Annotated in this window: 48 protein-coding genes (1 of these 48 running past the window's edge); 22 read left to right on the top strand and 26 right to left on the bottom strand. The window is 56.4% G+C overall.

Features of this window, described 5'->3' with window-relative positions; genetic code table 11:
* Window positions 1-650: the 5' end (the start) of a TonB-dependent receptor gene (locus tag LC059_RS12335; protein ID WP_226704171.1), read on the bottom strand. The gene continues 1930 nt to the left of window position 1, outside the view; only the first 650 of its 2580 coding nucleotides appear in the window; its start codon is at window positions 648-650; its stop codon lies beyond the left edge, outside the window.
* A gap of 272 nt (window positions 651-922) precedes the next feature.
* Here LC059_RS12335 and LC059_RS12330 point away from each other — a divergent pair, with 272 nt between their 5' ends.
* Entirely contained in the window at window positions 923-1930 is a 1008-nt protein-coding gene (locus tag LC059_RS12330; RefSeq protein ID WP_226704170.1) for an AraC family transcriptional regulator, read from the top strand.
* A 163-nt stretch (window positions 1931-2093) separates the two neighbouring features.
* A complete protein-coding gene (locus LC059_RS12325; protein ID WP_226704169.1) occupies window positions 2094-3605 on the top strand; it encodes an arylsulfatase in 1512 nt (503 codons plus the stop codon).
* Window positions 3606-3683: 78 nt separating this feature from the next.
* Here LC059_RS12325 and LC059_RS12320 read toward each other — a convergent pair whose 3' ends face one another.
* Window positions 3684-5999, bottom strand: a complete 2316-nt coding sequence (locus LC059_RS12320) for a tetratricopeptide repeat protein (protein WP_226704168.1) — start codon at window positions 5997-5999, stop codon at window positions 3684-3686.
* 119 nt (window positions 6000-6118) lie between these two features.
* Here LC059_RS12320 and LC059_RS12315 point away from each other — a divergent pair, with 119 nt between their 5' ends.
* The 8 genes from LC059_RS12315 (at window position 6119) to LC059_RS12280 (ending at window position 15386) form a co-directional block, all read left to right on the top strand.
* A complete protein-coding gene (locus tag LC059_RS12315; protein WP_226704167.1) occupies window positions 6119-7120 on the top strand; it encodes an AAA family ATPase in 1002 nt (333 codons plus the stop codon).
* Between the two features lie 20 nt (window positions 7121-7140).
* Window positions 7141-8169, top strand: coding sequence for a DUF58 domain-containing protein (locus LC059_RS12310; RefSeq protein WP_226704166.1), 1029 nt, complete (start codon window positions 7141-7143; stop codon window positions 8167-8169).
* Window positions 8170-8175: 6 nt separating this feature from the next.
* Entirely contained in the window at window positions 8176-8745 is a 570-nt protein-coding gene (locus LC059_RS12305) for a DUF4381 domain-containing protein (RefSeq protein ID WP_226704165.1), read from the top strand.
* Window positions 8742-9749, top strand: coding sequence for a VWA domain-containing protein (locus LC059_RS12300; protein WP_226704164.1), 1008 nt, complete (start codon window positions 8742-8744; stop codon window positions 9747-9749). The genes LC059_RS12305 and LC059_RS12300 overlap by 4 nt, the downstream gene beginning before the upstream one ends.
* On the top strand, window positions 9746-11362 hold the full coding sequence (locus tag LC059_RS12295) for a vWA domain-containing protein (RefSeq protein ID WP_226704163.1): 1617 nt from the start codon (window positions 9746-9748) through the stop codon (window positions 11360-11362). Before LC059_RS12300 ends, LC059_RS12295 begins: the two co-directional genes overlap by 4 nt.
* Entirely contained in the window at window positions 11359-12588 is a 1230-nt protein-coding gene (locus tag LC059_RS12290) for a BatD family protein (protein ID WP_226704162.1), read from the top strand. The genes LC059_RS12295 and LC059_RS12290 overlap by 4 nt, the downstream gene beginning before the upstream one ends.
* 179 nt (window positions 12589-12767) lie before the next feature.
* Entirely contained in the window at window positions 12768-13754 is a 987-nt protein-coding gene (locus tag LC059_RS12285; RefSeq protein ID WP_226704161.1) for an HAD family hydrolase, read from the top strand.
* Between the two features lie 63 nt (window positions 13755-13817).
* On the top strand, window positions 13818-15386 hold the full coding sequence (locus LC059_RS12280) for an arylsulfatase (protein ID WP_226704160.1): 1569 nt from the start codon (window positions 13818-13820) through the stop codon (window positions 15384-15386).
* Between the two features lie 79 nt (window positions 15387-15465).
* Here the strand turns inward: LC059_RS12280 and LC059_RS12275 are convergent, their stop codons facing one another.
* From LC059_RS12275 to LC059_RS12260, 4 genes are read right to left on the bottom strand one after another with little or no spacing between them, the layout of a single operon-like run.
* Complete coding sequence (locus LC059_RS12275; RefSeq protein WP_226704159.1) at window positions 15466-17931, bottom strand: sulfatase-like hydrolase/transferase; 2466 nt, start codon at window positions 17929-17931, stop codon at window positions 15466-15468.
* A 27-nt stretch (window positions 17932-17958) separates the two neighbouring features.
* The gene (locus LC059_RS12270) at window positions 17959-19947 is read right to left on the bottom strand and encodes a DUF3604 domain-containing protein (RefSeq protein ID WP_226704158.1); all 1989 of its coding nucleotides are present in this window, start codon (window positions 19945-19947) and stop codon (window positions 17959-17961) included.
* Window positions 19948-20003: 56 nt separating this feature from the next.
* Window positions 20004-22010 carry a DUF3604 domain-containing protein gene (locus LC059_RS12265; protein WP_226704157.1) on the bottom strand — a complete coding sequence of 669 codons (2007 nt, stop codon included), beginning with the start codon at window positions 22008-22010 and terminating at the stop codon, window positions 20004-20006.
* A gap of 39 nt (window positions 22011-22049) precedes the next feature.
* Window positions 22050-23585 carry an arylsulfatase gene (locus tag LC059_RS12260; RefSeq protein WP_226704156.1) on the bottom strand — a complete coding sequence of 512 codons (1536 nt, stop codon included), beginning with the start codon at window positions 23583-23585 and terminating at the stop codon, window positions 22050-22052.
* Between the two features lie 235 nt (window positions 23586-23820).
* On the opposite strand from LC059_RS12260, the gene LC059_RS12255 reads away from it, so the two are divergent.
* Complete coding sequence (locus tag LC059_RS12255) at window positions 23821-24954, top strand: cation diffusion facilitator family transporter (RefSeq protein ID WP_226704155.1); 1134 nt, start codon at window positions 23821-23823, stop codon at window positions 24952-24954.
* Between the two features lie 53 nt (window positions 24955-25007).
* Here the strand turns inward: LC059_RS12255 and LC059_RS12250 are convergent, their stop codons facing one another.
* The gene (locus LC059_RS12250; RefSeq protein WP_226704154.1) at window positions 25008-25331 is read right to left on the bottom strand and encodes a TfoX/Sxy family protein; all 324 of its coding nucleotides are present in this window, start codon (window positions 25329-25331) and stop codon (window positions 25008-25010) included.
* A 353-nt stretch (window positions 25332-25684) separates the two neighbouring features.
* Here LC059_RS12250 and LC059_RS12245 point away from each other — a divergent pair, with 353 nt between their 5' ends.
* The 4 genes from LC059_RS12245 to LC059_RS12230 are packed head-to-tail and all read left to right on the top strand — an operon-like array spanning window position 25685 to window position 30070.
* Entirely contained in the window at window positions 25685-26722 is a 1038-nt protein-coding gene (locus LC059_RS12245) for an XdhC family protein (RefSeq protein ID WP_226704153.1), read from the top strand.
* Window positions 26716-27327, top strand: coding sequence for an NTP transferase domain-containing protein (locus LC059_RS12240; RefSeq protein WP_226704152.1), 612 nt, complete (start codon window positions 26716-26718; stop codon window positions 27325-27327). The genes LC059_RS12245 and LC059_RS12240 overlap by 7 nt, the downstream gene beginning before the upstream one ends.
* The gene (locus LC059_RS12235; protein ID WP_226704151.1) at window positions 27318-27812 is read left to right on the top strand and encodes a (2Fe-2S)-binding protein; all 495 of its coding nucleotides are present in this window, start codon (window positions 27318-27320) and stop codon (window positions 27810-27812) included. The genes LC059_RS12240 and LC059_RS12235 overlap by 10 nt, the downstream gene beginning before the upstream one ends.
* On the top strand, window positions 27809-30070 hold the full coding sequence (locus LC059_RS12230; RefSeq protein ID WP_226704150.1) for a xanthine dehydrogenase family protein molybdopterin-binding subunit: 2262 nt from the start codon (window positions 27809-27811) through the stop codon (window positions 30068-30070). The genes LC059_RS12235 and LC059_RS12230 overlap by 4 nt, the downstream gene beginning before the upstream one ends.
* A 108-nt stretch (window positions 30071-30178) precedes the next feature.
* On the opposite strand, the gene LC059_RS12225 is transcribed toward LC059_RS12230, so the two are convergent.
* From LC059_RS12225 to purL, 5 genes are all read right to left on the bottom strand, one after another.
* Window positions 30179-30919, bottom strand: a complete 741-nt coding sequence (locus tag LC059_RS12225) for a carbonic anhydrase family protein (protein WP_226704149.1) — start codon at window positions 30917-30919, stop codon at window positions 30179-30181.
* Between the two features lie 123 nt (window positions 30920-31042).
* On the bottom strand, window positions 31043-31474 hold the full coding sequence (locus LC059_RS12220; RefSeq protein ID WP_226704148.1) for a YqaA family protein: 432 nt from the start codon (window positions 31472-31474) through the stop codon (window positions 31043-31045).
* Entirely contained in the window at window positions 31471-32139 is a 669-nt protein-coding gene (locus LC059_RS12215; protein WP_226704147.1) for a gamma-glutamyl-gamma-aminobutyrate hydrolase family protein, read from the bottom strand. The genes LC059_RS12220 and LC059_RS12215 overlap by 4 nt, the downstream gene beginning before the upstream one ends.
* Window positions 32112-33128, bottom strand: a complete 1017-nt coding sequence (locus LC059_RS12210) for an amidoligase family protein (RefSeq protein WP_226704146.1) — start codon at window positions 33126-33128, stop codon at window positions 32112-32114. Before LC059_RS12210 ends, LC059_RS12215 begins: the two co-directional genes overlap by 28 nt.
* Before the next feature lie 153 nt (window positions 33129-33281).
* A complete protein-coding gene (gene purL / locus LC059_RS12205; protein WP_226704145.1) occupies window positions 33282-37160 on the bottom strand; it encodes a phosphoribosylformylglycinamidine synthase in 3879 nt (1292 codons plus the stop codon).
* A gap of 566 nt (window positions 37161-37726) precedes the next feature.
* Between purL and mltF the strand changes: the two genes are divergently transcribed.
* The 3 genes from mltF to LC059_RS12190 all read left to right on the top strand — a co-directional run bounded on the left by mltF (window position 37727) and on the right by LC059_RS12190 (window position 40217).
* On the top strand, window positions 37727-39208 hold the full coding sequence (gene mltF, locus LC059_RS12200; RefSeq protein ID WP_226704144.1) for a membrane-bound lytic murein transglycosylase MltF: 1482 nt from the start codon (window positions 37727-37729) through the stop codon (window positions 39206-39208).
* 199 nt (window positions 39209-39407) lie between these two features.
* Complete coding sequence (locus tag LC059_RS12195) at window positions 39408-39908, top strand: hypothetical protein (RefSeq protein ID WP_226704143.1); 501 nt, start codon at window positions 39408-39410, stop codon at window positions 39906-39908.
* Window positions 39909-39935: 27 nt separating this feature from the next.
* On the top strand, window positions 39936-40217 hold the full coding sequence (locus LC059_RS12190) for a PepSY domain-containing protein (protein ID WP_226704142.1): 282 nt from the start codon (window positions 39936-39938) through the stop codon (window positions 40215-40217).
* 93 nt (window positions 40218-40310) lie between these two features.
* Here the strand turns inward: LC059_RS12190 and LC059_RS12185 are convergent, their stop codons facing one another.
* Both LC059_RS12185 and LC059_RS12180 read right to left on the bottom strand, forming a co-directional pair.
* A complete protein-coding gene (locus LC059_RS12185; RefSeq protein ID WP_226704141.1) occupies window positions 40311-40805 on the bottom strand; it encodes a DUF6702 family protein in 495 nt (164 codons plus the stop codon).
* A 26-nt stretch (window positions 40806-40831) separates the two neighbouring features.
* Window positions 40832-43195 carry a M1 family metallopeptidase gene (locus LC059_RS12180; RefSeq protein ID WP_226704140.1) on the bottom strand — a complete coding sequence of 788 codons (2364 nt, stop codon included), beginning with the start codon at window positions 43193-43195 and terminating at the stop codon, window positions 40832-40834.
* A 219-nt stretch (window positions 43196-43414) separates the two neighbouring features.
* Between LC059_RS12180 and LC059_RS12175 the strand changes: the two genes are divergently transcribed.
* Window positions 43415-43846 (top strand): hypothetical protein, encoded by a 432-nt coding sequence (locus LC059_RS12175; RefSeq protein ID WP_226704139.1) that lies wholly within the window; start codon window positions 43415-43417, stop codon window positions 43844-43846.
* 21 nt (window positions 43847-43867) lie between these two features.
* On the opposite strand, the gene LC059_RS12170 is transcribed toward LC059_RS12175, so the two are convergent.
* From LC059_RS12170 to nhaA, 3 genes are all read right to left on the bottom strand, one after another.
* Window positions 43868-44923: a peptidase M42 gene (locus tag LC059_RS12170; protein ID WP_226704138.1), complete on the bottom strand. Its 1056-nt coding sequence runs from the start codon at window positions 44921-44923 to the stop codon at window positions 43868-43870.
* 75 nt (window positions 44924-44998) lie between these two features.
* Entirely contained in the window at window positions 44999-46057 is a 1059-nt protein-coding gene (locus LC059_RS12165) for an alpha/beta hydrolase (protein WP_226704137.1), read from the bottom strand.
* Window positions 46058-46077: 20 nt separating this feature from the next.
* Window positions 46078-47595, bottom strand: coding sequence for a Na+/H+ antiporter NhaA (nhaA, locus tag LC059_RS12160; RefSeq protein ID WP_226704136.1), 1518 nt, complete (start codon window positions 47593-47595; stop codon window positions 46078-46080).
* 154 nt (window positions 47596-47749) lie between these two features.
* On the opposite strand from nhaA, the gene LC059_RS12155 reads away from it, so the two are divergent.
* The gene (locus LC059_RS12155; protein WP_226704135.1) at window positions 47750-48508 is read left to right on the top strand and encodes a TlyA family RNA methyltransferase; all 759 of its coding nucleotides are present in this window, start codon (window positions 47750-47752) and stop codon (window positions 48506-48508) included.
* Window positions 48509-48547: 39 nt separating this feature from the next.
* Here the strand turns inward: LC059_RS12155 and LC059_RS12150 are convergent, their stop codons facing one another.
* Together LC059_RS12150 and LC059_RS12145 are read right to left on the bottom strand one after the other, a co-directional pair.
* Complete coding sequence (locus tag LC059_RS12150) at window positions 48548-48778, bottom strand: DUF1272 domain-containing protein (protein ID WP_226704134.1); 231 nt, start codon at window positions 48776-48778, stop codon at window positions 48548-48550.
* Window positions 48779-48906: 128 nt separating this feature from the next.
* Complete coding sequence (locus LC059_RS12145; protein WP_226704133.1) at window positions 48907-49251, bottom strand: 4a-hydroxytetrahydrobiopterin dehydratase; 345 nt, start codon at window positions 49249-49251, stop codon at window positions 48907-48909.
* Between the two features lie 204 nt (window positions 49252-49455).
* Here LC059_RS12145 and LC059_RS12140 point away from each other — a divergent pair, with 204 nt between their 5' ends.
* On the top strand, window positions 49456-51294 hold the full coding sequence (locus LC059_RS12140) for a DUF885 domain-containing protein (protein ID WP_226704132.1): 1839 nt from the start codon (window positions 49456-49458) through the stop codon (window positions 51292-51294).
* Window positions 51295-51308: 14 nt separating this feature from the next.
* On the opposite strand, the gene LC059_RS12135 is transcribed toward LC059_RS12140, so the two are convergent.
* On the bottom strand, window positions 51309-52298 hold the full coding sequence (locus LC059_RS12135) for a hypothetical protein (protein ID WP_226704131.1): 990 nt from the start codon (window positions 52296-52298) through the stop codon (window positions 51309-51311).
* A gap of 957 nt (window positions 52299-53255) precedes the next feature.
* On the opposite strand from LC059_RS12135, the gene LC059_RS12130 reads away from it, so the two are divergent.
* Entirely contained in the window at window positions 53256-53963 is a 708-nt protein-coding gene (locus tag LC059_RS12130) for an alpha/beta fold hydrolase (RefSeq protein ID WP_226704130.1), read from the top strand.
* Between the two features lie 1090 nt (window positions 53964-55053).
* Here the strand turns inward: LC059_RS12130 and LC059_RS12125 are convergent.
* The 6 genes from LC059_RS12125 to LC059_RS18125 all read right to left on the bottom strand — a co-directional run bounded on the left by LC059_RS12125 (window position 55054) and on the right by LC059_RS18125 (window position 57667).
* Window positions 55054-55452 (bottom strand): hypothetical protein, encoded by a 399-nt coding sequence (locus tag LC059_RS12125; protein WP_226704129.1) that lies wholly within the window; start codon window positions 55450-55452, stop codon window positions 55054-55056.
* 114 nt (window positions 55453-55566) lie between these two features.
* Window positions 55567-55941, bottom strand: coding sequence for a hypothetical protein (locus LC059_RS12120; protein ID WP_226704128.1), 375 nt, complete (start codon window positions 55939-55941; stop codon window positions 55567-55569).
* Between the two features lie 199 nt (window positions 55942-56140).
* Complete coding sequence (locus LC059_RS12115) at window positions 56141-56446, bottom strand: hypothetical protein (protein ID WP_226704127.1); 306 nt, start codon at window positions 56444-56446, stop codon at window positions 56141-56143.
* A 107-nt stretch (window positions 56447-56553) separates the two neighbouring features.
* A complete protein-coding gene (locus LC059_RS12110) occupies window positions 56554-56988 on the bottom strand; it encodes a hypothetical protein (RefSeq protein WP_226704126.1) in 435 nt (144 codons plus the stop codon).
* Window positions 56989-57171: 183 nt separating this feature from the next.
* Window positions 57172-57540 (bottom strand): hypothetical protein, encoded by a 369-nt coding sequence (locus tag LC059_RS12105; RefSeq protein ID WP_226704125.1) that lies wholly within the window; start codon window positions 57538-57540, stop codon window positions 57172-57174.
* 43 nt (window positions 57541-57583) lie between these two features.
* Window positions 57584-57667 carry an IS3 family transposase gene (locus tag LC059_RS18125; RefSeq protein ID WP_226704578.1) on the bottom strand — a complete coding sequence of 28 codons (84 nt, stop codon included), beginning with the start codon at window positions 57665-57667 and terminating at the stop codon, window positions 57584-57586.
* Window positions 57668-57671 lie beyond the last annotated feature (4 nt).

Below are 57671 nucleotides of genomic sequence, written 5' to 3'. Positions count from 1 at the left end.
CCCTTGTCCATCTCGCGGGACAGCAACACCAGGCGACCGCGGACACCGTCTGCCAGCTCACCAGATACCATGCCTTCCAGTTCGCTCTGTTCGAACTCGGGGGTATAACTCGCGCTCAGTTTCGCTGTGAAATCTTCGGTGGGGCGCGCGCTGGTGATATTCAGTGCACCGGCAACGGTGTTTTTTCCAAACAGAATACTCTGCGGACCGCGCAGTACTTCCACACGCTCCACATCCACAAACGCGAAACGGGACTGTGCCGCACGACCGCGGTAAATACCGTTTACAAACGTACCCACGGACTGCTCAAAACCGGCCTGCTCACCAGACTGCATACCGCGGATATTGATCTTGTCGGAAATGGAGCTCTTGGTAACCGACATGTTGGGGATGTATGCGGAAAAATCTTCGAAGCGTTCGATGCCCGCTTCCTGAATTGTCTCGCCGGACATGGCGGAAACCGATAGCGGCACGTCCTGCAGGGACTGCTCGCGTTTCTGTGCGGTTACCGTCACGTTTTCCAGAACGCGACCATTGTTATCCTGACGGTCACTTTCCACAGTGGTTTGCGCCAATGCGGGCATGTTAATCAGGGTGAAAATCAGACTGCTGAGAATTGTACGCTTGGTTTTGAGTTGTGACTCAATCATCGCTAGGCGTCCTCGTTTAGCGTTATTTTTATATGTGCCGGGAGTAACCGATCTGCTGCCGGCATGCCCTTGGTGCTACAGGAACGACTACGAGAGTAATTGAGCCCGAATCATTCGGTTTGATTTTTTGGGACAACCACTTTGCAAAACGGGACACTAGCGATAAGCTCACTCATCGCGGCACCAGAGTTGTGCCACGATTGGCAAAAGCGGCGACAGACCGCAGGTCCATACAACGAATAACAAATAATGAAGCGATGTGAGCCACGAGCATGACTGAATTCGTCAGAGCCGGGTCCCTCAATGGATATGATGAGCTGGCAAGAAAGTTGGGCGCCAACCCGGTACAACTGCAGCGGGCCATCGGCTTGCCCACCAGCCAGCTGCGCGACCCCGACAACCTGATCCCCTATGAGAAGCTCGGCCAATTGCTGGAGCTGACCGCACGGGAAACCGGTACCGAAACCTTTGGCCTGCGCTTGGGCATGAGCCAGGGCTTGCGTGTGCTGGGGTTGTTTGGGGCCTACATGTCCCGCCAGGACAGTGTGACCAGCGCCCTCGCCGTAGGCAGTAAGCACACCCACCTGCATGCCCAGGGGGCCATCCTCACCCTGAATCCCACTGAGCGGGCAGAAACCGCGCTCAAGCTGGATATCCTGGTTGCACAGCACGGCCGCTTTCCGCAATTGATGGCGCTCAGCATCGCACTGATCTACCAGCTGATCCGGGATATGGCTGGCCACCAGTGGCATTCCAGCCGGGTTTTGTTTCGGCATCCGCCACCGGAGAAAGGGAAAGACTTTTACCAGCAGGCCTTCGCTTGTCCGGTGGAATTCAATGCCGAACACGATGGTTTTTTTATCGACCGCGAAACGCTGGCAAAGAAACCGCGCACCTTGGAAGGGCTGGTTAATGAGATTATTTTCAGCCAATTCGAACAGCTGAAAACGGACCCCGATAGCGACCTGACCCCGCTGGTGAAACACGCCATCCTCGGCCTGCTGCCTACCGGAGATTGCAGCAAAACCAACGTTGCACTCTGCCTGGGAATGCATCCGAAAAAGTTGCAGCGGGCGCTCGAATCTTCACAAACAAGTTTTCGATCACTCCTGGAAGAAACCCGCAAGGAAGTCGCCAAAACCGCGGTGTTCAAAAGCAGCATGCCACTCACCAGTATCGCGTTGAATCTCGGTTACGCAGATCTTGCCGTATTCAGCCGGAGCTTCCGCCGCTGGTTTGGCATACCACCTTCCACGGCCGAAGGGCGGCGTCCCTCTTGAAGAAACTCCGAGAAATATTCTTCCGGTTTTAATTTAAAAATTGAATTAATAAGTCAAAATTTCGTCTATTTAGACAACCTGTATTACATGCCCATCCCCCCCTGATCTAAGCTGAATAGCAGTCCTACAACTGCAGTTCCGCATCAAATTCAGGAGTATTATTTTGGGCATTTTACGCAAGCAGTTTGCCTGTTTCGCCCTGCTGACCGGGCTAGTAATAACGGCAGCACAGGCAGCCGAGAAACCCAACATTCTCGCCATCATGGTGGATGACGTGGCGTCAATCTCATTGAGCGCCTATTCCCACGGCATGACCTACCCAACCCCCAATATTGATCGGATCGCCAACGAAGGCGCGCTATTTACCGATCACTACGCACAGCCGAGTTGTACTGCCGGCCGTGCCGCATTCTTTCTCGGGCAGTTACCGGTGCGCTCAGGCCTGGCCACCGTAGGGCAGCCGGGCAACCCCCTGGGTATCGATGAAAAGGATCCCACAATGGCGGAGTTCCTGAAGGCTCAAGGCTATATGACTGCACAGTATGGCAAAAACCATCTCGGCGACCTGGATAAGCACCTGCCTACCAAACATGGCTTCGATGAGTTCTACGGTAACCTGTACCACTTGAACGTGTCCGAGGAACCGGAGCAGGAGGACTATCCGAAAGACGCGGAATTCAAAAAGAAGTTTGGCCCGCGCGGGGTAATCGAATCCTATGCCGACGGGAAAATCACCGATACCGGACCGCTGACCCGCAAACGTATGGAAACCTTCGATGAGGAAATCCTCGAGCGCAGCCTGAACTTTATGGAGAAAGCGCAAAAGGCGGGCAAGCCGTTTTTCATCTGGCATAACACCAGCCGCATGCACGTGTATACCCACCTGAAAGCCGAAAGCCGTCATCTGGCAACTCAAATCAGCTCTGAAGACGATTTGTTCGGCAGCGGCCTGATTGAGCATGACGCTCAAATAGGAAAGCTGCTAGACAAGCTGGATGAACTGGGTGTCGCCGACAACACCATTGTGATTTACACCACCGACAACGGCCCCGAACAGAGTTCCTGGCCAGACGCCGGCACCACCGGGTTCCGCGGTGAAAAAATGACGACCTGGGAAGGCGGTGTGCGCGTTCCTTTCCTGGTGCGCTGGCCCGGACACATTCCTCCCGGTCTCGCGCTGAACGGGATCTCCTCCCACGAGGATGTGTTCCCGACGATTGCCGCTGCTCTGGGAGAGCCGGATCTGCGCGGCAAACTTATGAAGTCGGACAAGGTATATATCGACGGCGAGAACAACCTCGATTACTGGACGGGCAAGCGCAAAGAATCGGCGCGCAACAAAATCTTCTACTACTACGAATCGCAGCTAACCGCACTGCGCGTGGGCCCGTGGAAAATGCACTTCGCTACCAAGCCTGATGGCCTCTATTACGGCGATCTGGTTTTTCACACCATGCCCAAGCTGTTCAACCTGCGCAAAGATCCTCTGGAACACTACGACGGTGTCACCGGTTTCCATCAGATCATGCGTAAAAGCTGGGTGTTCCAGCCAGCGATCCAGATCCTGAACGAGCATCTGGCCACCTTCAAAAAATATCCACCACGGCATAAGTCTGCATCGCTGAATATCAACAAAGCGATTGAGGCCGCAATGGAAACCCAGGAAAATCACTGATTTTCTTGTTCACCAACTAAATAGCGCGACCACTTTTGGCCGCGCTTTCTCTTTCGCTTACCCTACCCACTATTCCAGCTATTGCAGTTGCGCCTGATATCTTTGTGCGGCAACTTCATTCCCCTGCTCGTGATGAATAGAAGCCAATGCAGAAAGGATCTGCCGGTCCCCAGGGAATCGTTGCAGGCCCTTTTCAAGCTCTTTGATTGCTTCCTGGGGCGAACCCTGTGAATTCAGAGCAATCCCGTACACATACACGTAACGTGAGCTCGCAGATTCGCTATCGGCAGCTGCCTTTAGCATTTCCAGCGCCTGGGACATTTTTTTCTGCCGCACCAGGCTTAGACCGAGGGTGTGCTGAATCGGTGCCTTGTCAAAAGCAGTGGACAGCGCATTGCGCAGCAGCGCTTCACTGTCCGCCTCGCGGCCACTCGCCCGGTAAAGATCGGCAAGGTTGATCACCGCGGGCGTGAAATGTGGCGAGAGCGCTACTGCCTGCTTGAGTAGTCGCTCTGCGGAGGCCAGGTCTCCTTCACGACCGCGCAACGATGCCAGGTTAACCAGGCTTTCCGGGCGGTCGCTGTTGAATTCGGCGGACTTCATGTAATCCTTGATGGCCTGCTGGTAGCGCGTGCTGACTTCTTGTGGATACTGCTCCAGCGGTGCCCCCGCCATGGCACTGGCGGCAAGAGAAGCCGTCACGCGTTCGTCCTCATACAACAATGGAATCGCCAACGCGGGGCGAACCTGCTGTGGCACCTGGTCGAGGGACTGCGCCAGCCCAAGGTGTTGCAGCGCGTCATCGCCCTGGGCAATCACCTGCAGCACCTGCGCACTGGTCTGGGACAGGTAGCGCGGCAACATGGATACCGCGGTTGCACGCACGATATCCGGCTGCTTGTCATCCATTACCAGCTTCAACAACTGGCTCTCCGCATCCACAGCGCCAATGCGGCCAGCGTACAGCGCCTCAGCGTAATGTGGGTCGGGCTTGCCGAATTTTTTCTCCAGAACATCTGCTGCCCAGCCATTCGACTGATCGGTGTGACAACCGGTGCAGGCGTTGGGAGATCCGACCTTTTGCGAAATGTCAGGGCGCGGCACCCGGAAGCTGTGATCGCGGCGCGCGTCCACCTGCATATACACCTTGTCGGTCATATGACAGTTCACGCACTGGGCGCCCTCACTCCCAACGGGATGAAAGTGATGGTCGGCGGTATCGAACTTGGAGGGCAAATGGCACTGGGCGCAGACATCGTTGCCTTTCGCGCGCAGTTCCAGGCTGTGCGGGTTGTGGCAGTTACTGCAGGTTACGCCTGCGGCGTGCATCTTGCTCTGCAGGAAAGAGCCCCACACGTAGACTTCGTCATTGATCTGGCCATCGGCATGGTACAGGCCATCGCTAAGCAGCGCCGGGTGGAAGAAGTCCAGGAAGTCGTCGGTGGGCTTTACGCCGGGGTGTTGAGTGCCGCGACGGGAGTGGCACTGGGCGCAGACGGGGATTTCTGCCTGGGTCTCCACGTCGTTACCTATATGGGCAATGCCGGTTTTGTCATCCATTGCCCAGCGCGCCTGGCGGCGGCCATCGAAGTGGATATCCAGGCCCCGACTAGCATCCGCAGCGCGTTGATCCTCCGGCTGTGCTGCCCACGCCATATGCTCCTTGCCCGGGCCGTGGCAGGATTCACAGCCCACATTGATTTCGGACCATTGGGTAGCAAAGGTGTTGGAGGCCCGATCGTAGTTTTTATACAGATTGGTGGAGTGGCAATCCGCGCACTGGAAGTTCCAGTTCTGGTTGATGCCGGTCCAGTGTAGCGGATCGTCCGCCTTGATTTCTTCGTCCGGGTATAAGTGGAACCAGCGCTGGCCACCCTCTTCCTTGGCCCGGGAATCCCAGGAAATACTCAACGCCTGCAACCGCCCACCGGGGAATTCAATCAGGTACTGCTGCAGCGGGTAGATACCGAAGGTGTAGGCAACGGGATAATCGTGCAGCTTGCCGTCCGGCCCATCGGTACGCACAAAGTACTTGCCGTCGCGCTGGTAAAAGGTGGACTCGGTGCCAAAGTAGTCGAACTTTGCGTTGTCGAAATTACCCACCACGGTTTCCGCATCCGGGGTTTTCATGGCGAGGTCATGATGGGATTTCTGCCAGTCTGCAAATTGCTGCTGGTGGCAGCCAGCGCAGGTTTCGGCGCCCACATAGTCCGCGTGGTTATCCGCAGCAGGGGATTTACCGGGTTTCGATTGCGCAGCCGGCTTCACTTGGTCGGTCGGTGTATCCGATGGAGAGACCGGAGCGGTGCTGGTTTCCGCCTCCTTCACTTCCACATTCTTTTCACAGGCACTAATCAGCAGTACCGAGAGTAGAAGGAGGATTAGTGTGCGCATCGAAACTCCAAATTATGTTTTTAATTGGCACCGAGTATAGCTTCTTGCGCCCTCTTCCTCAGCCTCGGATCTGCTAGCGTTAATGAGGAACTCTGAATCAATGGCAGAAAGGAAGCGCCATGTCCGCAAGGGAACAGATCACCGCACTGGAACAAGGCATGGGCCGCGCTATCGTGGGCCAGCGCGACGTTATCCGGCGCCTGATTATCGGACTGCTGGCCAATGGTAACCTGCTGGTGGAGGGGCTGCCGGGGCTCGCCAAAACCCGTGCAATCAAAGCGCTGGCGAAAAACCTCGAGGCCGATTTCAGCCGAATCCAGTTCACGCCAGACCTGTTGCCCGCCGATGTGACCGGCACCGATATGCTGTACCGGGATGGACAGAAGTCCGAGTTCCGTTTCCACCCGGGCCCCATCTTCGCCAACATCGTGCTCGCCGATGAAATCAACCGCGCACCCGCCAAGGTGCAGTCCGCGCTGTTGGAAGCGATGGAAGAGCGTCAGGTCACCGTGGCCGGCAAGACCCACAAGATGCCACCGCTGTTTATGGTGATGGCCACGCAGAACCCCATCGAGCAGGAAGGTACCTATCCTCTACCAGAAGCGCAGATGGACCGCTTCCTGATGCATGTACTGATTACCTACCCGCCAGTAAAAGACGAAGTGGAAGTAATCGAACTGGTACGCAGCGAGGAAATTGCTGCCGCCAATACCACCGTTACAGCTTCAGGGTCAGCGGAGCCACAGCAAGCGGCGGACGTAACCCCCCAACAAGCGGTGTTCGACGCACGCCGCGAAATCGCCGCCATCCATGTATCCCCTGCCATGGTGCGCTATATAGCCGACCTGGTCGAGGCCACCCGCCACCCATCCAGGTTGTCGGAGGAGCTGGCACGCTGGATCGAGATTGGCGCCAGCCCGCGCGGTTCCATCGCACTCGACAAAGCCGGGCGCACCAATGCCTGGCTGGAGGGTCGCGACTATGTGGATCCGCAGGATATTCATGCAGTGATTCACGACTGCCTGCGCCACCGCCTTGGGCTGAGTTTTGAGGCCCAGGGGGAAGGTATCAGTGCCGATCAGGTGATCGACGAACTACTGAAACTCGTCGCCCTGCCCTGAGTCGGGAAAATCAGGTCACCATGTTCAATTTTCAGATTCGCAGTCGCAATCGGAGCCGGGCCAGCGTCACCACCGTCGTCGCGCCGGAATCGGCGACAGACCCACGCATCCATGTGGACCTTGCACATTTGCAGGCGCTCGAAGGCCCGGCGCAAACCCTGAACTTGCTGCCGCGCCAGCCCGCCCGCAGCGTGCTCGCCGGGCGGCATTCCTCGCGCCTGCGTGGGCGCGGACTGAATTTTGAAGAACTGCGCGAGTACTGGCCGTCGGACGATGTGCGTGCCATCGACTGGAAGGTAACCGCGCGTACCGGCGAGCCCCATGTGCGGGTCTACACCGAGGAGCGCGACCGTCCGGCGCTGATTGTGGTGGACCAGCGCATGTCCATGTTCTTTGGCACCCGCCACGCAATGAAATCCACCACTGCCGCCGAGGCCGCCGCGCTGGCGGCCTTTGCGGTACTAGACCAGGACGACCGCATGGGCGGTATCGTGGTGCGCGACAATGGCCTCTACACCCAGCGCCCGAAGCGCAACCGCCGTGCCCTCACTCGATTTCTCAGCGAAATCGCGCGCGCAAATAAAAAGCTGCACGCCGATGCGCCCCCCGCCGCCCCCACGTCACTGGACACGGTATTGCAGGCCGTTGCGAATATCGCCCGGCGCGATCATTTGGTGTTGCTGATCAGTGACTTCGATGTGGCGGGCCCTGCCACCGAGCGACTGCTAAGCGGCATCGCGCGGCACAACGATGTGGTTCTGGTGCCGGTGGTCGACCCCACCGGAGAGGCGGTGCCCGAGTCGCTGGTCAGCGCCATCTCCGATGGCGAGCTCCAGGCAACCCTGGATACCCGCAGCGTGGACACTATCCAAGCGATGAACCACTTCAATCGCGAGCGTCGCCAAATTATCAACGACTGGCACCTGCGCTATGACCTGCCGGTGGCTCAGCTTTCCACCGCGGAAGAAACCCTGCCACAGCTGCAGCGACTGCTGGGATTAATACCGCCATCGCCACCACCGACAAGCAGACAAGCGGGCGAGGATTGATTGCCAATGCAGGAAGCCACGTCCATCCCACAAACAACAAGCCCTGCAAACACCAATCCTGCAGCAGGTGAGGAAACGCTGCCGGATATGATCGCGCAGCTAGTGCCACCGCCGGAGCCACCGGCAATTCCCATGTGGCCAGCAACGCCACTGGCGAAGGGGCTCTGCGCGCTGTTCTTACTCATACTGCTGCTCTTTATCTGGCGGCAAATACACATCTACCGCGCCAACGCCTATCGCCGCGCGGCCCTCGCCGAGCTGCGACAGGGCGAAGGCGATGCCGCACAGATCGCCGCAATACTCCGCCGCACGGCGCTCGCCGCCTACCCACGCGAAGAAGTTGCCGCGCTTACCGGCGAGCACTGGCTCGAATTTCTCAACCAGCACTACCCGGGCAATGCATTCGAGGGTGAGGTCGGGCACGAGCTACTCCAGAGCCCCTACCGCAAAACCACCAGCCATAAATCGGATGCGCTGATCCAGGCCGCGCAAGACTGGATTCGCCAGCACAAAGTCGTGCAGCCAAAGGCCGGCTGGTTCCACTTGTCTGCTAAACCCGCGGGGGCCACATCGTGATCGACTTCGCCGCGCCCTGGGCTTTTCTGCTGCTACCTCTGCCATTGCTGGTATGGAAATTCGCCCCGGCGCACCGCGAGCGAGTACGCGCCCTGAGGGTGCCCTTCTTTCAGCAATTGGTAGACGCCATCGGCATCAAGGCGGGTTCCGGCGCTATGGTGCTAGACCGCAACTGGTGGCAGTGGCTACTGGGTTGCGTGATCTGGGCTCTGATCGTCACCGCCCTGGCGCGGCCGGAATACGAAGGCGATGCGGTAACGCTGCAGAAACCGGCGCGGGACCTGATCGTCGCGGTGGATATTTCCGGTTCCATGGAGCAGCTGGACTTTATCGCCGGCGATGGTGCGAAGATGGAACGCCTCGACGGTGTCAAGCGGGTGCTCCAGCCATTTCTGGAAGGCCGCGAGGGCGAGCGGGTGGCACTGATCGTGTTCGGCACCAAGGCCTTCGTGCAGGCACCGCTCACCACCGACCTGGGTACTCTGCTGGAACTGCTGCAGCAGACCGAGGTTGGCATGGCCGGTCCCCATACGGCTTTGGGTGACGCCATCGGCCTCGCTATCCGCCAGTTTGAAAGCAGCGAAGTGGAACAGCGCCTGCTGATTCTGTTAAGCGACGGCAGCGACACCGCCAGTACCATGAGCCCGGCCAATGCCGCCGCCATTGCCGCACAGAACAAGGTAAAAATTCTCACCATCGGTGTGGGTGACCCGAACAGTGAAGACAAAGAAAACCGTGTCGACATTGAGACCCTTACCGAGATCGCCAAGCGCACCGGCGGTGAATTCTATTTTGCCAACGATGAAAAAGCCCTGGCCGCGGTGTACGACCAGATCGATAAACTGGCACCAAAAATGGTCGACAGTGAAACCTACCGTCCCCATCACTCCCTGGCCTACTGGCCGATGGGGCTTGCGATGTTGCTGGGGCTATTGGCCCTGGCCAGCCGCTTGCTTGGCAGCGGCGCTTTCGCAAAAGCAACCGCTCGCAGGGCCACCTCATGAGTAGTCTGCTCGAAGCCTTCTCGGTGTTTCACTTCCTGCGCCCGGCCTTGCTGCTGTTCCTTGTACCAATATTTCCACTCTGGTGGTTCTTCCGCCGAGACCAGCGTAGCGACGCCGAGACCAGTGGCCAGATTGCACCACACCTGGCCAAAGCGCTTGCAGTTGGCGAGCGGAGCCGGCACAAGTTCAAACCGGTGGACCTGATCGCCTTGCTACTCACGTTACTGGCCCTCGGCGCCGCGGGCCCCAGCTGGACGCGTCTGCCCGACCCGCTCATGGCAAAAACCACACCGCTGGTCGTTGTACTGAAAGTCAGCGACAGCATGACGGAAAAAGACGTACCGCCAGAGCGGCTGGCACGGGCCAAACAGAAAGTGCTAGACCTGCTGGAAACCCGCGACGGCGCACCCACCGCCCTCGTCGCCTATGCCGGCAGTGCCCATCGCGTAGTGCCACTGACGGAAGACCAGGAACTGCTGCGACCCTACCTCGAAGGTCTCAGTCCCGACGTGATGCCAGTACCGGGAGAAAACGCCACAGCCGCGCTGAAGCTGGCGGAGCAGATACTGGCCAGGGACGAGACACCCGGAGGCATCCTGTTTGTGCTGGACAGCCTGAGCGACAGTGATGCCAGTGCCATGGCAAAGCGCACGGAAAAAAACAGCCTGGGTTTTCTGCTGGTAGCTCCGGGCAACGACAATGGTGGTGCCGTTTCCCTGGTCAGCGACTCAACCGTAGAACGCGTGACAGCGGACAAGAGCGACCTGCGTGCGCTCAACCGCTATTTCAATAGTGCCTTCCAACAGGCACTGGCCTCGGATGAAAACCTGCAGTGGGAAGATCGCGGCTGGTGGCTGGCATGGCCCGCGGCGCTGCTGGCACTGCTGTGGTTCCGCCGCGGCTGGGCCATGTCTTCAAGAGCCATCGCATCCAGCACGAGCGCTATAGCGGTTTTCGTATTGCTAAGCAATTTCCCGAACCATGCCAATGCTCAGGTCAGCGCGGAAAGCGAAACGAAAACAGGTGGCGGGCTAATGGGACGGCTGCTGACCCCGGACCAGCAGGGGCAGTGGTTCAGCTACCGCCATGACTACCGCCGCGCTGCGGAAAGTTTTCAGGACCCGTACCGCAAGGGCTATGCGTTGTACGAAGCCGGGCAATTTGAAGACGCCGCCAATGCACTTGCCGGCCTAACTACACCGGAAGCCCTGTTTACCCGCGGTATGGCAATGGCAAAAACCGGCCAGTACGAGGGCGCTGTCGCGGCGTTTCAGCAGGTGTTGCAGTTGGACCCGGAATATCCGGGAGCAAAAGAAAACCTGGCGCTGACGAAGAAAATTATCGCGTACATGGAAGATTCTCGCGGTGAGGAGGAGGAAGAACTAGAAGCATCCGATGACGAGGGAGAGGAGTCCGACTTCGACCAGGAGCAGGAGCCTCAGGAACAAATGAAGACAAAAAAGGACAACCCGGTCAGTGCCGACCAGTGGATGTCCACCCTCGACACCAGCACCGGTGAATACCTGAAACAGCGCTTTGCCGCCGAAGCCGCCAATGCCCCGAATGAGAAAAACGAAACCGAGGAAGACAGCACCGGGGACAACAATCCATGAAGCGATGGACGGTACTCCTCACCACGTGGATGCTTAGCGCCGCCACCCTGGCGGCAGACAAGCCAATCATCGAATCCAAACTGTCGGAAGTAAAAGCCGTTCCCGGCCAGTCCATCTCCCTGTTCGTCACCATCCTGGTGCCTACCTGGATGACCCAACCAGCGGACTTCCCGGAGTTCGACCAACCCAACCTCTCGGTGACTCTTCCCGGGCGTTCCTCTCTCGCCGTCAGCCGGGTCATCGATGGGCAGACCTGGGCCGGCGTCACCCGGGAATACCTTATCGTCCCGCTGGCGCCGGGCAACTACCAACTCCCCGCCGGCGAGATCAAGGTGACCTATAGCGATCCTGACGGCACCGGCGAGCTGCAAACCGCACTCAGACTTGCCCCGCCTCCGATTAGGGTTACAACGCCCAAAGGTGCCGAGGGGCTGACTCCGTTTATCGCCGCCAGGGATCTGACGCTCACCCAGAAAATCGAAGGTGACCCGGAAGATCTCCGCCCTGGCGACGCCTTTTCCCGCACCGTCACCGCCATCATCGAAGGCACCACGGTGATGTTTATTCCGCAGCTGCTCGACACCCGCAGTCCGGAGGGGCTCGCCGCCTACGCCGATGCGCACAAGGCAGCCGACAAGACCGATCCGCGCACCGATGCGACTACCGGCACCCGCAGCGAGCGTATGACCTATGTGGCGGAAGGTCGTGCGCGCGGTACCCTGCCGGCGATCACCCTGCGCTGGTATGACCTGGACGATGACAATATCAAAACCACCAGCGTCGATGAAATAAAAGTACATGCGCGCGGCCCCGGCGCACTCGCAGGCACTAGCCTATGGGAAAAACTTCTCATACTCGCCGCCGCCGCCGTTTTCCTGTGGCTGATCTGGCGTTGGGGCCTGCCGCGGATTCACGAGTTCCAGAACAAGCGTGCCCTGCGCGCAGAAGCCAGCGGGCTCGCCGCCTGGCAACGTATGTACACCGCCTGTAATACCCGCAACTACGCCGCCCTGTTACAGGCAACCAGGGAATACAAACGCCGTGTGCCATCGGCGGCACAGAGCCTTCAGCCGGCACTACTGGCCCTGGGCGCCATGCAATATGGCGACACTCCGGCCAGTGTTTCCAGCGCCGCCGTCTGGCGCCAGTTGACCAAGGCCATCGAGGCATTGCGGCCCAAGGCCGCCCGTGCCCAGCAACCCCCATTGCCACCGCTTAACCCCTGACTCTGTGCGTACCTCTGCCCTGAAGCTCGGCGTTCATTCGATTCGACGGTCACACTTCACAAAATTTTCTACGCCACCGGCAACATCGAGAAAATCCGTCTAAGGTGATTAGAGATGTAGATTTACCTGCCTGCTATTAGCGGCGACCGTTACTGCGAGATGTAACTATGCAGTTTGCAATGACTCAGCGACTTCTGCTGATTCTCATTTGTGGATTGGTTGTGGCCACAACGGCCGCAGCCGCGGATCCACTGCCCTCCTGGAATGACGGGCCGACCAAAGAGGCCATCGTAGGCTTCGTGGAAAATGTCACGAAAAGCGGTTCACCGGATTTCGTACCGGAAAACCAGCGCATAGCTACCTTCGACAACGACGGCAATTTGTGGTCGGAGCAGCCTGTTTATTTCCAATTGATCTATGCGCTGGATCAAGTGAAGAAGATGGCTCCTGAGCACCCCGAGTGGAAAACCCAAGAACCTTTCGCCTCGATCCTGAGGGGCGACACCGCCAAAGTGATGGCCAGTGGCAAAGAGGGCCTGATGAAAATTCTCGCCGCCACCCACACCAATATGACCGCGGAAGAATTCCAAGCCAATGTGGCTGACTGGCTGAAAACCGCCCGCCACCCGAAAACCAACCGTCCCTACAATGAAATGATCTATCAGCCGATGCTGGAATTGCTGGGTTACCTGCGCGCTAACGGGTTCAAGACGTTTATCGTCTCCGGCGGCGGTGTGGACTTTATGCGGGTTTTCGCCGAGCAAACCTACGGGATTCCCCCGGATCAGGTAGTGGGCTCCAGCCTCAAGGCAAAATACGAAGTTAAAAATGGCAAACCGGTCATTATCAAGCTACCGGAAATCAACTTGGTGGATGACAAGGAGGGCAAGCCGGTAGGCATTCACCAGTACATCGGCCAGCGACCGATCTTTGCCTCGGGTAATTCCGATGGTGATTATCAAATGCTGGAGTGGACCACCGCCGGCGAGGGCCCGCGCTTTGGCCTGATATTGCACCATACGGATGGCAAACGGGAGTGGGCCTACGACCGCGACTCCCATATCGGCCAATTGAACAAAGGTCTTGATGACGCCAGCAAGAAAGGCTGGGTGGTTATCGACATGCAGAAAGACTGGAAGGTGGTTTACCCCTTTGACAAACCCTAATCCACAGCCCGCTCTAGTAACCCCACTGTATAACTCCCGTCACGGTCAGTCCTGGAGGATCCTATGAAACGACTTTCCCTGCGCCGTTTACTCAAAGTGCCGATCTCACTCACGGCCGCGGCACTACTTACCGTATTCCATGGCTCGACCCAGGCTCAGGAAAAACCCAATATCCTGGTGATCTGGGGCGATGACATCGGTGTATGGAATATCAGTGCCAACAGCAGAGGCATGATGGGTTACAAGACTCCCAATATTGATCGCATTGCCAAAGAGGGCCTCGGTTTCACCGACTACTACGGGCAGCAATCCTGCACTGCCGGTCGCGCCGCCTTTATGGGCGGTAATGTCCCGGTACGCACGGGTATGACAAAAGTGGGGCTACCGGGGGCGAAAGAAGGTTGGCAGAAAACCGACGTGACCATCGCTGCGGTGATGAAAAGCCTCGGTTATGCCACCGGTCAGTTTGGTAAAAACCACTTCGGTGACCGCGACGAGCATTTGCCGACCAACCACGGCTTCGATGTATTCTTCGGTAACCTCTATCACCTGAATGCGGAAGAGGAACCGGAAAATCGTGACTACCCGAAAGATCCCGAATTCCGCAAAAAATTTGGCCCTCGCGGCGTAGTTAAAGCCACTGCCGACGGCAAGATCGAAGATACCGGCCCGCTGACCAAGAAACGCATGGAAACCATAGACGAGGAAACCCTCGCCGCTGCCATGGACTTTATCAAGCAGCAGGTAAATGCGGGCAAGCCATTCTTTGTCTGGTGGAATGCCACCCGTATGCACTTCCGCACGCATGTGAAGGAAGAGCACAAGGGGCTTTCCGGCCCAACGGGCAATGAATATCAGGATGGAATGGTGGAACACGACCAGCATGTAGGCCAGCTACTGGATCTGCTGGACCAGCTGAAAATTACCGACAACACCATCGTATTCTATTCAACAGACAACGGTCCTCACTTCAACACCTGGCCCGATGCCGGCACCACCATTTTCCGCAGTGAGAAAAACTCCAACTGGGAAGGTGCTTACCGGGTACCCGCGTTTGTACGCTGGCCGGGAAAATTCCCTGCAGGAAAAGTGCTCAACGGGATCGTCTCACACGAAGACTGGCTGCCTACCTTTGCCGCCGCCGGTGGTAACCCCAATATCAAGGACCAGTTACTCAAGGGCACCAAGCTGATCGGCCGCAGCTACAAAAACTATATCGATGGCTACAATATGCTCGACTACCTGACCGGAACAACGGAAGAATCCCCCCGTCGAGAGTTCATTTACGTGAATGATGATGGTCAGATCGTCGCCATGCGCTACGATGCGTGGAAAGCGGTCTTCCTGGAAAACCGCGGCAAGGCCTTTGGCGTGTGGATGGAGCCCTTTACCGAATTGCGGGTGCCGCTGATCTTCAACCTGCGCCGCGATCCTTTCGAACGCGCCCAGCACAACGCCAACAGCTACTACGACTGGTTACTTGAGCGCGCCTTCGTGCTGGTACCGCTACAGCAAATGGCCGCGAAGTTCCTGAAAACCATGGAGGAATATCCACCCAGCCAATCACCCGGCTCGTTTAACCTCAAAAAAATTGAGGAGCAGCTGAGATCCGGTGCCGCGCACAGTAACTGATTGGGTCCTCCCACCAAAAAAAGCCCGCACAACCGTGCGGGCCTTTTTGTTGGTAAACCGTGAACATCGTGGCAGTGACTTACTTCATTTCCACGACCACTTTCTCTATCTCCCCGGTAAACGCATTTGGCGGCTCGTATTCATGGGTCACTGGCTGTCCGGTGTCTTCTCCGATACCGAAGGTATCGATACCAAAACGTCCGGCGACGGTTTCGGGTACTTCTCCGGTGGCCACGGTTTCGCCGTTGACCTTGAGGGTCAGCTTTGCCGCGCCGCCGGGCTTATCACCCTGGTAATCGAAGTCCACTTCAATGTTCGCATCACCGGTGACGGCTTTGTTGCCTTTCAAGGTGGTGTGCTTTTCAAAGAAGTTGTAATCGAATACCGGCACCCCTTTATCCAAATACAACACCAGTCCGGCGGCCACACCGCCCACCGCCAGGATCACCCCTTCGGTCTTGGCACCCTCGGCTTTCACATCGGCGGTCAGTGTCCAGGACGCATTCTTCATGGAAGGGCCGGCCACTTCGGGGATACGCACAGCGCCCGGGTAGTAGGTGTAAATTGTGGAATCGGGAATAGCCCCCGGCACCGGCGGCTTGGGCATACCCAAGCGGCCCGCGCCGCGGTCATCCATTGGGTACACCTCGTTGTCCTTTGCAGCCTGATCGAACTTCTTCTTCAGTTCTGCAAGTTTGTCGGGGTTTTCCGTTGCGAGGTTATTGGCCTCAGAGAAATCCTCTTCGAGGTTATACAGCTCCCACTCGTCTTTTTCCCAATTGCCCGGCGCCAGATCCTGCCTCCATGGCAATGTATGCTGCGCATTCGCCTTCCATCCATCGGCATACATGGAACGGTTACTGAATACCTCAAAGTATTGCTCTGGACGCCCGCTAAACTGCGGGTCACTGAAGCTGGCGAGGAACGACTTGCCCACCAACGGCTTCTGCTCGATACCATTGACCGTTTCCGGCATGGGCACATTGGCGGCTTCCAGAATAGTCGGCACAACATCCACCAGATGCAGGAATGCATCCCGGGGCTGGTCATCGTGTTTTATCTTGGCGGGCCAGCGGATCACCATCGGGTTGCGGGTACCACCCAGGTGCGAGGCAACCTGCTTGACCCACTGGAACGGCGTGTTGCCAGCCCAGGCCCAACCGACCGGGTAATGGGGCTCCGATTCCGGCCCACCCAGCTTGTCGAGATTTTCCAGGATCTCATCCAGTGTTGTTGGCAAGCCGTTCAGGTTTTTAATTTCATTCATGGTGCCATCGGGCCCGCCTTCCGCGGATGCGCCATTGTCGCCAACGATGTAAATCACCAGCGTATTGTCGGCATCGGGCAACTCATCCACCGCGTCAATAAGCCGCCCTACTTCGTGGTCGGTAAAGGCAAAGTAACCGGCAAAGTTCTCAAACAGCGCGTTGTAGGCTTTTTTCTGATCATCACTCAGGCTGTCCCACGCGGGCACCCATTCCGGTCGCTCCGTCAGCTTGGTGTCGGCCGGCACTATGCCCATTTCCTTCTGACGCTTGAATACCTCTTCGCGATATTTGTCCCAGCCCATATCGAACTTGCCCTTGAACTTCTCACGCCACTCGGCGGTGACGTGATGGGGCGCATGCATGGCCCCGGGGGCGAAATACATAAAGAACGGTTTGTCCGGGGCAACAGACTTGGCAAACTTCATACGGGCGATGGCGCGGTCGGTCATGTCCCTCATGAAGTGGTAGCCCTCTTCCGGCGACTTGTCCGGCTCGACCGGCACCGTGTTCTCAAACAGCACCGGATAGTACTGGTGGGTTTCCCCGGCGTTAAATCCGTAGAAGTAATCAAAGCCCAGGCCCGTCGGCCAGCGGTCGAAGGGGCCGGATACTGTAGCTTCCCAGTCCGGCGTATTGTGGTTCTTGCCGTACCACCAGGTGCTGTAGCCATTGCCTTTTAATATTTCGGCAATGGTCGCGGTGCTTTTCGGGATATAGGAGGAGTAGCTGGGAAAGCCCGTTGCCCATTCCATCAGGAAGCCACTGCCCGACTGGTGATGGTTGCGCCCGGTCAACAGTGCCGCGCGCGATGGGCCGCAGATAGCGGTGGTGTGGAAGCGGTTATAGCGCAGTCCTTCGTTCGCCAGTTTATCCAGATTCGGGGTCGGGATCAGGCCACCGAAAGTGGACGTCTGCCCAAAGCCCACGTCATCCAGCAGGATCACAATTACGTTCGGTGCACCTTCCGGTGCCGCTGGTACTTTCTGCCAGGCAGACTCCGACTCCTCGTAGGTCGTGCCGATACTGCCTTCGAAGGGCGACAGGTCGTTTGGCAGATGCTCCCGGTCGGGCCAGTTGTCACTATTGTTACCCTGCGTCTGTGCGGCGGTTGCCGGCCCGCTACGGTCAGACTCATTCACTGACGCCGCGAGGTCTGTCTGCTTATCCGCAGCGGAAGCGCTGTTTGCGTCCGGCGGGGGCGCGGCATCACGGGAACAGCCGCTTAACGTCAGGGATAGAATCAATGCCGATAGCGCTGCACCAGTAAATCTTGTCACCACTTCTCTACTCTTCCCTTTACCAAGTTAGGGCGTATACCAGATGGGTGACGACCAAGCGCGCTCGCGTATGGTTTTGGGCAAGTCCTTGGGATGTTCAACACCGGCCTTTTTCGCGTCGTACATGCTCCAGCGGCATACCGGGTTTTCCAGTACGCGGGCGTAGTAAAAGGCGTGTTCGGCGGGGTCGAAGTCTGGGTCGGTCCAGGTAGCGGCAAGCTGGGCGTCACCCTTGTCGGAACTGATGGAACAGTCTTCCAGATTTACTGTGGCTCCGTTATCCGGACACTGGTGGGTTTTGGGATCGGGGGTGGCGCCATCGGAACAGGCTACGTCGTAAGTCATTTCTTCCAGCTTGTCGTCGGCAGTACGCCAGCCCTTGATGATCTGCAGGCGTGCCAGGGGTGCACTGTTTGGGTCGCGCTGTGCCCACACCATCAATGTCGGCGCTTTGCCGTCCGCTGCCTTGCTGAGATCACCGCCTTGGGGCACGCCGGACTCGTAGCCCATCGCTACCCAGTTGTCCTTGCTGTGCATATCGGCCGGGAAATCGAATCCGGCAAACAGACGGATCTTGGTACGGGTACCGCTGGTGCCAAAGGTTTCTTTACGGTGTAGCGCGTCCCAGATACCTTCTCGGGTATTGCTCTCAGCCCAGACACCAGCGATACCACCGGGGTTGTACAATTTGGTCGGGTCATCTTCCCCGCTCATGCCCATGGCGGCCGCGGTGGGATTGAGTTCGAGCCCCAGGCGCACTTTCGGTGAGGCGTCGTTATTCGCGTAGTGCCCCAAGAACTCACTTTCCACGGTATCACTCGGGGTGGCATTGTGGTTGTCGGTGGAGGCAATAATGCCCTGCTTGAACGGGTTGACCCCCAGATCGGCCTGGTGGCGAAGGCCGAATTTCAGGCCATTGCGCACAACACCGAACTCATTGGCACAACCAACAGTGTTATCCCCTTCACACTTCGGAAACACCACCTCAAAGTTACACGCCTCATCGGAGGTCATGACGCCGGTCACGCACTCGGAGTTGCCCTTCACCTGCATGACTTCCACGAGGCGATCCATGCGTTCGCGCAGTTCGACCATACCCTGGTTCCACTCGCTGCCATCACTGTTCTTGCCCCAGTACAAGCGGCCCCAGTAAAAGTTGGGGTTGTGGGGGATGGTTAGTACCTGGCAATCACCGGTGCAGTTATCATCGAGCCAGCGCAGCAGATCTTCGGCGCTGCCTTCAAAGGCGGAGAATACCGTCTCCGGTACCTTGTCAGTTCGAAATATCACATTGCGATGCATCATGCCACCGGCACCCTCGGGAGCGACATTCGAGTATTCAAAAGCAACCAGCGAGGTAAACTTGCCGGGCTCGTAGTTTTCTTCCGCTGCCTGCTGGATGCGCTGCCATGGTCCGGCTACTGCATCCCTGCACACTTTGCCGTCTTCACCACACAATTCAGCAAGGCGCTCTGAGGGGTTTTTCTGTACGCCAGCAAACAGCGCCTGGTACACCTTCATATCATTGGCGCGGATCTGGACGCAGACCTCGTTATCGTAACCCTGCATCTTCGGGTTATTACACATCTCGTACTCACCCAGGACTTCGGCGTGATCGGTAATCGCAACGAAGTCGAGTGGCTCGATGATTTTCTTTTCCTGGCCAGTAGGTAACTTCACTGTTTCGCCCTTCGCAAAGCGATAAGCCGAGAATGGATCATTCAGCACATTGCCGAAGATATAGGCATCCAGCGAATAAGATGTGTGGATATGCAGTTCGCCAAAGTAGGCATCGCGTAGCGGGTTGCTGGGCACCTCGCCGCTCTTGTTACTCGCACTACCCGTTCTACCTCTTACTTCCTCACCCGACTTGTCCGCTGTTACCGGCGCGGCTTCATCCGCTGCCGCTGCGGAGTCCGCGGTGACACTGTCGTTTGCAGTAATATCTGACTCCGGTTTACCGCCACAGCCAGCCAGTAGCAGAACTGCCAGTACAACACCTGTAAAGTTTCGCATTTTGATCCCCCTGATCTTCGCGATCTTCGTAATTCGGTTTACATGAGCGCTTTGTTTCATCTCGGGGAATACCAGATGGGGCTGGAGAAAGCGCGCTCCTGCTGCACCATCGGCACCTTCTTATCCATCTCAATCTTGTTTCTCACCTTGTCGTAAAGGGTCCAGCGGGGCGTTGGAATCTGTAGAACACGCACGTAGTAAAACGCTTTGTGTTTCGGGTTGAACTCCTTGTCCTCGAAGTAACCAACAAGCTGAGAGTCACCAATATCGTTGGTGTACTCTGCGGTCTTCAGGTCCACGGTATCACCCACTTTCTGGATATGTCCCTGGGCGTCCAGCTTGCGATCCCCGGACCACTTGATGTTGTAGATCTTCTCGTGGGTTTTTCCGCTTCCATCCACCCAGCCCTTGACGATCTGTATACGATCCAGGTTTGCGCCTTCCGGATCTTTCATTGCGGCAACCAGAAACCTGATTGGCTTTCCGCCCTTATCACCTTGCAGCTTGCCGCCCATTGGCACGCCTTTTTCATAACCTACCTGGGCCAGGTCACCCTCTGCATCGGCTTCGGAGAAATCGAACCCACCAAAAAAACGCACCGTCATACGCGGACCCGTGGTGGCAAAAGTCTCTTTGCGCATCATGGCGTCCCAGATGGCTTCACGGGTGTTTTCCGTAGCCCAGACGCCCATGGTGCCAGCAGATGCCATTTCCCAGCCCATGTAGCTGTCCGATGGACCGGTTAGCAGCGGAAAGTCCCAACGCTTTGTGTTACTGGGCTCCAGGGTTTTGAACTTGCCATAGAAGTTATCGTCGTCCGGCGTGGACAATCCGGTGTGGGTATCAGTCGCGCCATTGGCGCCGTACTGGAAGGGGTTGGTACCGAGTTCATCCTCCAGGCGCATTCCGGCCTTGAGCGCCGGGCGCCAGTACTCATACTGGAAAGAGCCTGGAGGTTTGGGTTTCAAAATCAGGTTACCTCGGTCCCACAGGTCCCAGTCGGCATACTCATCTTCCGGCGACAGGCTGGGATGGGATTCACTCTGCCCCTTGATCTGGGTCACCTCATACAGCGGCTCGTAGCGGGCGCGCATCTCCGCCCACTCTTTCGTCATGGGCGATCCGTCAAAGCGCTTTTCCTCGAACATGCGGCCGTTGGACATATTGCCGTTGTGCGGAATCGCGAGCACTTTTCCGCCGGTTTTATCTTCGTAGGCCTTCATCCAGGCCCAGAGTTTTTCCGGGTCCTGGGTTTCGAAGGTCGTCAGTGGCAGCAGGCTACGAGTATTTGTGGAATCGTCGCGGAAGATCACATTGCGGTGCAGGTTATCGCCTCCGTCCGCATTGACTGTCCATTCGTAGGCGATAAAGGTGGTGAACTCACCCGGCTTGTAATACTTCTCCGCCGCATCCACGGTTTTTTCCCAGGCGGATTTCATCCACTTGGGATCCATCACCGCTTTGGGCAACTTGCCTTCGGATTGCATCACGATCAGTTCACTTTTTGCGGCTGCCGCTTTTTCTTCATCTCCAGAATTGAGCGCTTCGTTCCAGCGCTTCAGCACGGGGTCAGACATCATTTCCGGATTGCCCGCAATCAACTCGTTGATCACGCCCATGCCATCGGAGTGGTCGGTGATCATGAACCAATCGTAGGGGCGAGCCAGCTTGGCGTTCATACCGCTGTTGGACTTAACCTCCTCCCCCAAGGCAAACCGATAAGCATCTTCCGGCGTGAGGATTGCGCCATCCATGCCCGCATCCGCAGACCAACCGGTGTGTACATGGGTATCGCCAAAATAGGCCTGGGTTGGATTGGAGCCACTGGAAGACTGCACGGATTGTGAGGACGCGGAGGGCTGTGAAGATTCGGGCATGGGCGTCTTGCCGGTGGCATCGGAGACGGGACCTTCCGCTGTACCGAGTTCCTCTTCAACGAGCGTCTCACCTTGTTCACCCGTGACATTGCTTGCGCTTTGCTTCTCTCGATCGTTGTCTCCACCACAGGCAGACAGTGCAATAGCCGCCGCCAGAATCGATACAGCCAATCCCTGTGTTTTCATAAATACCTTCCTTGGCAACCAAATTTTGATAATGAATTTCTAGCGCTGCTGATGCGCCAGTGAATTGATTAATGTACTGACCTCACTAACCTGCGCAGAAAAACTCTCCTGTACCGGAGGAAATTCCTTGAATGTTTGCACAAACTTCTGAATCTGCGCGCCAGCCGGGCCCAGGGTCCAGCTGCGGTTCTCCGCCCATTCGTCATAGCCGCGGGCATCGATAAAGCGCTCAAACGGATCCAGCTTGAGATTGATGATATAGGGGGTGGTCAGCGGGATCTGGCTGGCTCGGAACCACTCTTCCTGATCAATAAACAGAAACTTCCAGTCCCCGTAGCGCATTCCGTGAAACGTCGTTTCGGTGAAGTAGTAGAATTCCTTGCGCTTGGTTTTTCCCTGATTCAGCAATATGTCGGTCTGATCGTAACCGTCGAGATGCACCTTGAAGCGCTTGTCGCCAATTTTGGCGCCCGACAGCAATTTGTCTTTGATGTCGTTCTCCCCGACGATGGACATAATTGTGGGCACCCAGTCTTCCATCGTCATGAACTCGCCCGTAGAGGTGCCTGCGGGAATTTTTCCTTCCCATTTCACCAGCATGGGCACGCGGAAACCGCCTTCCCAACCACCGACACCTTTTTCGCCATGGAACGGCTGGTTGCCGCCATCAGGCCAGGAGTTGGACGCTGCGCCGTTATCGGTGGAAAACATAACCAGCGTGTTGTCCGCCACACCAAGCTGATCCAGCAGATGCAGCAGCTCGCCCACATCGTCGTCCAGTTCCATCATGCCGTCGGCATAGATGCCATAGCCACTTTTGCCCTTGTACTCCTTACTCAGGTTCGTGCGGTAGTGCATACGGGTGGTGTTGTGCCATACAAAGAATGGCTTGCCGGATTTAACCGCCTCGGTGATAAAGCGCTTGGATTGTTCCAGCACCTCCTGATCCAGGTTGCGCTGGCGTTCCTGGCCCCAGGCACCCATATCCTTGATGTCCTGCTTGCCATCTGAGCGCGCCTTGGAATGAATAACGCCACGCATTTTCAACCCGAACTTCTTCTGTACTTCCGGATCTTGCGGGTAATCGTATTGCTCAGGATACTCACCCGCGTTCAGGTGATAGAGGATGCCGAAGAATTCATCAAAGCCGTGATTAGTAGGCAGGTGCTCATCGCGATCACCCAGGTGGTTCTTGCCAAACTGGCCTGTGACGTAGCCGTGGGGCTTGAGCATTTCCGCCAGGGTTGGCGTTTCCTCTTTCAGCCCCTGCTCCGCACCAGGCAGGCCCACGGTGCTGAGACCGATACGCATGGGGTATTGGCCGGTGATAAATGAAGCCCGGCCGGCGGTACACGACGCGTGCGCGTAATGGTCCATGAAAATCATGCCATCTTTTGCAATTCGGTCGATGTTCGGTGTGGAGCCACCCATCATTCCCCGGTGATAGGCACTGACATTCCACATGCCGATATCATCCCCCCATATGATGAGGATATTTGGCTTTTCGGCGCCATAAGCGGCGACGGTGGAGAACAACAAAATCAGGGCGGGGACGATTTGGCGTAGCGTCTGCATTTAGACCTCTTATGCATTTTGCACCTGCGGCAGCCTGGCAGGCACAGAGATAATCGCGAGAAGTATAGTTATGGTGGCCTGTGGCGCTGTCTTATTGGCACCACAATGGTTCAGCAAACGTGGAAAAGTGACCTGATACAGTTAATCTTGTGTTTCCGCAGTTACCGCTTGCGGACAGACATGCGGGTACCGGTGTCACACAGGAATTTTTTCGTTTCCGATAGTTGAGGGACTCATGGCTCAGGGCTCCAAAAAAGCAGTTCTCTATGCAATCTGTGTCAACGCGATGATTACGGTGCTGAAAGGCATCGCCGCGATGGTGACCCATTCTGCCGCCATGATGAACGAGGCGGTACACAGCCTGATGGATACCCTCAATCAGATCTTTCTGCTGATTGGCTTGCAGCGTGGCGCGCAACCGGCGGATCGGCAATACGCGTTTGGCCACGGGCAGAAAAAGTATCTGTGGAACCTGTGGAGCGCCATCGGGCTCTTTTCCATTGGCTGCGGCCTTGGCCTAGCCCACGCCTGGCATGCCTGGCACAACCTCGGCCACATCGAAAGACCGGAGGCGGTAGCGATATTAGGCTTTGACGTAGCCCCGATCTGGATATCCGGCGTAGTACTGCTGATTGCTTTTGTGCTCGAAGGGTATGTGTTGATGGTGGCGGGCAAAGAGTTCTTGTCTCGCATGCGCGCCGAAGGAAAGCGTAATCCTTTTAAATACCTCGTCTCCGCTGATGACCCGACCCTGATCGCGGTGTTGCTGGAGGATTCCATTGCGGTGACCGGGGTCATCCTGGCTGCCACCGGTATTGGCCTGACCCAATCCACCGGAAACCCTGCTTGGGACATCGGTTTTTCGGTGTTGATTGCCCTGATGCTGGGTTTGACGGCCATATTCCTCGGCATGATCAACATGCGCTATCTCACCAATATTCGCGATATCAAGGCGGAACAGATTTTTCAGGACATCCTTAACAATCGTCGCGAGATTGAGCGCTACCACGATTTGCGCTCCGCGATCGTCGACGATACACATACCGTGGTGGTTGCCGAGATTGAAGTACGGGAAGAGGTGCTGATGCGCAAAATGCGTGAGCGCATTGCCACCCATGAACTGGAGCTACTGGAACGGGTACCGGAACACCGCCGTACCGAGGCAGTCGTGGAATATGCGGAAACCCGCGCGACCATCCAGGCCACCCTGGAGGCAACGGAGCAGTTGATTGACTCGTTGGAAGCAGAGCTCAAGCAACGTTGCCCGCGCGTGTTTCACCTGACAATTGAAGTGGAGGGAATCGCCGAGCCCTCACAGCTGGACGACCCCCATGCGATAGAAACCGGCAATTTGCCGAAAGATACCTGACCGGCCATCAAGCCAATTAAATCCGGGTTTTACTCCCAGTTTTACTCCCAATTTTACTTGGGAGGCAGCGAACCGGCGAACTCGGCGCCGCGGCTGACCCATCCATCCAGGTCATCGGCGATCGCGTCTTCCTCGACATAAACCATGCCTTTCAGTGGTCGACCGGTATAGTCCATCGGGCGGGTATAGCGTTCTCCCAGAGCGGCGTCGTAGTTATCTGGCCCCACGCGTACCATCAGCTCTTCGCCAACTACGCCGCAGGCCATGTTGCCGTTCAGCATAAAGGCCAGACCACCGAACATCTGCTTTTCCGAAAGTCCATCACTGGGAGCCAGAAGTTCGCGCACCTTTTCTGCCAGCTTTTCGTCATATGCCATTGTCCTGCTCCTTGCTTGACTATGCTCGAAAACTTAACCGAGCTTCTCATCAGGTATTGCTGATAAAGGCCGTTATGATTTGTTCAGGCAGACTGGAAACACTTTTCAGGGAAAGACGAGCAGACAAAACGTGCAGGTACTTTGATTTCCCCTCCAGTAAAAAAAGCAACATCGAGAGCTGATCCCAGAACCAGTCCGCAAATGCGCGAGATTCATCCTTTAGAATTTTTTCCGCATTTATTGTTCTAAGTGTAGCAAACATTCCGGCTTTTTCTGGTCGAGGATGCAGAAACCCGGGGGCTGGGTTAGCATGCTCCTATACCCGCACAAAAAACAACGCTAACAAGGGTTCCATGGCCAATCAGATACAGGCACTGCTGGACATCTGGCATACCGACCGCAACAGTCGCGAGTGGGTTCTCGGCACCATTTACCAAACCTCCGGCCCCTGCTACCGCAAAGCAGGCGCCATGATGCTGTTTGACGACCTGGGTAAATATTACGGACTGCTGAGTGGCGGCTGCCTGGAGGCGGATATCCAACGTCACGCACAGCAGGTGCTCACTTCTCGCAAATCCAAAACCCTGTGTTATGACGGCAGTGACGAAGACGATTTTGCCTTCCAACTGGGCATCGGCTGCGGCGGCACTGTTTTCATCCTGCTGCAACCGGTATTGCCGGAAAATGACCACCTACAACTGGTGGAACTGCGCAGCAGGCTCCGGGCCAGGCGGCCGTGCTGCTACCTGCAGAAAATTACCGACAACGGCGAAACCCAGACTGCCATCGTCGACGCCAACCATGCCATGCCGCGCGTTCGCGCCACGTTGCTGGAAACCGCAGACGGCAACTGGCTGCAGACCCCACTGAGCCCAGCCCCGCATATTCTGATTGTGGGTGCCGGTGTGGACGCCCGCCCCATGGCACAGCTGTGTCGCAGCCAGGGTTGGCAGGTGAGTCTGTGCGATCCCCGCACGGCCAACGCGCGCCAGGCCTACTTTCCCCATTGTCAGCTCTACCGATGCCATCCGGACGTACTGGCAGCGCAACTGCCGCTACAACAGGTCGATGCAGCCATCGTAATGAGTCATAACCTCGAGCTGGATGCTTCAGCATTGCGGGCACTGTCGGGGCAACCGCTCAAATACCTGGGCCTGTTGGGCCCGGTGTCACGCAGGGACCGGGTGCTGGCCCGTGCCGGCATTGATCTGAAAACACTCAATCTTGCGCTGGCAAGCCCGTTACGTGCCCCGATAGGCCTGAATCTCGGTGGCGAACTTCCCGAGAGTATCGCGCTGGCCACCTGTGCGGAATTACATGCAGTGCTCCACGGCGCCGATGGCAAAAGTATGACGAGCCCATACCCTATTAGGGAAGCGGTCGCATGCTGACGTACCGCGCGCACCCAATGAAGGGCTCAGTGATCCAGCCCGTTATCCTTGCCGCCGGCGCCTCACGTCGCTTTGGCGGCTGCAAGCTGCTGCAAAGCCTGCATGGCCAGACCTTACTCGAACACTGTGTAGACAGCCTCCGCGACATCGGCCTGCAAGCACCGATTATTGTCAGCGGAGCCTGGCACAAACAGCTGCGCCAGCGACACCCGACCCTGGCCCTGGCGGAAAACCCCAACTGGCGTGCCGGCATGGGCAGCTCCCTCGCCTTCGGCATCCGGCAAGTGCCAGCGGAATGCGATGCCGCACTGATCCTCCTGGCAGATCAGCCCGCAGTCACCGGTGAAGACATCCAAGCTTTGCTGAGCGCGTTTACCCAGCGCCCTCGCATAACCTGCAGCCTCTATCGAGGACAGCGCGGCGTCCCCGCAATTTTCCCGCGTCAGGTTTTCCCCAACCTGCAAACCTTGAAGGGCGACCGTGGAGCCCGCGAGCTGCTGCGCACCCCAAATACCCCGCTTAACTGTGTGCCGCTGCCCAGCGGAACCATCGACATCGACACCCAGCAAGACTGGCAAGCTTACGGAGAACAGCTATGCAGATAACCGTTAACGGCTCCCCCCAACAGCTCGATGTAGACGAGGATATGCCTTTGCTGTGGGCCCTGCGCGACGAGCTGAAAATGACCGGAACAAAATTCGGCTGTGGCAAGGGACTTTGCGGTGCCTGCACCATTCACCTAGACGGTCAGGCGGTGCGCTCCTGTCTTACCCCGGTAAGCGCGGCCGTGGGTAAATCGATCACCACCATTGAGGGACTGTCCGAGAACGGCGACCACCCGCTGCAACAAGCCTGGATAGAACACGGCGTGCCCCAGTGCGGCTACTGCCAGTGCGGCCAGATCATGAGCGCCGCCGCGCTGTTGTCAAGAAACGCCAACCCGAGCGATGCGGAAATTGACGGCGCCATGAGCGGCAACCTGTGCCGCTGCGGAACCTATCCACGTATCAAGATCGCGATTAAAAGCGCTGCCAGCCAGAGTGCAGCCTTCTACGACGCCGCTCGCACCGCAGAGGAAGCCGCATCATGAGCCGGGAAACTATTGAGAACGTCGACCGTCGCCGCTTCCTCAGGTTAACCGGACTCACCGCCGGTGGCCTGATACTCGGCACCGCCCTGCCAAACACGCAACCACTGTGGGCACAGAGCGGTGCGGCAAACCGCGAACTCAACCTGTTTGTGGGTATCAATGCCGACGATACCGTATCCATCGTCTGCCACCGCTCGGAAATGGGTCAGGGCATTCGCACGGGATTACCCCAGGTGGTTGCCGACGAGATGGAAGCCGACTGGTCCAAGGTGAAGGTGATCCAGGGGCTGGGTGACAAGCGTTACGGTAGCCAGAACACTGACGGCTCGCGCAGTATCCGCAGGTTTTACGACACCATGCGTAACATGGGCGCCAGTGCCCGTAGCATGCTGGAGTCTGCAGCCGCACAGCAGTGGCAGGTACCGGCGTCCGAGTGTAAGGCAAAGAACCACACTGTTGTGCACATCCCCAGTGGCCGCAGCCTACGCTTTGGCGAGCTGGCCGAGCGCGCCGCTAAACAGCCGGTGCCGGACGAGGACAAGTTGCAGCTCAAAAGCAGCGATCAGTTCAACTATATCGGCAAGCCGGTCAAGAACTACGACACCCCGGACATGGTGATGGGCAAGGCCGGGTACGGTCAGGATGTCCAGCTGGACGATATGCTGATTGCCAGTATCGAGCGCAGTCCAGTACTCGGTAGCAAAATCGCAAAACTCGATGACAGCGACGCCCGCAAGGTGAAAGGTGTTATTGCGATCGAGCGCCTTGAGGTTGCTACCGAACCGCCCGTTTTCAACCCCCTGTCCGGGGTGGCAGTGATTGCCCGCAACACCTGGAGTGCACTCAAGGCACGAGACAAGCTCAAAATAGAATGGACTGATTCACCACACCAGCAACACAACAGTGAGAGTTATCTCGCCACCCTGCGCGAACGCGTGCAAAAAGCCGGTAAAAAGGTAACCGGTCGCGGCGACCTGGATGCCACTTTGAAAAACGCAGCCAAGGTACACAAGGCAAATTACTCGGTGCCCTATCTCGCTCACGCCACTATGGAGCCGCCTAGTGCAACGGCCGTGGTAAGCGACGATGTCTGTGAAGTGTGGAGCTGCGTGCAGGACCCGCAGTCGGTCCAGCAGCATGTGGCCAGTGCGCTGAAGATCAAGCCGGAGCAGGTGCGAGTCAATGTCACCTTGTTGGGCGGCGGCTTCGGGCGCAAGTCCAAGCCGGACTTCGTGATCGAGGCCGCACTGCTGTCGAAAAAACTGGGCAAGCCGGTAAAAGTGGTGTGGAGCCGGGAGGACGATATCCGGCACGACTTTTACCACGCCATCAGTGCCGCGCACTTTGAGGCAGCCATGGACGCGCAGGGCAAGGTAACCGGCTGGCTGCAGCGCACCGCCTTTCCATCGATTTCCGGCACCTTCAGTGCCGGAGTTGAACATCCCTCCTCCGGTGAGCTGGATCTGGGTCTGACCGACCTGCCCTACGCCATCGACAACTACCGTACCGAAACCGCACCGGCGGAATACCATACCCGCATCGGGTGGCTGCGCTCTGTGTGCAACATCCAGAATGCATTTGGTATATGTAGTTTCGCCGATGAACTGGCCCACGCAGCCGGGCAAAAACCCGACGCCTTCCTGATGCAGTTGATTGGGCCCGATCGACAGGTCGACCCCAGCGAAGGTGAGTACAAATACGGTAATTACGGCGAACCACTGGAGAAATTCCCTCTGGACACTGCGCGCCTCAAGAATGTACTGCAGCACGCAGCAAAGAAAGCCCAGCTGGCCCCGCGCTCTGCGCAAACTGGTAATAGCGGAGAGGCCTGGGGTATCGCGGTGCACCGCAGCTTCCTGTCCTATGTGGCGGTTGCCAGCAAAGTGCATGTGGCAGGAAGCAAGCTTGAGGTGCTGGAAATGTACTGCTGTGCCGATGTGGGGCTGGCAGTGAATCCGGATCGGGTTGCGTCGCAAATGGAGGGCTCGATGATTTTCGCCCTGAGCCTCGCATTAATGGGTGAAATCACCATGCAGGATGGGGCCATCAGCAACCGTAACTTTGACAGTTACCCCCTGCTGCGTTTGAACCAGAGTCCGAACATCACCGTAGATATTGTCGAGTCAACTGCAGCGCCCGCCGGAGTTGGCGAGCCGGGAGTACCACCGGTAGCCCCCAGCATTGCCAACGCGATCTTTGCGGCGAGTGGCCAGCGGATCAGAGACCTTCCGATCAACAAGCACCTGGCGCTCGCCTGACCGTTGGCGCCGGACCACTCCTATCCTCAAAAAAGCCCGCCAGAATGGCGGGCTTTTCACAAGGAAACCACTGGACGACAGTACCAGGCATTCCCAGAGCTACAATCGTCAGCCGAGTATTTCCAAGCGACCGTCGCTCAGATGATACATGGCGCCAACAATCTTGATCTTGCCCTCTTTTTCCAGCTTCGCCAGCACTTCACTCTCGTCGCGAATTTCTTCAATTGACCGGCGCACGTTATTCGCCGCGACCAGATCCACAAACTCGGCATTCTTGCTGGTGCGGTCGCCGTCGTATTTGGTTGCTTTTACCGCTGGCTGAATCTCATCCAGCAAGCCCGTGAGCTTGCCGAGCTTTACATTATCGATAGCCCCTTTCACAGCACCACAGGCGGTATGCCCCATCACCAGAATCACTTTGGAGCCAGCCGCGGCACAGGCGAACTCCAGGCTACCGACAATATCGTCATTGCAGATATTGCCTGCGACACGCGCGTTGAAAGTCTCGCCCAGCCCCATATCCATCAGAATCTCCGCGGGTGTGCGGGAATCAATACAGCTGAGGATGGCTGCGGCAGGATACTGACCTGTAGCGCTGGCGCGCTTTTGCGCCAGGTAATCGTGCTGCTCCATTTTACCTGCGCGGAAGCGCTCATTGCCTTTCTGCAGCATTGCGATTACATCATCGGGACTCATGGCGTCGCGCCGCTCCTTTGTCAGGGCTGCGGCAAAACTCACACCCGAAAAACTCAGCAGCCCAGCGCTCGCCGCCAAACCGGCGGCACCGGCTGCGATCGTGGTTTTGATTGCCTGTCGGCGACTGCTACAGGAATGGGATTTATTACTCATGGAATTATCCAGCTGATCCAAGTGACGGGTTTACAGGTTACAGCGATGAACCCGGTGACACTTGGCTCATCGGAAAAACCTGAGAATCAGTCTAGACAAACCACGCAGGCGACGCACCGCTCGTCAGCCAAACACAGAGGATTGCTGCAGAAAAACAACGGAGATATAACGCAGGCCCTTGCCAATTCCCACCAGCAAGATAAACAACGACAGGCGTACCCGCATAATGCCGGCGATCAGGGTCAGCGCATCGCCACCTACCGGCATCCACGCCAGTAACAGGCTCCAGAAGCCGTAGCGCTGAAACCACGCCTGCGCTTTGGCAATCTGCTTGTGGGAGAAGTAAAACCAGCGCCGATCCTGAAAGTGCAGCAGATAGCGCCCCAGCACCCAGTTCACCACAGCACCCAGGGTATTTCCGAGAGTGGCTACGGCAACCAACATCTGCGGATTGCCACCATCGCGCAGGAGAGCAAACAGGACCACCTCGGAATAAAACGGCAGGATGGTTGCGGCGAGAAAAGCAGACGCGAACAGCACCAAGTAACTGATCACATCTCCCCCTGATTTCTTAACCAGCGAAACAGGGCGAATTGGGCAGGCAAATAGAAAAGGTACTCGGGGTGCCACTGTACTCCGATGATTGGCTGCCCCCTATCGCCTTCAACGGCTTGGGTGAACTCATCGAGGTCACGCCCCACTATCCGCAAGTCTCTTCCCAGGCGCTTGATCGCCTGGTGATGCAGGCTGTTGACCCGCACTTTACGCCGCCTGGTGATGCGCGCCAGTGCAGAATCAGGCCGCAGAAATACTTGCTTGGTGGGCAGTAGCCCGGGACGATTGTAAGTCCGATGCCGCAGGTCGCGGATATCACTGTACAGATTGCCACCAAGCACGACATTGATTAACTGGGCACCGCGGCAAATCCCCAGCAATGGCAGTCGCTGTTCCAGGGCGTGGTTGATCCAGCGAATTTCCAACCGGTCACGCTCTGGATCGGATTTCACTTTTTCCCGCAGGTCGCCGTTATAGTGCTCAGGACCGATATCGTCACCCCCGCCGATCACCATTCCGTGCAGGGGCTTGCCCGAAGGTTTGTGTCGCACACTGATCCTCTCCGGCACGGCACCCGCAAGCCACAGCGCTGCGGCTGTGCACCACCAGCCCGGCGACCAGCGTCGCGCCGTTCCGGTTACACCAATGCGTGGTCGTTCAGCCATTGATCAATAAACTTAGTCCACTTGTTTCGATTTACACCCAGTATTGGCTGGCTGCGCGATAAAAACTCCTCGCTCAGCTGTACCTGCAGCTCTGGCCGGGCCGCGAGCGCTTCCACGGTGCACCAGATGTTCCAGCTACACGCCAGCGACCAATCGCGCTTTTCTATCTGGCAGTTGGGCAAACGGTAGTGAAATGCCGGGCGCGACTTGATGCGCGGATCATCGACCGCGCGACGCACCCGCGGTTCATCAATTTCCGCCAGCAAGGGCAGTAGATCGAGGGCGCGATTGCGCGTGGCATTGTGCTGCAGATAATCAGAAAAAATTTCGTCCATCGACGGCTGCCTTTGCGCACACAGCAGGCGCACATAAGCCTCCGGATACAGGTCGATGTAGGGGCTTGCCCGCCGGGCAATATCGACCTTGTGCGTGTCTACCAGCCACCACTGCAACAATGCAAAAGCACGCAGGTAGGCAAACAGGGTCTCCGCGTCCAGGCGCGGAATCTCGGCATTGATATGTACACCGTAAGCTGCAATTAGTGATTCTTCCGTGCCGCGGGCACCAGCGTCACGCAGCGCTGGCACCAGTGCTTGCAACATGGGCAGACGATCAAGCGGCAGGGGTGGGCAGACCACTTCGATAGGAACCACCAGAGCGGCCACCTGGCTCAACAGGTCGAGCCAACCCTCACCGCCCTCTCGGGTTCCGGCCTCGGATGCGTGGCGCTTGAGAAAGTCCCAGTCAATTTCGATGTTGAAGCAGCCGTGCTCGTGATGCAGAGACATTTCTGCCGCCGAGTCTTGCTGTAAGTCGCCACCCAGGGCTGTCGCCACCGCTTCGCCAGCCGTTTTCAGCGTAAGACCGGAAAACTCCAGTTCAAACCCTACTCGCCGCAGATCCCCGGAAGCGGTTTCCTGCACCGGGGGCATTTTGAACGCGGGCTCCTGACTATCCATCGCCGCCCCTCCCCACAATGTGGTTGCCATTAGACGTGTGCCCCTACCCTAACATGCGTAATCGGGCACTGTCGCATAGATAGCCCTCAGCCTGACCACCAGCAACGTCACCAGCAACATAATGACGCACACAAAAAAGCCCCGGTAAACCGAGGCTTTCTTGTAACACGGAGTAACTTTCGATCAGTCGACGAATACCCGTGCGTTACGGAACAAGCGCATCCAGCCGGAGTCCTCTTCCCAGTCGTCCGGGTGCCAGCTGTTGCTGACCGCGCGGGCAACACGTTCCGGGTGCGGCATCATGATGGTGACGCGACCGTCTTCGGAACACAGTGAGGTGATACCGTTCACCGAGCCGTTGGGGTTGGCGGGGTAGGTTTCGGTGATCTGCTGGTTGTTGTTCAGGTAGCGCATGGCGATGGTGCCGGACTGTTCGCAGTCTTCCAACTGCTGCTGGCTGGCGAATTCCACTCGGCCTTCACCGTGGGCGACGGCCACCGGCATATAAGAGCCGGCCATACCCTTGAACAGCACCGACGGGGAATCTTCCACGCCCACCAGCGCAAAGCGCGCTTCGTACTGCTCGGACAGGTTACGCACAAAGCGCGGCCAGTGGTCGGCACCCGGGATGAGCTCCTTGATCACCGAGAACATCTGACAGCCGTTACACACGCCCAGGCCGAAGGTGTCCTTGCGGTTGAAGAAGCCTTCAAACTGGTCGCGGGCACGATCGTTGAACAGGATGGTCTTGGCCCAGCCCTCACCGGCGCCAAGTACGTCACCGTAAGAGAAGCCACCACAGCCCACCAGGCCCTTGAACTGATCCAGCTCAGTGCGACCGGAAAGAATATCGCTCATGTGCACGTCAACGGCGTTAAAGCCGGCGCGGTGGAAGGAATGCGCCATTTCCACCTGGCTGTTGACGCCCTGCTCACGCAGGATGGCAATCTTCGGACGCACACCCTTCTTGATGTAAGGCGCAGCGATATCTTCGTTGATGTCGTAAGACAGCTTGACGGACAGGCCCGGATCTTCCTTGGCGCTCTTGGCGATGGCGTCAAACTCTTGTTTAGCGCAATCCGCGTTGTCACGCAGGGACTGAATGCGGTAGCTGGTCTCGGACCAGATCTGTTGCAGTTCGGCGCGGCCGCGGTTGAAGATAACCTGGTCTTCACGGGTGATACGCAGGCTTTCGCTATCGTTCAGCTCACCAATCCGGTGCGCCGGTACACCGACGGCAGCAAAGCGCATCGCCAGCATGTCGGCATCGGCAGTCGGAACCTGCAGCACCGCACCCAGCTCTTCGTTGAACAGCGCGGCAACAGGGTCAACGCCCAGGTCATAAATTTCCACGTCGACGCCCACGCGCCCGGCGAAACTCATTTCGGCGAGAGTCGCGAAGAGTCCACCATCGGAGCGGTCGTGGTACGCGATAACCTTCTCTTCTTCGAGCAGCTCCTGCATGACTTCAAAGAAGCCCTTGAGGCGCTTGGCATCATCCAGATCTGCAGGCTTGTCGCCCAGCTGGCTGTACACCTGTGCCAGACAGGAACCGCCCAGGCGATTTTTACCCGCGCCCAGGTCCACAAGAATCAGTTCGCTCTCGCCCTTCTTCATTTTGCGCAGCTGCGGGGTTACCACTTTGCGCACGTCGGTTACCGGGCTGAATGCGGAGATCACCAGGGACAGCGGTGCGGTTACCGCCTTGTCGACGCCGCCATCATTCCAGGCGGTGCGCATAGACATGGAGTCCTTGCCCACGGGGATGGTAATGCCGAGATCCGGGCACAACTCCATACCCACGGCTTCTACCGTGCGGTACAGCTTCTCTTCCTCACCCGGGTGGCCGGCGGCACACATCCAGTTGGCGGAGAGTTTGATATCGGACAGCTGCTTGATGGGCGCCGAGGCGATATTGGTGATCGCTTCGCCCACCGCCAGGCGGCCAGAGGCTGGTGCGTCCAGCAGCGCGACCGGGGTGCGCTCACCCATGGACATCGCTTCACCGGCGGTGCTGTCGTAAGCCACAGTGGTCACGGCGCAGTCTGCTACCGGCACCTGCCAGGGGCCGACCATCTGATCGCGACTCACCTGACCGGTTACGGTACGGTCACCGATGGTGATCAGGAAGTTCTTGCTGGCCACGGTGGGCAGACGCAATACGCGCTCTGCGGCATCATTCAGATCGATTTCGCTGGTGTCGAAGGCACTGGTTTCTGCTTCCAGCTTCTCCGCCACACGGTGCATCTTCGGCGGCTTGCCGAACAGCACGGACATGGGCAGGTCGACCGGCTTGGCGTCGAACTGCTTGTCGTTCAGGGTCAGGTGCTTCTCGCCGGTGGCTTCACCCACCACCGCGAAAGGCGCGCGCTCGCGCTCACAGATCTTCTCAAAGCGCTCGAGGTCTTCCGGCATTACCGCCAGCACGTAGCGTTCCTGGGATTCGTTACACCAGATTTCCAGCGGGCTCATGCCTGGCTCGTCGGAAGGCACGTTGCGCAGCTCGAACTTGCCGCCGGTACCGCCGTCTTTCACCAGTTCCGGGAAGGCATTGGACAGGCCGCCGGCACCTACATCGTGGATGAATGCAATCGGGTTATTGTCGCCCTGCTGCCAGCACTGGTCGATCACTTCCTGGCAACGACGCTCGATTTCCGGGTTCTGGCGCTGAACAGAGGCAAAGTCCAGATCTTCCGAGCTGGAGCCGCTGGCCATACTGGAAGCGGCACCGCCACCGAGGCCGATCAGCATCGCCGGACCACCGAGCACAATCAGCTTGGCGCCGGGCTTGAATTCCGGCTTGTCCACGTGTTCTTCGCGGATATTGCCGTAACCACCGGCCAGCATGATCGGCTTGTGGTACCCGCGGCGCTCGCCGTTGAAGTCTTCTTCGAAGGTTCTGAAATAACCACAGATGTTGGGGCGGCCGAATTCGTTGTTAAAGGCGGCACCACCGATGGGGCCCTCGATCATGATATCGAGTGCGGTCACGATGCGCTCTGGCTTGCCGTAGTTCACTTCCCACGGCTGCAGGTGCCCCGGAATCTGCAGGTTGGAGACGGTAAAACCGGTCAGGCCCACTTTGGGCTTGGAGCCACGGCCTACCGCGCCCTCATCGCGAATCTCGCCACCCGCGCCGGTACCTGCACCGGCAAACGGCGCAATTGCCGTTGGGTGATTATGGGTTTCCACCTTCATCAGCAGGTGGATGGCCTCCTGGCTGAAGCCGTATTCTTTGGTTTCCGGGTCCGGGTAAAAGCGGCCCGCTTCGTGGCCAACTACGACCGCTGCGTTATCGGCGTAGGCGGACAGCACGTTGTCGCCGCCCAGACGATAGGTGTTCTTGATCATGCCGAACAGGGAGTGCGGCATCTCTTCGCCATCGATGGTCCAGCTGGCGTTGAAGATCTTATGGCGGCAGTGCTCGGAGTTCGCCTGCGCGAACATCATCAACTCCACATCGGTGGGGTTGCGCTCCAGCTCCTCAAAGCTGGTGAGCAGGTAGTCAATCTCGTCCTCTGCCAGTGCCAGGCCCAGGCTCACATTGGCTTGCTCCAACGCGCCGCGGCCACCTTCCAGCACATCCACGCGCTTCATGGGGCGTGCGTCTTCCACTTGGAACAGCTGTTCGGCCTGCTCCAGCTGGGAGTAAACGCTCTCGACCATGCGATCGTGCAGCAGGGCGACAAAATCCGTGCGTTCAGCTTCGGTTAATTTGACCCCGGTAATGTAGTAGGCAATACCCCGCTCAAGGCGGTGGATCTGGGTCAGACCCGCGTTGTGGGCGATGTCCGTCGCCTTGGAGGACCAGGGAGAGATGGTACCCGGACGGGGAACCACCAGCAGCAGCTCGCCTTCCGGCTGGTGCTTCTCTTCGGTAGGGCCGTACTGCAGCAGGCGCTCCAGCAGCGCCTGATCCTTTTTGCCGAGCTTGTCGCTGTCGGCAAAGTGCACATACTCGGCGTAAACATCCGCTACAGCGGGCTGCAAAGCACGGAGTTGGGTGAGCAGTTTTTGATGGCGGAATTTCGACAGTGCGGGAGCACCACGCAGAACTAGCATCGCGGGAGTTGGCCTCTTGTCTGGATTTGAGCGCCTGCGGGCGGAAGTTTCAGGGCAATAAAGAAGGAGCCACGCAGGTACACCGGGAATCGGAGCGCGCGCATTGTACCCGAAGCACCGCCGCTCCAACACTGCCGCGGGCTATTTTAAAGCTGCAGTTTAGAACGGTCGGCAGCCCGACCACGGAATCCAGTCAAGTTAAGCAGTAAAGAGGCAACCACGCTCAACGACAGCTACACATTATCTGGCGCCAATTACCTCTTGAGATTGGCGCAACAGCCCCTCAAGTGGGCGCGAACTACTACACTTGACGGGGCAAGACAAGCCGACCGGTCACAAAGTGCGACAGCGATTTTTCCGCCGATTGGTCAGCGCGCAGCAGTTTGGGGTAAAATTGCCGCGCTTTTGACCCAAGCCTGTGCAAATAATAGACAACAGGCTTTGCGTGCGGGTGGCAATGGAGCCGCCGCCCGCAGGAAATGGCGCTCTGGAGCGGGTTACCCCCCGCCGATTCCTCGGAGTGGGCGCCCAAAATAAAGCAGAGAACGGACTCGAGGGGACAACCTATGATCATGAAAAGCCGACTGTTGCGATACAGCCGCCGCCTTCTCAAGGGGGCGGCACTGGCCTGTTGTGCTTCGCTATTGGTGGCCAGCAAGGCGCCGAGCCTGCTCGAGCAGGTTAAGGCATCCGGCAAGCTGGTGGTGCTTTCACAGAATGGTCCTACCACCTATTACGAAGACGCCAACGGCAATTACACCGGCTTTGAGTACGGCATGCTGCGCGCATTCGCCCGGGAATTGGGTGTAAAGCTCGAAATCCGTGACGTGCACGACCTGAGCCACCTGTTCAGCGAGCTGGATAACCCGGAGTCCGGCGCCCACCTGGCCGCTGCGGGCCTCACGGTAACCCCCGAGCGCCGCGAGCAGGTCCGCTTTGCCCCCTCCTACTTCGAGATCCGCCAGCAGGTCATCTATCGCCTGGGCGAGTCGCGCCCCCGCAGCGTGGCCGATCTGGCCGGTAAAAACATTGCGGTGATCGCTGGCAGTGCCCACGGCGAGCAGCTCCGCAAGCTCTCGAGCCGCTACGAAGGTCTCCACTGGGAAGAAATTTCCGATGTAGACGCCATGGAACTGGTGGAGATGGTCAACGAGGGCAAATACCACTACGCCATCGTGGACTCCAATGCTTACGCGGTTCACCGCGGCCTCTACCCGAATACCCACATCGCCTTTAACCTGACCCAGTTCCAACCGGTTTCCTGGGCCTTCCCCAAAGGCGATGACGACACCCTGTACCGGGCGGCGCGCAACTTTATGCTGCGGGCCAATACCGGAGGTCTGGTGGCAGAGCTACGCGAGCTGTATTTCGGCCACGTCAGCAAAATGAACGTGGGCGGCGCACAGACCTTCGCTCAGCTCACCCGCGAGCGCCTGCCCAAGTGGCGTGAAGAGCTGCAGAAAGCGGCGAACAAGTATGAGCTGGACTGGGAACTGCTGGCGGCCCTCAGTTACCAGGAGTCCCACTGGAACCCCCGCGCCAAATCCCCCACCGGCGTGCGCGGCCTGATGATGCTGACCCGTGCCACCGCCCGGGAAATGGGCGTTAACCGCCTCGACCCCATTGAGAGTATCGACGGTGGCGCGCGCTACTTCGCCCAGGCCCGCAACAAGATCCCCGAGCGCATCCGCGAGCCAGACCGCACCTGGATGGCGCTGGCCGCCTACAACATCGGCTATGGCCACCTCGAAGATGCCCGCGTGCTGACCGAACAACTGGGCGGAAACCCGGACCGCTGGGCTGATGTGCGCGAGCACCTGCCCCTGCTGGCCAAGCGCCAGTACTACAAGAACCTGAAGCACGGTTACGCGCGAGGCTGGGAACCGGTCACCTATGTGCAGAACATCCGCCACTATCAGGCCCTGCTGACCTGGACCAGCCGCATCGAGGAGCAGCGCCTGGCCGCAGCCGCCGCCAATGACGATGGCGAGGCCCTGGCAGACGCGCCCATCGCCGAGGCCTCAGCAGGCTCCACCCCCGCTCTCTAAGCTGCAGCTGCCATGGCAGCGCCCTCCCCCTAAAAATCCCGGCTTGCCCGGGATTTTTTGTTGGTGTCCGCCCCTATAGCCAGTCCATAGACTGGCAAACCAGCACCACAATGAATGCAAGTCGCAGGATTCCTCCTATGCTTACTTCCAGCGGCCCGATATTTTCGGCGCCAGCGCAAGATCTTCAAGAGGAGTCCATATGATTCGCAACCTGTTGCTCGCCAGCTTACTCGCCTCCATCGCCATTACTGGCTGCAGTCGCAAGTCCGAGACAAACGACCCGGACCAGACTCAAGAGCCAACACAGCAGACCGAGATGGAAGTGATTGAGGAATCCACCACGACCGAAACAGACAGCGGTACGGCTACTGACTCGACCGACCCGAACAATACCGGCGCCCTCAGCGGCTCAGGTGACGACGCAGGCGGAGACAGTGCCAGCGCAACAGGCGACAGCTCCGGCAGCGAGAGTGTGACTGCCTGCACCCCCGAGTGGTTTGAGTGGGTCAACACTCAGGTGATGATCACACAAGGCGAAGCCATAGCAGAGCAATACCCCACCGGTCTGCCGGATGTGGGCTCGACGGAATGGTTTATGGCCGTGGATAAGCTGACCGGTGGCGATGGCGCTCACGGACCGGACGGTGGCAGCGATGAGTGGTGCGCCATGATGCAGCAGCGCCTGAGCAACAACGACTGACCCGCTGCAACCCCACAGGAGGAATACATGAAGAATGTGAAGAATTCTCTCCTCGCCGTAACCCTCGGCGGCATTGCCGCCGTCGCCGCAACGCAGGCCAGCACAGCGGATGAAAAGCCCCCACCCGGTGCCATGGCGCTATCAGCCATCGTCACCAAGCTGGAACAACAGGGCTATACACCGGTGGTGGAGGTATCGCTGGATAACGGGCGCTGGGAAGTAGAGGCTTACAAAGAGGGAAAGAAATGGGATTTGGAGGTGGACCCCAATAGCGGCGAAATCCTGGAGATCAAAGAAGATACCGACTAGCCGCCTCAGGCCCCTAAAGGCAGCCGCTCCCGGCCAGGGAGGGCTGCCGTTCGGCTGAGAGGTGCCGTTGAGGAATTTCGGACGTAGGCAGTCCTAAAACTTGACCACGGCACCACCGGCGCCCGGCTTCAGGGTAAATGTCTGCGTGTCACCACCGCGGGTCAGATTCAGGGTGTTTACCTGATCCCGCTCGATCTCCATCAACATCGATTGGCGTACCATGAACGACTCACCCTGAACCTTTGCCAGCGGGATCTCCTGGTAGATCCACACATCGTGCACATCCGACTCCACCCCCACCCATTTCGGCGTGATTACTTCACCCGCTTTTGAGCGCATCTGGAAATGTTGATTGACGTAGAGCTCCATCTGCTTTTGCGCATCCTGCATTTCCTTGCCCGCACTCAACGACAGCGCCCGCTCCACATCTGCCACGAAAAAACGGTGCGCGATTTCCAGGGACTGGGTGCGCTCGTTCACGGACAGCTCGGTCAGACCGAAGTGGTAGCGGTGGGCGTGGGCCTGCGAAGCAGACAACAGCACCGCCAACGACAGACAGAAAAAGACTTTGGAGAAAAATGGTCGCATAACACGGATACCTTTGAATGGAGGACTCAGTCCTCCTTAAGCTCTTCTTCCCAATCCTTCATCAGATTGCGCGACTCTTCGTCTTTGAACAGCTCCAGACGGGACTTGATGATTCGACGCGGATAGAAATTGTTCTCCACATCGATATCCGCCATTTCCCAGTGCGGGTCAACGGTAACCGACGTCAGCAGCTTGTCCTTGCCGCGCACCAGCATCTTCGAAGTTTTCGCCGCATTGCGCGTCCAGATCTCAGCAGGAATACGCAGCTCCTCGGAAGAGCCATCGCTGTAATCCAGTTTAAGAATGATCGGCATCACCAGACCACCAACATTGCTGAAGTCCAGTACATACACGTTGCTCTCCACGTTCAGCAGATCGCGCTCCCAGTCTTCCAGACCTTCCAGCATGCCCTGGTAGCTGTTGCGGTCCGCATTGGACACATCAAATTCATCGTGCTCGTTGTAGAAGTCGGACAGCTCTGGCTTGGCATCCACGATGCGAGTCATCTTGTTCGCACGATTTTTCTGCACGGTGACCGTTTCCGGCTCCTCCAGAAAACGCTCACGCTTCCAAGGGTTTTCAACATCCGGGTTTTTGGTGCCCACGGTGTAGTGCTTCACCTGATCGATACTGATATCCACGTGGTCGGTCGTGTAAAACCAGCCGCGCCAGAACCAGTCAAGGTCAATACCGGAAGCGTCTTCCATGGTGCGGAAGAAATCCGCCGGCATCGGACGCTTGAACTTCCAGCGCTGGGCGTACTCGCGGAAAGCGAAATCGAACAGCTCGCGCCCCATGATGGATTCGCGCAGGATATTCAAGGCGGTGGCCGGCTTGCCGTAAGCGTTGTTGCCGAACTGCAGAATAGATTCCGAGTTGGTCATGATCGGAACCTGATTCTCGCTCTTCATGTATTCCACAATCTTGCGCGCGTCGCCGCGGCGCGAAGGGTATTTTTCTTCCCACTCCTGCTCCGCCAGGAACTGTACGTAGGTGTTCAGGCCCTCATCCATCCAGGTCCACTGGCGCTCGTCGGAGTTCACGATCATCGGGTAATAATTGTGCCCTACCTCATGGATGATCACCGAAATCAGACCATACTTGGTGCGACGGGAATAGGTGCGTTTTTCGCGATCCTCTTCATCAATTTCCGGGCGCGGGCCGTTGAAGGTGATCATCGGGTATTCCATACCGCCAACCGGGCCATTCACAGAAATGGAGGTCGGGTACGGGTAATCGAAGCTGTATCGGTTGTACACGTCCATGGTGTGGATAATGGCCTCGGTGGAATACTTGTCCCACAGCGGCGTGCCCTCTTCCGGATAGAAAGACATGGCCATGGTATCGGTGCCGCCTTTCTTGTAACCCTGTGCATCCCACAGGAATTTACGCGAAGAGGCCCAGGCGAAGTCCCGCACGTTTTCCGCCTCGAATACCCAGGTCTTACGACCTGTCGCGCGGTCTTTCTCGTTCTCCAGCGCTTCTTCCTTGGTAACGATCATCACCGGCTTTTTCGCCGTTTCGGCCTGCTTCAGGCGCGCGCGCTGCTCGCGGGTGAGCACGTCTTGCGGGTTTGCCAGCACACCGGTGGAGGCAACAATATGGTCCGCCGGTACCTCGATGGCCACGCGGTAATCGCCAAACTCCAGCGCAAACTCACCGCGACCGAGAAACTGCTTGTTCTGCCAACCGCTCACATCGTTGTATGCCGCCATGCGCGGGAACCACTGCGCGATCTCGTACAGGTAGTTTCCATCGCGCTCGAAATATTCGTAGCCGGAGCGGCCGCCCAGGGCTTTCTGCTCGATGATGTTGTATTCCCAGTCCACCCGGAAAGTAGCACTGTCACCGGACTTCAGCGGCTGTGGGAGGTCGATGCGCATGTTGGTATCGACGATGGTGTGTGGCAGATCGCGGCCACGGGCGTCCGCTACCTTGGTGATCTGGTAGCCACCCTCAAACTCCGCGGAAACCACCTCGCGACGGAAACTGCGGAAAGGAATGGTGTCCGGAGCGATGGACTGCACATCCACCGGTGCCGCCAGGTTACCGGATGAGTTCGGTTTGAACCGATTCTGGTCCAGCTGCAGCCACAGGTAGCGCAGGGTGTCCGGCGAGTTGTTCTTGTAGGTGATGGTTTCGGAGGCAGTGATGCGCTGCTTGTCGTCGTCCAGGGAGACCTTGATGTCGTAGTCCGCCTGCTGCTGCCAGTACTCATGCCCCGGGGCACCGGAGGCGGCACGGTAGGTATTCGGGGTGGGGAGCAGCTCGTCCAGCTGGCGGAACTTGTCGCCGGTGACGTTGAGGGGGTCGGCGGCGAAGGCAGCAGTGGTGCAGGTAAAGCCCACCAGTACCGCGCCCAGGTGACGGCAGAATGTCTTTATGGTCATAGTCAGCGCCATTTCTCACACACAATGATAAATAGCGCGCCATTCTAGCAGTCAACGAGTGACCGGCGATTCCTTGGCCATGGGGCCATCCCGTCAGTCACTCGCTTTGTCGCATATTTCATCCAGCTTATCTTGATATCCAGTCATGGGCACAGAGCCCTTGGGATTCCCCGTTCTCCAGCCTACCAATCATCAGATAAGGGCAATTTGGGGAATACCATGCGGTTTGCCATCGAGCGTTTACGATCAAAACACCTGTTTAACTTGCTACCAGCCTTTGCGATTGCCGGCCTGATTGCCAGTGGTACGACGCACGCCCAGCAAGCGGGACCGTTTAGCGCCCAGGACTTTCAGTTTTCAGGCCCTACTGCCAACCCATCCATCCCACCTCAACTGTACGGGCCGGACCTGGACGGCAGCACACCCTCCGAAATCGATCTGAGTGCAGGTGCGGTACGCGCTAAATTGCAGCGGCTCGGATTCCACACTTTCGGCCCGGTGCAATTTCGCAATGGCTACTGGAATGTGGTGGCCTACCATGGCAACAAAAAACGCCAACTGACGGTACACCCGGCAACTGGCGTTATTCGGTCGGACCGGCCCTACTGTAACAATCGCTGCAACCGCTACCAGATAGCCGACGAGTTTTAGCGGCCCGTCGAGCTCAAACCGCTATTGCTCGTTGGCAATCGCCCAAAGCAGATCGCTGAAAGCACTGTTCGCCACCACCGAGGCAGACTCCTCCATGGTGTGGTAGCCGGTGGTTGGCACCTGTAGTGTGGTGCCCTGTACGTACCCGGACGAAGCACTCACTATCCGCCCCAGCTCGGTACTACCGAAGGATTGGGGTTCCAGCCCCTCTGCCACAGCCTTCTGGTTCAGCGCTTCGATATAGCTATCTTTGTAGCTGTAGGAAATGCCCTGTTCCTCACACAGGTGTGCCAGGCGCGCGGTGGTTTCCGGGTGGAACCTGGCGTTGGCGTCCCGACGGCGCAACACCACCTGCTGCGCATCCGCGGTCGCCCGGTCCGGATAAGGGCTGGTATCCACCACGATAAGCCTGTCAGTGCCGCCGTTAAAACGGCGGAACCACTCCAGCAGATAACGCCAGCTGCTGCCGGACTCCTCCTGAGCGGTAAAGAACGCCGTGCCCTGGAAACCGAGACTGTACAGGTGCACCAGATGCGCGGCTGTCAGCACATTATCCAGCTGGGCACTGAGAATTCCGTCGTTGATTTCCAGCCGGTCGGTAAAGGCCACCGGCGTACCCGCCACCACGTGCTCCAACCCTGCCACTTCAAAGATGAGGTTGTTGCGGTAACCGCAGACATAAGCGCGGCGGATTATTCCAGATCCGAAATAGGAGCCGGACCAGGGTTCGTAAGCCGTAACGTTGACGCCCTGGAAGCGGTCGACGATCTTCGTCATCAGCTTTTCCGACACCGAGTTGCCCAGCAGGTCCGAGCGGCGGCCGGAAACAAAGGCGGCGTACTGGAATTCATTGGGGCCGGTGCAGATGAGGCCGTGGCGGTCGATATGCGCGGAAAACTTGGCGCTGTTGGGGCGCTGCCCCTGTGCGACCAGCAACCCCTCGTACCAGGTTACATTGGCGCCACGCTCCTCAAGCTCCCGCTGCAATACCCGAAAGAACGAGTGTTCCGCCCCTACCACACTGGGGCTGCGCACCAGTAATTTGAGCAGATCGATAAACTGTTCGGCCTGTTGCATTCTCCACCTTCCTTTAATGCCGCTTGCGGGCATTCTGGCGCGAGTATAGCGAGCAGAAATGATCCAGTGCGACAGTTATTTTCGGTTACTTTTCACTTGCTTGAGGGACGGCTCGAGGGTCGCCTCAAGGGACGTCTCAAGAAAGTCCGCAACGATGTGTGAGGTATGATCAAACCATGGCTGAAACAGCCAGAACGGATGTGGTGACACATCATGAGTCATCACTTTAGTGGGTACATTGTGCGCGGCCAGGCGATCGATGTACTGGTCGCGCCCGGCATGGAAACGGGGATGGCTGCTATTGATAAACAGTGTCGGGGGTGAACCGGCGCCAGCGTATTCCAGCGGCGATGCCTCGCGCCAGAGTTCCGGCACGTCTTCGTAGCGCCCCCCAAACCAGGCACCCGCAGCCGAGGGATTTTTATGGGGCGCATTTTCATACTTCAGGGCCATGGGCGTGGTAAAGCTCACCACGCCGTCCAGGTTCACGATGGCCTGAACGGAATCCTTGCTGATAGAGGCCGATGTTTCGTACACCTTTAGCCCAGGGGTCACGCCCACCAGCGTTGCCATCTGCGCGCCGGAAGAAGCCCCCAGAATGGCTATACGTTGAGGGTCAATGCCGTATTCGCCGGCATTATCCCGCAACCACCCAAGTGCGGCTTTCAGGTCCTGCACACCCGCAGGATACCGTGCCTCCGGGGAAAGCCGGTATTCCACTGTTGCGGAAACAAACCCCCGGTTGGCGAGATACTTCGCCATCGGCTCCTGCAAGTGGCGATTGCCTGAACGCCAGCCACCACCGTGAACCAACAGAACTGCCGGGCGCTTGGTGCCAGCGCCCAGGGATCCCGGCCGGAAAATATCCATGTGCAGGGCGCGCTCACCGACCTGTCGATAAACCAGGTCCCTTTCCACCAGATTGCCTTTCGCGAGTTCCACCCGGGCAATCGCGACAGGAAACTGCGGGTACTGTTTCCGGGCCTTCTCAAAGGCGGACTGGACATTGTAGGAATTGTCCACCGGGAAGCTGACCGCGGAATAGGTCAGACCGGGCTGCAGCAGCGCCAATGCGGCCAATGTCATTACTGACGAACGCATCCAGCGGAATCCCCGCTGCCCGGATTTATTCATATTCACACCGAGAGCTTGTCTCACGGCAACTTGCGGTGCCCGTCTTTGTGCTCTTCGACAGAATCCTCACCTGCCCCATGTTCACCGTCCTGCGCCTTGCTCTGACCCGGCTTTGTTTCCGAGGTCGGCGAGTCCGATTGAGATGCCTGATCGCCCTGGGTGGATTCCTCAATAGGTGCCCGGCGCAATACCAGGAACCCGGAAACACCCGCAATAATCGAAGCCAGCAGAACCCCGGCCTTGGCCTGGATCAGCATCTCGTTTTGGCCCGCAAATGCCAGCTCGGAGATAAAGATCGACATGGTGAAACCAATCCCACCAAGAAGAGCGACGCCAATAATGTGATGGAAGGTAGCGGACTTGGGAAGATCCCCCCACCCCAAACGCCAACCGATCCAGGTTGCGCCAACGATACCGATCAGCTTGCCGAACACCAGGCCACAGATCACACCGAGGGTGAGAGGATTGAATACCGCTTCGGAGCTGGTGAAGCTATCGATCGGGATACCGGCGTTGGCGAGCGCGAATATAGGCACCACAATAAATGCCACCGGCGTGTGCAGGCGGGTCTCCATACGCTGCAACGGTGATTGCACCAGATGAATGCCGTTATCCAGTGCCGTAACCCGGGCACGGAGTGCGTCGTTGGCAATAATCTTGTCGCCCGGGCGGAAGCAGCGGTCAAAACTACGAATGATGTCCTTCACAAAAGTACTGAAGGCAACTGGGTCGTACTTCGGTTTCGCGGGGATCGCCATCGCTGTGATAACACCTGCGAGCGTCGCATGCACCCCGGTGATATACAGGTCGTACCACAGCACGATACCCACAAATATGTAGGCAGGAGACCGGCGAACACCGGCAAACTTAAGCAGCCACAGAATCGCCACCAGAATGAAAGCGCCCATCAGCGCCAGCATATTCACCTTTTCCGTATACCAGATGGCAATGACCAGAATGGCACCGAGGTCATCCACGATCGCCAGCGCAACAAGGAAGGTGACTACGGCACGGGGTACGCGATTGCCCAGAATAGCGATACAACCGACCGCGAAAGCAATATCCGTCGCCATGGGAATACCCCATCCGCGCTCTGACGGTGTTCCCCCATTGAGCGCGTAAAAGATCAGCGCGGGTACGACCATACCGCCGATTGCCGCCATAATCGGCAGCACCGCATGCTTCATCTCAGAGAGCTCGCCGACGAGGAACTCCCGCTTCAATTCCAGACCTACCAACAGGAAGAAGATGGCCATCAGGCCGTCATTGATCCAGTGGTGGAAGCTCATGGAAAGCGACCACTCACCAAAGTTGTAACTGACCGGCAAATGCAAAATGTGCTTGTAGGCTTCCTGCCAGGGGGAGTTCGCAATAATCAGCGCGATAACCGCACAGGCCATCAACAGCAGACCACTGCTGCTCTGGCGATGGATGAATTCTTCAAATGGCGTGACCAGGCGGCCGAATGCGTTTTCCAACGGGGCTTCGAACACCTTCCCCTTGCGCACCCTGAACTTGCTCAGCATATTTTTCGCCATCTAAAGCCAACTCCTGTTATTCGGTTTCGAAATGATATTGCAGGTCTGACAGAGTCTTCTCTGTTTGGGGGGCAGAGGTTAGCATGGCAGCCGAAGCGACCACCATCCCCAGTACTCCATACTAAATGTCCCCAAACTATAGCGAGAGCCAACTATGATCCGTCTCGACCTGTTACTGGTCCAGCAGCAACTCGCCAGCTCGCGAACCCATGCTCGCAAGCTGATTGATGCCGGGCGCGTACTGATCGCAGACGGCCACCACTGGCGCCCCGCCACCAAAGCCAGTCAGTCCCTGAGTGAAGACACCCGGGTCCAGGTAGAAGCGCTCCCAGAAGACAAGTATGTCTCGCGCGCCGGACTCAAGCTGGCCGGAATCCTCGACCATACCGGCCTCGATCCCAAAGGCTGGCATGCCCTGGATGTCGGCTGCTCCACCGGCGGCTTCAGCGATTGCCTGTTGCAACGGGGGGCGGAACTGGTGGTCGGGGTGGATGTGGGCCACGACCAGCTGGCCCAGTCACTCCGTGAAGATCCGCGCATGCATCTGTTTGAAGGCGTGAACGCCCGTCACCTAACCGCTGGCCAGATTGCACCCTTTGGGGAGCATGGCTTCGACGCCATTGTGATGGACGTTTCCTTTATCTCGCAGACGTTGATCCTCCCCCAGCTGCCACCGCTGATGAAAACCGGCGGCCACCTGCTGAGCCTGGTCAAACCCCAGTTCGAGGTGGGCCCCGAAGGCATTGGTAAAGGCGGACTGGTCCGCGACCCGGCGCTTTATCAGGGTGTACAGGAAAAGATTTACGCGCTGTGTGACGAACTGGATCTCAAGATCCAAGACTATATGGAGAGCCCCATTACCGGTGGCGATGGCAACCGGGAGTTTTTGCTGTGGGCCCAGAAGCGCCAGTAAACCGCTCCGGCGGCGCTGCCGCGGATAGCTGGGGAGCGCTCAGGAAAGAATGGTTTCCAACTTCGCTTTAAAGCCGGACTTGGCCACTTCGGTGGGGGAACTGCGACGGAATGGACGCAAAACCAGATTACCCTGGCAGTTTGGGCATTCCTGCTTCAGCTCTTCCGTACACTGGGGGCAGAAAGTACATTCGTAGGAACAGATAAAGGCCTGATCGGAAAGGCCGAGCTTTGCACTACAACGCTCGCACGTGGCTTTCATCTTCAGCATTGTGATCCTTCTTTCTTACATGTTATCGGCCGAATAAATCTGACAGATCTCATGAACACCCGGCAGCTTCCGCCGCCGGGGTTACAGCGCTGATGAATCAGGCATGCAACGCGGACTCCGACAGGTGTCTAATCCGCGTCTAGCTGCTTGTCGGTCCGCGCCGCCATAATGAAATCATTCTTGTGCAAGCCACCGGCCTCGTGGCTCCACCAGGTCACTGTGACCTTGCCCCACTCGGTAAGCAGCGCCGGGTGGTGGCCCACCTCCTCGGCAATTTCACCAACCCGGTTGGTGAACGCCAGCGCCTGCTTGAAATTGCGGAACTTGAACACCCGCTCCAGCTGCATCACGCCATCCCGGGTAACCGGTGTCCAGTCCGGAATTTCCCGGATCAGTTCAGCCAGCTCCTCATCCGAGACCAGCGGTGCGTCAGCCCTGCAGGCTTCACACGCCTGTGCTGCCAGTTCTGTCATATCAGACTCCTTTGATAACAATACAAATATGTTCGGTTAGAATCGCGGCACTCGGCCACAAATTCAGGTTTTGCCACTTTAGCCCCCGGCCCAATGTGAAACAAGGCGACCTGGATCACACAAAATAAATGCCGCAACAAGCGATAACTATAAGTCGACTGTGCTAGTTTTTGAGCAGATTCCGCCAATAGTTCGAGATTCCCTATGAAGTACCTAATAACAGCCCTGCTGCTGGCCACCGCCCTGTATGGATGTGGAGAGAAAACAGACAACACAGGCACTGGCAAAGCCGACGCCAGCAAACTCTCCTCAAGCGAAGTGACCGCTAACCAGAAACCCGTCAGGGAAGCCAGCACAACAACAGAAAAGGAGTTCCAGCAGCTCAGCAAGCAGATGGTGGAACGCATGTGGCACCTGTTCCCCTCCTGGGCTATCAGCAATGGCTACTATCAGGTCGCCGAACGTCTCGAGGCACCGGACAATAACTACCGGCAAAAAGTACTCGGCTTTGCCCGTGAATACCGCAATGAGTTTTCACGCTTCAAGCCCGAGCAACTCAGCGACAATGCCAGGACAGACCTGGCGCTGATCCATAACTTTCTCGACGAAACCGTGTGGAAATTGAACGTTTTCAAGCCCCATGAGTGGAACCCTGCGAACTACAACGTCTCCCACGGTTTTGCCCTGATCCTCAATACAGACTATGCACCACTCGAGGACAGGTTGCGCTCGTTCAGCAATCGGATGCAGTTGGTTCCGGCCTACTACGCCGCCGCAAAACAGTCGCTCCAGAACCCGGCATCACCACAACTGATTCTCGCAATCCAGCAGAACGAGGGAGCACAATCCGTTTTTGGCGAAGATACGGAGAAAACACTGGCCACTAGTGGCTTGTCTGACAAGGAAAAAGAGCTGTTCAAAAGCCGTCTGGCGACCACGCGCGAGGCGATAGAAGACTATGTCGCCCACCTCCACAACCTGCACACAAAAATGGAAAAGGCGGACAGCTTTCACGATTTTCGCATCGGCGAAAAACTGTATGAGGAGAAGTTTGCCTACGACATCCAGATCGGCATGAGCGGCGAAGAACTCTACCAGCGCGCCCTGAAAGAGAAAGACCGTTTGCACCTGAAAATGGACGAGCTGGCAGACAAGCTCTGGCCAAAGTATTTTGAAACCGAGAAAAAGCCAGATGACATTCTGGAAAAAATTTCCCGGGTACTGGAGAAGCTTTCGCTGAACCACGCCACCAAGGAAGACTTCAAAGCCTCCGTGGAAGCGCAGATTCCCGAACTGGTGCAATTCGTTAACGAGAAAGACCTACTGACACTCGACCCGGACAAACCTCTGGTCGTGCGCACCACCCCACCCTATATGCGTGGCTTCGCCGTGGCCTCCATCAATGCCCCCGGCCCCTACGATACAGGTGCCAATACCTACTACAACGTCATGCCGGTAGAGGACCTGCCAGACGACCGCGCCGAGAGTTTTTTGCGTGAGTACAACACTTACCTGATGCAGATCCTTAACATCCACGAGGCCATTCCCGGACATTACACCCAGCTGGTGTACGCCAACAAGTCACCCAGCTTGATTAAAAACATCTTCGGCAACGGCGCCATGATCGAAGGCTGGGCTGTCTATACCGAGCGCATGATGCTGGAAGCCGGCTACGGGGACTTTTCGCCCGAACTCTGGATGATGTATTACAAATGGAACCTGCGCACCGTGGTCAACACCATCCTCGACTACTCCATTCAGGTCAAAGGCATGACCGAACAGGAGGCCATGGACCTGCTGATGAAACAGGCCTTCCAGCAGAAAACCGAAGCCATGGGAAAATGGCGCCGTGCCACACTGAGCCAGGTACAGCTCACCAGCTATTTTGCGGGCTACATGGATATCATGGCGCTGCGAGATGAAATCAAGGAGATTCAGGGCGATGACTTTGACCTCAAGAAATTTCATGAGAAGTTCCTGAGCTACGGCAACGCGCCTGTGCCGGTGATTCGGGAATTGATGCTGGCCGACATCAAGGCATAAGCATCCCGGAGAAATCAGAGCCGGTAAAACTTTACCGGCTCCTTAATTGCTTTCAAACAACGGCGAGTGACTCGGTTACTCTTCAACATATCTGGCACCTGCTCCGTGAGCTGGAAACCAAACTTTTCAGGAAGACTGGAATACAGCGACTTCGGAGGAAAGTAGTTTTTAATGCCCTTGAGACGCGCACCAGAGTCCGCGGTGTGATAGTAGATGTCCAGCGAACCGACTTCTTTGCGTAAAAATTCGAGCACTGCAGCCAAGGACGCTTCTGCCCATATCCCACGGTAGGGCTTTAAAACCTCATTTTCGTAACGGACAAACTCCTCGTATTGCCCTCGGAACTGTGGATTGCTCGCCTCTAGAGCGGCAACCCGCTCTTTTCGCAGGGATACCGTGAAGAATTTTGCCAGCCGCGCGGCATCACGCAGCCAATCATTTTGCACCTCCTCAATCAGGCACTCGCCACGGTCGAGATCTAGATCGAGTCGAACCCAGGACATGGTATATCCCCGCACGCGATTGACCGGGTGGCCGCTGTAGCCGTCAATATCTACCTTGGCATTAAAGTGCTGTCGCTCGTACTCGTCCAGAAAACTTAGATCCAACAGTTGTTCATAGACCCGATTGTGACGTCGCTCAAAGTTAAGCTGCAACACCAGGCTACCTCCCGGGCGAGAGGTCTGCTGACAACAGCGACACGATCGATACCACTTACCCAAAGACAGATTGAATACATACTGCTTGGGGTGATACACCGACACCAACTGGTCAAGACGCAATTTCCCGCTGCCGCAATCTGCAAGGAGCGATTTCAACAGGGGTTTGTGCAAAAATTTTGCCCAGCGCCCCTGCCGAAGCGCGTGCAGAGGCATCTCATCCTCCTTCGCTACTGAGAACTCTTCAGCAATGAGATCAAGGCAATATTTGTCTTTGAAATAGCGATAGGTGCGGCGGTGATTGCCAAGGCAATCCAACACCATATCCAGTTCTTGATTTTCCATAACAATTTTCTTTCGCAACGACGGGCAACGCCCGCCCTCCGGAAAGCCCTGAACTTAGGCCAAACGCACACGCGTACCGCCTAACTGGGCATACGTAAATTTTTCAGAGGGATTCCGCACTTGCGGGAAATGTCAGACTGCTATCGGAAAACTGGATCGGGAAGCGTTCAGCGAACACAAAGACCGCAACCACGCAGACCCAGCGCGACAGCAATTTCAAATTGTCTGAACATTCGAGCCTCCATTGGTTGGGTTAATTGGTTGAATTGAGAGAGTGCGCACTATACGCCGCAAAACTTTCAATTCAATGGGTGAGGGAAAAGTCGAGTAACTTTAAGCGCCGATTTATCGTATATCTGTATATGCGCAAGACCAGGCTCAGTGACATGGACGCAGTGCCCCCGGTCTCTTCTGTACAATCACGAACGCTATGCATCCACCATCTGCGCCGCATCTTGATAGATACGAAATCGAATGATACGCCGATCCTCGATATCCAATATCTGACAGGACCGTATCTCGAAATGCTTCGGATGCCCTTTGAAGTGACCGCGCCCCCGACATTCGACATAGGCTCCCTTCTCCGTCTCCGTACAGGAAAGAACTTCAAAGGACTCGACCCGATTTATCTGCCCGATGATAGAAAAAATCGCTTCACCTCGTCCAGGCCACGATATACACCGAAATGAGGGACCTCCGCGGGGCCGACAAGCTCCCACTCAATACGTGCGTCTAGTAGCGCATATATCGCCTGGAGGTCACCGGCGAGAAAAGCATCGTAAAGCTCCTTTGCTACAGCGCAGTTCGGTCTATCTTTTGGCATATGGCAAACCTTGGGCTAAGAAAGTGGCACAAAAAATCTGCTACTTAAGTCTAATAGCTTCCTCCATGCTTCCTCTCCAGATTTGAAGCTCCGAGCGCTAGCTCGGTATAACGTTAAATAGCGGAGAGAAAATAATGTCTAAATATTCATCGCTGTACCTTCTTCTAGCACTGTGTGTCGTGGCGGCGCTTCCAACCGAAAAGGCTCACGCAGCCTGCGTCGATAATGTCGTTTTGGTACACGGAAACACCGGCCAGCCATCAGACTGGAACAACACGTACAACAAACTGTTAGCCGAAGGATACGCATCCAGCCAGATCTATCGCCCAAGCTGGGGGACAAAAAGCTGCGCAGCATGCAATAACCACAGCGGCAGTGAAGAGACACCGGTGCGCGATGCCATCAATAGCGCTATTCAGAGTTCATGCACAGGAAAGATCGACGTGATTGGCCACTCCATGGGCGTTACCTTGGCCGCGAAGGTCATTATCGATCAAGGGCGTACAGGAAATATCGACTCTTTCGTCGGGGTTGCGGGCGCATACCGGGGACTTTGGAGCTGTGGTGTGTATCCCTTCAACGTAACGACCAGCACCTGCGGAACGAATGGCCTCTCTGTATCCAGCCCGTTTCTGGACTGGCTCTACGGACGCAAGATCGCCAACCGCGTCTATTCCATCAAGAGCTATGCCGACCAGATCGTTTGTGTCACTGGCACATGCCTCGTGAACGGTAAACACTCCAGTCGAATTCAGGGTGAAAACGCGAGTTACACCTACAACTATGGACATTTCGGCCTGCAGAAATACACGAGCAGCAAGCAATACTCTCTGATCAAGTAAATATCAATTTAAACAGATCTCATAAAAAAGGCGGGCCACCACATGGTGAACCGCCTTTTGCATGTCAGGTATCTCAGCTTGCATTACTTCGAATCACAATAGCGCCTTGTTATACCTGTCTCAGCGCGATACATTCAACGACCACACGATCAAATACAAGAGCAAGAGCCCCCTCTGCTTTAACATCTGGATCATATACTTCTGTGCTTTCCACACTTACGCTATTGGCGTACTTTTCTAAAGTAACTTCGAACATTTCAGTTGAAAGTGGTATCCATTTTCTAACTTCTTCAACATAAAGAACTTTGAAAAATCTTCGGCTTCACGATCTATGCAGCCAGAATCAAAATTCCCGCCGTCAGTAATATGATATTCAGTTTTTTACTTTCTTTGACCATCTCTTCGGCCATAGAGAGACTTGCACAAGATGCATTGATCGATACCACAAGACTGAAAATGATCGGCATTATTTTTTTCACTTGTATTTTTAATTTTCACGCATGTACTCGGTTTAGGGGCAGCTGGGGCGTACCACAAGCTATCCCAGCCGCGTTTTTCTCGGCAACTACAACCGCTTGTTAGCTTTTCTAAGCGGGCCAAAAAAGTACGCCTCGCATCGATTCTTCTCCATGTGCCTCAAAGTGCTTACATTCCTGAGTATTCACCGTACCGTAAAGCCAACCCTTCTCAATGCCTTTCGTACATTCAATTTTTTTGTCATCGATAGAAATCATTGATGTTTCTTTAAAATCGGAAAACAGTCTATTAATGGCGATTAATCCTTCATCCGGGGTACTTATGGAACGCGATCTTAATAGTTGATTCAATCTTTATATGAAGCGGACTTCAGAATCACGGTCACCCGTTAGATAAAAAAGCGGAACCAAAAGACCACTTTCGGAGGCAATGGTATGTTCCTGCCAATCGTCATTCTGAAGACTATAGCAAGAATATGTAATCCCTGACTCAAACCTGAGAATCAAGCCACAGGAATCACAATCCTCTAGATCAAACTCGAACATTCTCATATTCATAAGCTGTCCCGCGGAGGGCCGCAGGCCCGTAGCAAATTCCCCGGCCTTGTTAACCATTACCTAGCTGCGGGACCTGACTTCTCTCCGTACTTGGAGTGATCTACCAGGACAACCAAAATATCGTCTACTACTGCAGTACCATTTGAATCAATTTTTATAGACTCTCCATTGACCGTTAAATCAAAGTAATCGATGGAAGCTGATACTTTGGGCTCTGCTTGCTTTAAAGATATAGAAACACGCTTTCCATGCTTGGAATCCATAACGGTCATAAACTCAGCATCTGTAGAAATCTGGGTGGGTTCCATAAGCTCTTCAGCTAATTGATACACCACGATTGACAGGTCGAATGATGAGCTTTTCTTAAGATTTGGTTGAGATATTGCGGTCAGCGAGTAAACCAATGCAGCACCAACAACTAGAGCAAGTAAATGTGTAGATATCTTTTTAATCACTGAATTTTTTCCTTGTGACTGTTTACGCCCGGCTTTGGGGCGGACTTGGAGCTGCAAAGCAGCGGAAAGGCTGTCCCAGCCCCGCAGGGCAGATAACAGCCGCTTGTTATGTTTTTATTCGTAGAACTTACCTGCATGCAAGATATGGGCAGCTCTCTTCCACGGATTTTCCGGCTGGCTGGCGCTTGTTGAGTCTTCTATAGTTGCTTCACCCCACGCTAATGCCGCATCCAAAAAGGTGGAAATGCGCACATTCTCCCAACCATATGGTCCGGAGGTATAAGCTCTACCCGAATCTTCCCTCTGCTCATCACCGTCCCAGTCATTCATCAGGGCTTTCAGAAAGTTTAGAAAATCTCTCTCAGTTTCTACTTGGTCAGCCAAATCATACAAATCCCTTGTCACACGCCCTCCTATAATCTTTGAGAAAAAGATTACGCTAATCGCGACAACCACAATAATACCGAACAAAAACTCAATATTGTTCATGAATGTCCAATGGCCTAAAGGAAAATCAGATTACTCTGAAGCTATGAAAGTACTCTTCGAAACATAACGCCGCGAGCAGCGGCAGCTTGCTTTGGGCGCTTTATGCGCGAAAATTGGAGCGAAGCGACTTGCGCATAAAGAGCACAAAGTAAGCTGCCCGGCGGAGGCCCGCAGGGCCGGAACGAAATGCCTCGCCTTGTTATACGTTACTACACTCACCAGGCTCAATCGTACCCAGACCTTTTAGCTCAATTTTATTTATGTTCAGCTTTTTAAGGACAACATACCCATCAGCAACTTGTACAGGACCCGCACATGCATCTATAGCAAGAATAACACTCTCTAGGCCTTCTTTTTGTAGCTCTTTATACAATGACTCCGCATCGAATATTTTGGGCGAACCATTTATAGAAAAACTGGATTCATTCACATTTATTGTAAAATTTTCATCTGCGACAGCATTAACGCAAAAGCCCAAAATTAATAGAGCTAGGTACTTCTTCATACTTCCTCTAGACGTATAACGCCCGGATTTGAGGCGGACTTGTAGCTGCGAAGCAGCGGAAAGGCCGTTCCAGCCCCGCAGGGGCGATAACAGCCGATTGTTATAGGTCATGCCCACCCAACCAAAAATTCACTATAAGCCGAACAAAAACCCTTGAATTCAGACACTAGTTTCTTCCCACCTAAAGTAATAGTTCCCTCATGCGAGCAGTAGATTAGATTTTGAAGATGACAGTCGCAAGTAATCGTCTCCCAGAAATCATATGAAAATACAGAATATTCTAGCTCTTCCATATCAGGCCCACACTGGTCGAAGACATACATCCTTTGCCCAGAGAAAAACCTTGAAAAAAATACTCCAAGTTTTTTCTCGCTATATTTTTTCTTTAATTTTTGACTATCAAGCGCCAATACTAGAACATTGGGTTTAGGATCGAGAACAAGTGGATACCAGTAACCACCACTCCACCCCCACCTTTCTTTTGCGACCTTCCTAGCGCGATCGATCTTATCGCATACTTTTTCATGCCATTCGATATACACGTCAGGATTCCTATTTTTTGGCAGCAAATTAAGACCTATAACGCCGCCAGCAGGGGCAGCTTACCTTGTGCGCGTTTTGCGCAATAATGGGAGCGTAGCGACCTGCGCAAAACGTGAACAAGGTAAGCTGTCCCGCGGAGGGCCGAAGGCCCGTAGCAAACTGCCTGGCCTTGTTAGCAGTGGCTACTCGCTCTCACTTAGCTTCTTGAAATGGACTACTTCTTCTCCGCGTATTAGAAGGAGTGATTTTCCATTTCTTTGTACCTTAAATTTCCGAATGCCAGATCCAATAGATATAAATGATTCATGACCTGAATATTCTTCAAAAAAAGATACTTGATTTTCTAATAACTTATAACTCCCAATCTCTACCACCGGATTCCGTGGATCGACTCCATAGCAATCATTGAAAATTGTGTATCTCGATTCTTCAAGTTCAATTGCATCTGGACATTCAATCATATAGCCATCTTCTCCAACTTGAAGCCATGTATCGGCCAACAAATTTGGACTGAAGAAAAAAATGAAAAATAGGGAAATTATCAGTTTCATATGTACGGACTGTGGTCTTGCCCACAAAAAGTAGACACTCTAACTATGCGCATTTGCGCTCATACTCTGCCGGGCTCATATGGCCCAATGCGGAGTGCCTTCGAGTTCTATTGTAGAAAACCTCGATGTAT

It is taken from the genome of Microbulbifer elongatus (genome assembly GCF_020524885.1).
In the GTDB taxonomy this organism is placed as follows: domain Bacteria; phylum Pseudomonadota; class Gammaproteobacteria; order Pseudomonadales; family Cellvibrionaceae; genus Microbulbifer; species Microbulbifer elongatus_A.
The sequence above is the reverse complement of the archived record's forward strand: the minus strand, read 5'-3'. Positions and strand labels throughout refer to the sequence as shown.

What these genes read in the sequence shown, in the direction of transcription:
- LC059_RS12330 (WP_226704170.1), top strand. Translation starts at nt 923, where the DNA reads ATGACTGAATTCGTCAGAGCCGGGTCCCTCAATGGATATGATGAGCTG.
- LC059_RS12320 (WP_226704168.1), bottom strand. Translation starts at nt 5,999, where the DNA reads ATGCGCACACTAATCCTCCTTCTACTCTCGGTACTGCTGATTAGTGCC.
- LC059_RS12315 (WP_226704167.1), top strand. Translation starts at nt 6,119, where the DNA reads ATGTCCGCAAGGGAACAGATCACCGCACTGGAACAAGGCATGGGCCGC.
- LC059_RS12310 (WP_226704166.1), top strand. Translation starts at nt 7,141, where the DNA reads ATGTTCAATTTTCAGATTCGCAGTCGCAATCGGAGCCGGGCCAGCGTC.
- LC059_RS12305 (WP_226704165.1), top strand. Translation starts at nt 8,176, where the DNA reads ATGCAGGAAGCCACGTCCATCCCACAAACAACAAGCCCTGCAAACACC.
- LC059_RS12295 (WP_226704163.1), top strand. Translation starts at nt 9,746, where the DNA reads ATGAGTAGTCTGCTCGAAGCCTTCTCGGTGTTTCACTTCCTGCGCCCG.
- LC059_RS12290 (WP_226704162.1), top strand. Translation starts at nt 11,359, where the DNA reads ATGAAGCGATGGACGGTACTCCTCACCACGTGGATGCTTAGCGCCGCC.
- LC059_RS12285 (WP_226704161.1), top strand. Translation starts at nt 12,768, where the DNA reads ATGACTCAGCGACTTCTGCTGATTCTCATTTGTGGATTGGTTGTGGCC.
- LC059_RS12280 (WP_226704160.1), top strand. Translation starts at nt 13,818, where the DNA reads ATGAAACGACTTTCCCTGCGCCGTTTACTCAAAGTGCCGATCTCACTC.
- LC059_RS12270 (WP_226704158.1), bottom strand. Translation starts at nt 19,947, where the DNA reads ATGCGAAACTTTACAGGTGTTGTACTGGCAGTTCTGCTACTGGCTGGC.
- LC059_RS12265 (WP_226704157.1), bottom strand. Translation starts at nt 22,010, where the DNA reads ATGAAAACACAGGGATTGGCTGTATCGATTCTGGCGGCGGCTATTGCA.
- LC059_RS12260 (WP_226704156.1), bottom strand. Translation starts at nt 23,585, where the DNA reads ATGCAGACGCTACGCCAAATCGTCCCCGCCCTGATTTTGTTGTTCTCC.
- LC059_RS12255 (WP_226704155.1), top strand. Translation starts at nt 23,821, where the DNA reads ATGGCTCAGGGCTCCAAAAAAGCAGTTCTCTATGCAATCTGTGTCAAC.
- LC059_RS12250 (WP_226704154.1), bottom strand. Translation starts at nt 25,331, where the DNA reads ATGGCATATGACGAAAAGCTGGCAGAAAAGGTGCGCGAACTTCTGGCT.
- LC059_RS12245 (WP_226704153.1), top strand. Translation starts at nt 25,685, where the DNA reads ATGGCCAATCAGATACAGGCACTGCTGGACATCTGGCATACCGACCGC.
- LC059_RS12240 (WP_226704152.1), top strand. Translation starts at nt 26,716, where the DNA reads ATGCTGACGTACCGCGCGCACCCAATGAAGGGCTCAGTGATCCAGCCC.
- LC059_RS12235 (WP_226704151.1), top strand. Translation starts at nt 27,318, where the DNA reads ATGCAGATAACCGTTAACGGCTCCCCCCAACAGCTCGATGTAGACGAG.
- LC059_RS12230 (WP_226704150.1), top strand. Translation starts at nt 27,809, where the DNA reads ATGAGCCGGGAAACTATTGAGAACGTCGACCGTCGCCGCTTCCTCAGG.
- LC059_RS12225 (WP_226704149.1), bottom strand. Translation starts at nt 30,919, where the DNA reads ATGAGTAATAAATCCCATTCCTGTAGCAGTCGCCGACAGGCAATCAAA.
- LC059_RS12215 (WP_226704147.1), bottom strand. Translation starts at nt 32,139, where the DNA reads ATGGCTGAACGACCACGCATTGGTGTAACCGGAACGGCGCGACGCTGG.
- LC059_RS12210 (WP_226704146.1), bottom strand. Translation starts at nt 33,128, where the DNA reads ATGGCAACCACATTGTGGGGAGGGGCGGCGATGGATAGTCAGGAGCCC.
- purL (WP_226704145.1), bottom strand. Translation starts at nt 37,160, where the DNA reads ATGCTAGTTCTGCGTGGTGCTCCCGCACTGTCGAAATTCCGCCATCAA.
- mltF (WP_226704144.1), top strand. Translation starts at nt 37,727, where the DNA reads ATGATCATGAAAAGCCGACTGTTGCGATACAGCCGCCGCCTTCTCAAG.
- LC059_RS12195 (WP_226704143.1), top strand. Translation starts at nt 39,408, where the DNA reads ATGATTCGCAACCTGTTGCTCGCCAGCTTACTCGCCTCCATCGCCATT.
- LC059_RS12190 (WP_226704142.1), top strand. Translation starts at nt 39,936, where the DNA reads ATGAAGAATGTGAAGAATTCTCTCCTCGCCGTAACCCTCGGCGGCATT.
- LC059_RS12185 (WP_226704141.1), bottom strand. Translation starts at nt 40,805, where the DNA reads ATGCGACCATTTTTCTCCAAAGTCTTTTTCTGTCTGTCGTTGGCGGTG.
- LC059_RS12180 (WP_226704140.1), bottom strand. Translation starts at nt 43,195, where the DNA reads ATGACCATAAAGACATTCTGCCGTCACCTGGGCGCGGTACTGGTGGGC.
- LC059_RS12175 (WP_226704139.1), top strand. Translation starts at nt 43,415, where the DNA reads ATGCGGTTTGCCATCGAGCGTTTACGATCAAAACACCTGTTTAACTTG.
- LC059_RS12170 (WP_226704138.1), bottom strand. Translation starts at nt 44,923, where the DNA reads ATGCAACAGGCCGAACAGTTTATCGATCTGCTCAAATTACTGGTGCGC.
- LC059_RS12165 (WP_226704137.1), bottom strand. Translation starts at nt 46,057, where the DNA reads ATGAATAAATCCGGGCAGCGGGGATTCCGCTGGATGCGTTCGTCAGTA.
- nhaA (WP_226704136.1), bottom strand. Translation starts at nt 47,595, where the DNA reads ATGGCGAAAAATATGCTGAGCAAGTTCAGGGTGCGCAAGGGGAAGGTG.
- LC059_RS12155 (WP_226704135.1), top strand. Translation starts at nt 47,750, where the DNA reads ATGATCCGTCTCGACCTGTTACTGGTCCAGCAGCAACTCGCCAGCTCG.
- LC059_RS12150 (WP_226704134.1), bottom strand. Translation starts at nt 48,778, where the DNA reads ATGCTGAAGATGAAAGCCACGTGCGAGCGTTGTAGTGCAAAGCTCGGC.
- LC059_RS12145 (WP_226704133.1), bottom strand. Translation starts at nt 49,251, where the DNA reads ATGACAGAACTGGCAGCACAGGCGTGTGAAGCCTGCAGGGCTGACGCA.
- LC059_RS12140 (WP_226704132.1), top strand. Translation starts at nt 49,456, where the DNA reads ATGAAGTACCTAATAACAGCCCTGCTGCTGGCCACCGCCCTGTATGGA.
- LC059_RS12135 (WP_226704131.1), bottom strand. Translation starts at nt 52,298, where the DNA reads ATGGAAAATCAAGAACTGGATATGGTGTTGGATTGCCTTGGCAATCAC.
- LC059_RS12130 (WP_226704130.1), top strand. Translation starts at nt 53,256, where the DNA reads ATGTCTAAATATTCATCGCTGTACCTTCTTCTAGCACTGTGTGTCGTG.
- LC059_RS12120 (WP_226704128.1), bottom strand. Translation starts at nt 55,941, where the DNA reads ATGAACAATATTGAGTTTTTGTTCGGTATTATTGTGGTTGTCGCGATT.
- LC059_RS12115 (WP_226704127.1), bottom strand. Translation starts at nt 56,446, where the DNA reads ATGAAGAAGTACCTAGCTCTATTAATTTTGGGCTTTTGCGTTAATGCT.
- LC059_RS12105 (WP_226704125.1), bottom strand. Translation starts at nt 57,540, where the DNA reads ATGAAACTGATAATTTCCCTATTTTTCATTTTTTTCTTCAGTCCAAAT.